Genomic DNA, 52,634 nt, shown 5'->3' with positions numbered 1-52,634 from the left:
AAAACGTTAACTTCACTAGTAGCAGCATCCGTTCTTTTAATCGGCGCGTCAGCAGCTCAAGCATATGACTTCGAGCAAAATGAAAAAGACACCGTCATGACAGAAACTGCTTCAAGCCGTTCTGAAGCTTACCAGCTGGGTCTGAATAAATTGACACAACTACAGTCTGCTTCACCCCGTCAACTGTTCAATGAACTAGATATCTTTTCTTTGGATGCCGATGAAAGCACGACTCGCCTAAACGATGGCGCATACATTACTGTCCAAGAACGTACAGCACCAAACGGACAAGCTGGTTATGTTGGTCTAGTAAATGTTGACGTGAGTTACCTTGAAGAGCGTCAGAGCGATAACGATTAATAGCATCACCCTGTAAGACCGCAGTTTATTTCATTCTGCACTCCTCCCTTTTAAGACCGGCTTTTGTCGGTCTTTTTTTGTCTGTAAATAACCGATTTAATTTAATAACAAATAAAGTCAGTAAATGGCAGTAATGTCATTTTCTCTGAAAGGTTTGTGTCAGCATCACAATGTCATAGTTAACCCACTTAAACGAGAACCTTCAACAGGAAAACATATTATGAAAACGTTAACTTCACTAGTAGCAGCATCCGTTCTTTTAATCGGCGCGTCAGCAGCTCAAGCATATGACTTTGAGCAGCAAACAAAAGACACGCTAACAACTGAAACGGCGTCTAGTCGTGCTGACGCTTACCAGTTAGGTCTTAACAAATTGACACAGCTACAGTCTGCTTCTCCACGTCAACTATTCAATGAATTAGACATCTTCTCTTTGGATGCTGACAAGAGTTCAACTCGTATTAAAGATGGTGCTTATGTGACGGTTCAAGAGCGTACAGCAGCAAATGGCAAACTTGGTTATGTTGGTTTAGTTAATGTTGATGTTAGCTATAACGAAGACCGCGATAGCGACAACGATTAATAGCAATACCTGAAAGACCGCAGTTTATTGCATAAACTGCACACTCCTCCCTATTTAGACCGGCTTTTACCGGTCTTTTTTTGTTTGCGAGAAATGTTTTTTATAAAGCTGAATAACCATTTCAATTTAATGACAAAAAAAGTCTTAAATGGCAGCAATGTCATTTTCCTGAAAGTTTCCTGTCAGCATCACCGTGGCATAGTAGACCCACTTAAACGAAACCTTCGATAGGAAAAAAAACTATGAAAACGTTAACTTCACTAGTAGCAGCATCAGTTCTTTTAATCGGCGCATCAGCAGCACAGGCATATGACTTCGAGCAGCACACAAAAGACACGCTAACGACTGAAACAGCGTCTAGCCGTGCAGCAGCTTACCAGTTGGGTACAAACAAATTGTCTCAACTACAGTCTGCTTCACCAAGCCAACTATTCAATGAGTTAGATATCTTTGCAATTGATGCAGATGTTGACTCAGCAAAACTACAAAACGGATCTTATGTAACTGTTCAAGAGCGCATGGGCGCAAACGGTCAATTAGGTTTTGTTGGTCTAGTAAATGTTGATGTGAGCTACAACGAAGATCGTCATAGCGATAACGATTAATAGCAGCACCTTGTAAGACCGCAGTTTATTTCATTCTACACTCCTCCCTTTTAAGACCGACTTTTGTCGGTCTTTTTTGTGCGTCAGAATAACTCCATCACACACACCTCGTACCACCTGAATCTCTTCACTACTCTTACTTAAGTTACAACACGAACATTTAGACTACAAAATAAACTAGAGGTGGCTCAGGCTATCTAAAATACAAGCCTGCATAGCCTGCCCAGCCACCGACAACGTCTGCTGCCGCCTAGTGACAATCCCCAGTTCATAAGTAATCACTGGCGATGAAACTTCCCGACACTCAACCCCCATCTCCTCCATTTGCAAGCGACTAGTACTAGGCACCACACTCAAGCCAAGCCCTTCGCTCACCATACGCCCAATACTCACCAACTGATGCGACTCAAACGACGGAGTCATCGACAACCCTTTCTCCGCTAACGCCTTATCAATCAATAAACGCGTTCCCGCAGGTCGCTGCAAACTAATGTGCGGATAACGAAGCACTTCAGACCACTTCAGTTCTGTTTTCTCTAGCAGTTCATGACCCGCTGGCAAAATTGCAACGAACCGATCTTTAAATAACGACTTAAAATCAAGATCCAGCGCGTCATCTGGAGCAAACGTCACGCCTAATTCACAACGCCCTTCCCGCACCATTTCCACCACACTTTCAGCAATCACATCATGGACAGTCACATGAATATCAGGATATGCCTTATGAAACTCAGCAAGTAACTTAGGTAATCGATTTGTTGCATAAGTTGGCATCGCAGCAATATCCAACTTCCCTCGACGCAGCGCGAAGTGATTACGCACATCCTGCATTGACTGCTCCCAATCTGACAGCAGCCTCCGTGCGACAGGATAAAATGCTTTCCCCTCAGGTGTCAGCGACACCGAACGCGTCGTGCGAGAGAAAAGCTTACCACCCAACGCTTCTTCAAGGTTTTTAATGGAAATGCTCAGCGACGGTTGCGACAGGTGTAATTGAATTGCAGCTTCAGCAAAACTGCCCGTGCGTGCGACTGCGCTAAACGCGATTACTTGATTTATTGGGATAGTCATTAATAGTTTAAAGTTATCAATACATTGAAAAATACAAATTGATTAATATAACGATTTCTTGCAACCTAAACAAATCTTATGACGAAATAGGCAGGAGGATTACGGTGGCTGGATTTGACAAGGTAGTTAGCAGTTACGAAGAGGCGCTGGACGGCCTTGAAGATAACATGACAGTGATCGCTGGAGGTTTTGGCCTCTGTGGAATCCCTGAAAATCTCATCAAAGAAATTAAACGCAAAGGCACAAAAGGCTTAACCATCGCCTCTAACAACGCTGGCGTTGACGGTAAAGGCTTAGGCTTGTTACTAGAAGACAAACAGATCAAAAAAATGATCGCCTCTTATGTCGGTGAAAATGCGCTGTTCGAAGCGCAAATGATGAGCGGCGAATTAGAAGTCGAACTAACACCACAAGGCACACTCGCTGAAAAAATGCGCGCTGGCGGTGCGGGCATCCCTGCTTTCTACACGGCTACCGGTTACGGCACACCCGTTGGTGAAGGCAAAGAAACACGCGTATTTGACGGTCGTCACTACATTCTCGAAGAAGCACTAAAAGGTGACTTTGCCATTGCTAAAGCATGGAAAGCTGACCGCTTCGGTAACTTGATGTTCCGCAAAACGGCTCGCAACTTTAACCCAATGGCAATTACCGCTGGCAAAATTTCAGTCGTAGAGGTCGAAGAGATTGTCGAAGTTGGCGAGCTTGACCCAGACGAGATTCACTTACCGGGTATTTATGTTAACCGCGTCATTTTAGGCACGTTTGCAAAAGACATCGAACAACGCACTGTGCGCAGCGCTTAAGGAGAATTTGACATGGCTTTAACTCGTGAACAACTCGCTCAACGCGTCGCTCAAGAATTTCAAGATGGTTTTTACGTCAACTTAGGTATTGGCATTCCGACCTTAGCAGCTAACTATATTCCCAACGGCATGCAGGTCATGCTGCAATCAGAAAACGGCCTACTCGGCATGGGTCAATTCCCACTGGATGAAGAGGTTGACGCAGACCTAATCAATGCAGGAAAACAAACCGTTACCATGGTCGATGGCGCTTCCCTATTCTCATCAGCAGAGTCTTTTGCAATGATTCGTGGTGGTCACGTTGACCTCACGGTACTGGGGGCATTTGAGGTGGATTGCCAAGGCAATATTGCGTCTTATATGATTCCGGGCAAGCTTATCAAAGGCATGGGCGGCGCAATGGACTTAGTTGCAGGCGCTGACAACATCATCGTAACGATGATGCACGCGTCTAAACATGGCCAATCTAAACTGCTGTCAGAGTGCACCTTGCCACTAACCGGTAAAGGCTGCATCAAACGTGTCCTGACCGATCTTGCGCTAATGGACATTGAAGGTGGCAAGTTTGTCTTGCGTGAACGTGCGCCAGGCGTCAGCGTTGAAGAGATTCAAACACTGACCGAAGGCGAACTCGTCATACCAGACCATGTACCTGAGATGACATTTTAAGATAAGCGTGTTGTAAAATGCATCAGCCAGTTTATAACTGACTGATGCGACATAAAAAATTAGAGTAGGTAGGAAAATGAGCACAAAAGATGATGTAGTAATTGTTGCCGCTGCAAGAACACCTGTCGGTAATTTTGGTGGCAGTTTAGCAAAAGTACCTGCTACGACGCTGGGTGCAAATGTTATGGCTGACTTAGTAAAAAAGACAGGCATTGCACCAGACAGTGTTGATGAAGTGATTATGGGCAACGTGCTCACGACTGGCTTGGGACAAAACCCTGCAAGGCAAGCGAGCATTGAAGCTGGACTACCTGAGTCAGTTCCAGCAATGACTATTAATAAAGTGTGCGGCAGCGGTTTGAAGTCGGTACAACTGGCTTATCAAGCGATTACGTGTGGTGACGCAAGTGTTGTCATTGCTGGCGGTCAAGAGAACATGAGCGCCTCACCTCACTATCTACCGAACTCGCGTGATGGTAAGAAAATGATGGATTGGTCGCTTAAAGACTCGATGGTTAATGACGGCCTTTGGTGTGCAACGAATGATTACCACATGGGTATTACCGCAGAAAATATCGTTAATGAGTACACGCTGACCCGTGAGCAACAAGACGAGTTTGCAGCAAAGTCTCAACAGAAAGCAGAAGCGGCTTTAGCCAGTGGCGTGTTTGCAGATGAGATTGTGCCTATTGAGATCCCTCAACGTCGTGGTGACCCAGTCGTGTTTGATAAAGACGAAGGCCCTCGTGCAGGAGTGACGGCAGAAAGCTTGTCAAAACTACGTCCGGCATTTGACAAAAACGGCACAGTGACAGCGGGTAATGCGTCTACTTTAAATGATGGCGCAGCAGCTGTCGTGGTGATGACTCGCGGTCAAGCTGACGCACTAGGACTTGAGCCATTAGCTCGTATCGTGTCATGTGCTTCCACAGGTGTATCTGCAAAAGTGATGGGCACTGGGCCGACTACTGCTAGCCAAAAGTGTTTGAAAAAAGCGGGATGGTCAGTTGCTGATTTAGACTTGATTGAAGCAAATGAAGCGTTTGCCGCTCAAGCGCTTTCTGTGAATGAGTCAATGGGCTGGGATATCGACAAGATCAATGTGAATGGCGGAGCAATTGCGTTGGGTCACCCTATTGGCGCTTCAGGCGCTCGTATTTTGGTTTCTCTACTGCATGAAATGAAACGTCGTGATGCTAAGAAGGGATTGGCGACGCTGTGCATTGGTGGGGGTATGGGAATTGCGATGGCGGTTGAGCGGTAGTTCGTACAGCACGTTATAACATCTCAAACGCTAAGGCGTCATTTCAGATTACATGCCTGAGATGACGCTCTAAAAACAATTTATTTCTGAATGCGCTCACTATCTCTACCTTCTGAATAACAGGGCAAACCATCCTCAACTTCAAACCAATTCGCTTTAAAGTCGGTATAAATATGTACGTCTGGGCGTTCGGTGATTTCAGAGTCCAAAGTCCCTAATGCAAACTCTACTACTTCACCCGTATCGTTTGGCTCAGCAAACGTCAAACTAGAGCCACAGGTTTTGCAAAACTGGCGAGTTGTGCCGTTCTCAGCAACGAACTGGGTGAGTAATTCTTTACCTTCTATCCAGCGGAAGTCTTCGGATTTTGCTCCGCCATAACTTGAGAAAGCTGCACCATGAAACTTACGGCACATGATGCAATGGCAGTTACCCATTTTAGACTCTAGTTTATCTACTTCGTATTTTATGCCGCCACAGAGGCATTGGCCTTTTAAAGTTATCACTTCCCTAGTATTTCCTTAATTTTAGCCTCATGCCCTTCACGCCACTCAGCCAATGACTGCGCATCCGCCTCCGCCAACTTACTCAACGCTTTCTGCATAACCGTTTCAATATCAGCCTGAGGAACCACAACAACACCCTCCTCGTCCGCTACTATCAAATCCCCAGTATTAACCGTCACGCCACCACAAGTAATTTCCACTTGAGACTGACCGTCATCACTCTTACCACCCGGCTTTGGAAACGCACCAAGCGCATAAACAGGGAAGTTTAAATTACGAATCTCACCAAGGTCACGAATCACACCATCAATCACAAACCCAGCAATACCATTCTGTTGCGCCACTGCACACACGTTACCACCCGCAACGGCATAATCAGCACCATCTGTTTCTGCAACAATTATCGAGCCTTTTGGCGCACTATAAATCGCATCATGCAAATACGTATTACTACGATTTTCACATTTAACCGTAAAGGCAATGCCCATCATGCGAGGTGCAGGCGTTAATAATGACTTAATGGCAATATCCATCGCAAAGCCTTCGCCTTGAGCATCTGACACATCAGTCGCAAGTAAATTTTTGTATTGATCAAGATTCATAGTGAGTTCCTCTCTAAAGTGACAACAGCATTAAAAAGTTTAATAATTTAAGTCACTTAGTATAGGGCATGAAGTGATATTAAGTGCCTTTACGTATTAATGATCTCTATAATTTTTTGCATAAAAAAAGGAGCACTCAGCTTAGCCAAGTACTCCTCTATATCACTTAAACGACAGCTTATTTTTGAATGCGGTTTAGCAATTCAATAGACGCTTCAACCTCTTCCTTACGTACTGCAACACTTTCAATATTGCAGCCGATTGGAATATTTTTCTCATCAGCAAACGCTTTAAGCTCTAACCAATTCTGCTCAGACACATCAACTGACTGCTGCAAAATATCATGGCAATTCAGCAGTTCATTTTCCAACCAACGAGGAATGCTAATGCCCAACCATTTCATAAACTGAAGTGTTTTTTGAGAGCCACAAGGCGTCAATGTAAACAAGATCGGCACTAATGGAATGTTGTGTTCCTGACCATAATAATAGTAATCAGACAGCAAGTTTTTAGATGCATTCACATCATAAACACCCTGTGAAACAAAAAACGAGCACCCCTGTTTCATCTTATTAAACACACGTAGGTGTTCATCACTCTTTGACTCATGACGCTCAGGAATGGTCACACCACCCAACAGTACATCGCTATTTTTAGCGCGTCGTAAGTCATAAGCATCTGACACAGACATCGTTACTGCTTGATCTTTTGATGACGCACCAACAAATACCGTCAACTCTTGCTGTGGGTCTAAACTAGTCACAAAGTTCGTTAACTCAGCCTCACTGTACTTACCGACCGAGCGATAAATAACCTTTGGCACATTGAGAGCCGATAAATACTCACGGCTGTACTCAAACGAGTCTAAGGTTTCCATAAACGGAAATGGACGACCTTCTGAGGTTCTAGACGCTTCATCTTGAATGTCATAGAGAATCAGTCCATCAATATCTAAACCTTGTAGACGCTCAATTTGACGAGCAGATATTTCAGCAACTTTCTCGGCAGGTGACCCTGCTTTAGGAGGAACGATACCGTAAAGGACGATGCCGCTTTCTCTGTTTTTTATCTTATCAACTAGCATTTTTTACTCTGTATTTAGTATTCAGTGGTGTCTGTCTAAAGTATTGAAAAGCTTAAGACGCTTTAACAACCTTCGCGCCACCAGGTGTACCTAAGATCAAGACATCAGCAGGTCGTGCAGCAAATAAACCCACTGTCACAACACCTGTGATTTGATTGATTTTTGACTCTAGCTCAACAGGGTTAGTAATTTTTAAACCTGACACATCTAAGATGATATTACCGTTATCCGTTGTATAACCGTGACGAAGGTCAGGTGTTCCGCCCAACTTGATCATTTCGCGTGCCACATAACTTTGTGCCATCGGAATCACTTCAACAGGCAATGGGAACTCACCCATAACTTCTACAAGCTTGCTCTCATCAGCGATACACACAAATACATCACTCGCTGCTGCAACAATCTTCTCACGTGTTAACGCGCCACCACCGCCTTTAATCAGGTTTAACTGAGCATCTGACTCGTCAGCACCATCAACATATAAATCTAGTGGGCCAGTTTGGTTAAGCTCCATCACCTTAATACCGTGAGACTTTAAACGCTCTGCCGTTTTAACAGAGCTAGCAACCGTGCCTTTTAAAGGAATACGGCTTTCTGCTAATAAATCAATAAAGTGATTCGCCGTTGAGCCTGTACCCACACCAATTATTGAGTTGTCTTCGACATATTTAAGTGCTTCTGCCGCTGCTGCGCGCTTCATTTCATCTTGTGTCATAGCTCTAACCGCTTCTAAATTCAAATATCGACATCATACCGAATGATGATAGTCTATGGCACTCTTAAACCTTGCCAAATATAGCTTTAAAGCGACCAAACGATGAAAAATGACCTTATAGAAAGAATCCTCAAAGCGCGCGTCTATGATGTTGCACGTGAAACGCCACTCGAATTAGCTAACTCATTGTCTCGTCGTTTTGAAAATACTATTTATTTAAAGCGAGAAGACTTACAACCTGTGTTCTCTTTCAAGCTACGTGGTGCATTTAACTGCATGCAAAACTTGTCAGATGAGGCCAAAGCACGTGGTGTCATTACTGCTTCAGCAGGAAACCATGCACAAGGCGTGGCTTACGCAGGTAGGCACCTAGGCATAAAAACAACGATCGTTATGCCAACCATTACACCTGACATTAAAGTGAATAATGTACGTGCTTTTGGTGGTAACGCGGTGCTAGTGGGTAACACCTTTGACGAGGCTTATGCTCACGCAATGGAGCTGATTGAGCGTGATGGTTTAACCTTTGTTCACCCTTTTGATGACTTAGATGTGATCGCGGGGCAAGGCACCATCGGTATGGAAATTACGCGTCAACACCCAGACAAACTCGACGCCATTTTTATCTGCGTTGGTGGTGGTGGTCTTATGGCAGGTATCGGGTCGTGGATTAAGTACCTAAGCCCTGAAACTAAGATTATCGGTGTTGAGCACGAAGAAGCACCCAGCATGACTACGGCGTTGAAAGCCGGCAAACGTGTCATGCTCGATCAAATCGGTACTTTTGCAGACGGTGCAGCGGTAAAGATTGCGGGCGAAAACACCTTTGAAATTGCAAAAGACGTTGTTGATGAAATGATCACAGTGAGTACGGATGAAACCTGTGCTGCGATTAAAGACGTCTTTGAAGACACTCGTACCCTTTTAGAACCTGCGGGTGCGCTCGGTGTTGCGGGCATGAAGAAATATATAGAACGTACTGGCTGTAAAAGTCAGAAGTTCGTTGCGATCAGTAGTGGCGCTAACATTAACTTTGATCGCCTACGCCACGTGGCTGAGCGTGCAGAGCTTGGTGAGCGACGTGAAGCGTTATTTGCCATCACTATTCCTGAGCAGCCGGGTAGTTTCCGTAAATTCTGCGAAACGGTAGGTAACCGTGCGATTACAGAGTTTAACTACCGTTATTCTGATCAGCACAAAGCACAGGTTTTTGTGGGTGCTAAAGTTGCTGGTGACACTGAAAAAGATGAGTTGCTTCAGCAACTCACTGACAGCGGCACATCCGTACTGGATCTAACTGATAATGAGTTAGCTAAAGTACACATGCGCTTTATGGGTGGTGGTCACGCGCCTGACTTGAGCGATGAAGTACTTTTCCGCTTTCGTTTTCCAGAAAGACCGGGCGCATTGCTCCACTTTTTAAATAATATGAATGGTTGGAACATTAGTTTATTCCACTATAGAAACCATGGATCTGACTTTGGGCGCGTACTTATTGGTATGCAAGTCCCTGAAACAGACCGTGTAGCGTTTAATGAAATGCTTGAAAAGCTTGGTTATGAGTACTCAGAAGAGACACAAAACCCAGTTTATCAGCACTTCTTAAGATAGACAGAAAATATCCTTGCCGTGCAGCCCGTAATTGGCTATTATGCTCGGCTTTTCGATGGTCTGAAATTCTCTTGGAATTCGGGGCATCAGCTAAATAAGATTTCCTGATTCGGAGAATAGTCATGGCAAAAGTATGCCAGGTAACAGGTAAGCGCCCAGTAGCGGGTAACAACGTATCTCACGCGAAGAACCATACACGTCGTCGTTTCCTTCCTAACCTACAAAGCCACCGCTTTTGGGTTGAAAGTGAAAACCGTTGGGTTAAGCTTCGTCTTACAGCTAAAGGTATTCGTATCATCGATAAAGTTGGTATTGATGTAGTATTAGCAGACATGCGTAAGCGTGGCGAAAAAGTATAACCGGCCCAGCCGATAGGAGTTAACATGCGCGATAAGATCAAACTAGTTTCTAGTGCTGGTACAGGTTTCTACTACACTACTACTAAGAACAAACGTACGATGACTGAAAAATTGGAAATGATGAAGTTCGATCCAAAAGTTCGTAAGCACGTTATGTTCAAAGAAGCTAAAATTAAGTAAGTTTGTTTTTCGAAACATGCTTCAAAAGAACCCGACCTTAGTGTCGGGTTTTTTTATGCCTAAAAATCCCTTACACTAGCAACGCGCAATTGTTTGGGGAAACAATACACACCCACCTTTCATAATAACTCTAATACTATAGGGAAAAGGCATGCAGGCAGCTAACTTGCTGATCGAAGCCAGCGACTTACAGCGTTTTTACGGCAACCATGTTGCAGTGGATAACGTTAACCTTGAACTCAAAGCAGGTGAAGTCCTCGGACTACTTGGCCCTAATGGCGCAGGTAAGTCGACGATTTTACAAATGCTATCTGGAACGCTCGCACCTCATGCTGGCACCATCATCATTAATGGTATTGATCTTAAAGAGCGCCCCACTGAAGCGCGTCGTCACATTGGCTACCTACCTGAGACACCCCCACTCTATAAAGACATGACTATCCGTGAATATTTAAACTATTGCGGCAGGTTACATGGACTGAAAGCCAAACAACTTAAAACATCCGTTGAGTCTGCGATTGATGACTGCCAACTGGGTGAGTTACAAAAGCGACTCATTGGCAATCTGTCAAAAGGCTATCAGCAGCGAACAGGCATCGCACAGGCGATATTGCACCGCCCTCCTTTGATTATATTAGATGAGCCAACGGTTGGACTGGATCCTTTACAGCTTGAGCAGATTCGTAACTTGGTGAGAGAGCTTGGCAAAAGCCACGGCATTATTCTCTCAACACATATACTGCAAGAGGTAGATGCCGTATGTGAGCGCGTACAAATCATCAATAAAGGCAAGACCGTGCTAAATGAAAGCCTAGACTCCCTGAGACAACGCGACCAATCACTTGAAGACTTCTTTAATAAAGAACTGGCAGCCAAAGCGGAGACCAAACATGCTTAATATTGGCTTCTCTGAATTTCAACGCTTATTTCGTACGCCATTAGCGTGGGTATTGCTGGCTGTTGTACAGCTCATTTTGGCGTATCTATTTTTAATACAAACTGAAAACTACATCACGACCATACAACCACAAATTATCGCCAGTAACGCGCCCTACGGTGTGACGGACTTAGTACTGACTCAGCTCTTCGTGTTCGCAGGTATCATGATGCTAGCCATTATGCCGCTACTGACCATGCGTAGCTTTGCTGAAGAACGACAAAACCAAACACTGGTGCTACTTCGAGCAACACCGCTTTCAGCTATGCAGATTGTATTAGGTAAGTTTCTGGCACTTGAGCTACTAGTTCTCTGCTTGGTTGGAATGATTAGCTTGATGCCCTTATCGCTGCTTCTCGGTACTTCATTAGATATTGGCCAATTGATCAGTGCGATTTTAGGATTGTTTTTATTGCTCAGCTCGTTTGCTGCAGCAGGTCTATTTTTATCCTCACTGACTAAAAACACCATGATGGCTGCACTACTAGGATTTGCGTTTTTATTAGTACTCGCACTGCTTTACTTCGCAGGCATACGCACTGAAGACCCAAGCCCACTATTGGTTTACTTGTCTCACTTCGGCCATTACCAAGGCTTTTTGAATGGCATTATCGATAGCCGTGACATTGTTTACTACCTACTGTTTATCGTCGTCTTTTTAGCCCTAACAGTCCGTAAGCTAGATAACGAGAGGCTAGGATAATATGAGCATTAAGCGCCCTTCAGCCTTTGGCCATCATCTAAATCAGATCGTATTTTATTGCCTAGTGTTAGGTCTCGCAGGACTTGTTGCGTGGTTTAGCACGCGTCAGGTAAAAATCACTGATGTCACTTTTGGGCAACGTAACACGCTAACAGCTCAGACACAGTCGCTACTTAAATCCATTGATAAGCCAATCAACTTTGTCGCCTACCTTTCGGATGAAAAGGTAAACCTTCACGCGGGCATGAAAAAACTGGTTAATAAATATAAGCAGTTTAAGCCTGACACGACGCTAGAGATTATTGACCCTAACTTAAATCCTGACCGCGCTAAGCAAGATAAAGTAGTCTCGGAAGGTAGAGTTATTATTCAGCTGGGTGAAGACAGCAAAAAGCTCAGTTCGGTTGATGAAAATACCATCGCCAACACGTTGCAGCGGATGCTACGCAATAACGTGCCGCGCGTGATCATGCTAGAAGGCCACCAAGAGCGCGATGCATTCGACGAGAGTGGTAGTGGCTTAAGTAAGCTACGTGAGCGACTTGCTGATCGTGGTTTTCGTTTGCAGCCGCACAATATACTAACGACCCAGTCATTACCAAAAGACTCTAGTTTTGTGGTGATCGCGGCGCCGCTACAGTCTTACTTAGACACTGAAGCCAAAGTTATCAGTGATTACATTAAGACGGGTGGAAATCTACTGTGGCTAACTGAGCCTCGCACGCTTGCGGGTTTGGATAGCATCAAGCAGCAGCTTGGGTTAAATATCCCTGAAGGAACACTTTTGGGTAATAACCCTAAGCTTCAGGAGATGCTTGGCATTAAACACCCAGCAGTAATGCCTGTGATCAAATTTAGCCATCCTTTACTCAAGGACATGACAACACCTGTGCTACTGCCTTTTGCAACTGCGATAGAGCAAGACCTCAACGTACAAACAGATTGGACATACGCGCCACTACTGACAACTGAAGATCAAACATGGCTAGAGGTTGGCGAGCTTAGTGGCGAAGTCACCCGTGACTTCACAACAGGCGACCTACCCGGCCCTATGAGTTTGGCGATGAGCATGACCCGACAACTTGCGGATAAAGCACAACGCATTGTAGTGATGGGCGACAGTGACTTTATGCTTAATCAGTTTATTGGTGCGGCTAATGGTGGCAACTTAACGCTCACTAACAAACTGTTTGATTGGTTGAGCAATAGTGACCAACTACTCTCTATCGAACAATCTAGAGCACCAGATACTGAACTGAAAATGCCGGGTAATAGTTTGAACATATTGTCGGTGGTGTTCTTGATTGGATTACCGTTGTTGTTGATTTTGATTGGCAGCATACGCTGGTGGATTAGGAAGCGACGTTAAGCAACAGAGTTACTAAGCCATAGCAGCACTAAACCTCTCCAAAACAAAATTAGTAGATACACAAAGGCCTCGTACAGTTAACAACCGTACGAGGCCTTTTATTTCCTAAGTTAGCGCTGCAATAGCAACTTACTCACCTAGATTAACGAGCTGCTAAAGCACTCTTAGCAATCTCAGCCTGAGCCAAAACCTGCTCAGGCGCAGTACCACCAATGTGATTACGTGCAGCGACCGAACCTTCAAGCGTCAACACATCAAATACATCATCAGTAATAACATCTGAGAACTGTTGTAGCTCTGCTAGCGTCATTTCACTTAAATCTTGCTTAGACTCAACACCAAATGCTACCGCCTTACCAACGACTTCATGAGCATCACGGAAAGGCATACCTTTAACCACTAAGTAGTCAGCAAGATCAGTCGCTGTAGCGAAGCCCTGCATTGCAGCACGACGCATGCTTTCAGGCTTAGTCTCAACGTGAGGCATCATGTCAGCGAATGCGCGCAAGCAACCGATCAGCGTATCAACCGTATCAAACAACGGTTCTTTGTCTTCTTGGTTATCTTTGTTGTAAGCAAGCGGCTGACTCTTCATCAGCGTCATCAAACTAATCAAACTACCGTAAACACGGCCAGTTTTACCACGAACGAGCTCTGGTACGTCTGGGTTCTTCTTCTGAGGCATGATTGAAGAGCCAGTACAGAAGCGATCTGGCAAGTTGATGAAATCAAACTGTGCAGACGTCCAAAGCACTAACTCTTCTGAGAAACGAGATAGGTGCATCATGATAACGCTAGCAGCAGCAGTGAATTCAATCGCGAAATCACGATCACTAACACCGTCTAGTGAATTATTTGATGGACGATCAAAATCCAACAACTTAGCAGTGAACTCACGATCTATCGGATAACTGGTACCTGCGAGTGCAGCAGAACCTAACGGCATTACATTCATACGTTTGCGGCAATCTTGCAAACGATCAAAATCACGCTCAAGCATTTCGTACCATGCCATCATGTGATGACCAAAGGTAATTGGCTGCGCAACTTGAAGGTGCGTAAATCCTGGTAAAATCGTATGTGCTTCACGCTCAGCAACAGACACCAAACCTTGCTGCAAACGAGTGATTTCTGTACCGATAAAATCGATCTGTTCACGTAACCACAAACGAATGTCTGTAGCGATTTGATCATTTCTCGAACGACCTGTGTGAAGCTTCTTACCGGCAATACCTATGCGGTCTGTCAGGCGCGCTTCGATGTTCATGTGGACATCTTCTAGCGCGATAGACCATTCAATATTTCCAGCTTCCGCATCAACACGAATCGACTCTAAACCTTCTTTGATGTCGGTCAGTTCTTGCGCCGTCAAAATGCCTACTTTATGTAGCATCTCGGCATGAGCAACAGAACCTTGTATATCTTGGTTTGCTAGACGCTGATCAAAGGTTATCGAGGCAGTAAAAGCCTCAACAAAGGCATCAGTATCCTCTGCAAAACGACCACCCCATAGTTTATTTTCAAATGCTTTAGTGTTTGTTTCTACAGTGTTTTTTGACATATTCGTTAAGCTTCCAGCAAGTAAAATTTGATTGAAGAGCTTATCATAGTGTGGAACAATAGATAAGCGTTGAGTAAATGGCGATGGACGATAATAAAACAACGATAATTGTACCAGCAACCAGACAGACGCACATAATTAGGCGATGACCTAACAACCGAAATGATACCGGTTTAGTAAAATATAATAATAACAAACTAATGAGGTAATTTTCCGGACTCTGGTGCGATAGACGCACCCGACAAAGAAATAATAATAATGTCAGCTACGGAATCCAATACAAAGCGATTAGGTTTTTTACCCAATCTCTGTTCATTTAAATCTATTTTAAGTGTTGCTATTGCTGCTGAGGTATTGGCAATGGTTCTGGCACTTGCCGCAGCCGCCGAGACTTACCAAGCATCATTATTGAAACTAGCACTTACCTCATTATTTGTTCAATGGGTCGTGATTAGCTCAACTATGAGCCTCTGCCTATATAACCGCTTTTCTTCCACTAAGGATGTAATGCGTGTTGCTTTAGTAACCGCAAGCTTCGTTGCATTTTTTACGATTTGCGCTTCAGTTCTGACAATCATGGCTGACAGCTATCAAAAAGTGGGTGAAATATTTTATTGGGACACTCCATTCATCCTACGTAATCTTTTTATTAGTATTGTTATTACTTTACTAACTTTACGTTACTTTTACATCCAAAATGAACGGGATGAACATGTTAAAGCGGACTCTGGTGCTAAGTACGATGCACTGCAGTCACGGATGAGACCCCACTTTTTGTTTAACAGCTTGAACAGTATTGCCATGTTGGTACATCAAGATGCTGATCAAGCTGAAGAAGCGATTCTAGATTTGGCGGATATTTTCCGTACCACACTAGATAAGCGAAACCGAATTCCTTTACGTGAGGAGCTGGACGTCACCTTGCGCTACTTAAGAATGGAAGGCCTGAGACTAGGCAAACGACGTTTGAACATAGTTTGGGATATGGATCGAAATACATTGCCATTTGAAATGATGATCCCGCCCTTACTGCTACAACCACTGGCAGAAAACGCAATTTATCACGGGATACAACCCCGCGAGGAAGGCGGTACATTAGGTATTAGCCTTTATGATGCTGGCGACAAACTCGATATTGTGATCACTAACCCCGTCCCTCCTGAAGGTACGAATTCACACCAAAAAGGAAATCATATCGCTCAGGAAAACTTGAAAAACCGCTTGAAATTGGCGTACGGCAATAAAGCCAACTTACAAATTAAACGATCGCGCCACCAATATCGCGTCTCATTCTCGATCCCGAAGGAGTAATAATAATGACAATGAATATACTCGTCGTTGATGACGAAGAACTAGCCCGAAAGAGAATACAAAGTCTGCTTAAAGAGAAGTCAGACTACAACATATGTGCTGAAGCCGAAAACGGGGCAGAAGCATTGATGATGGTGGAACGTCATCAGCCAGATTTAATCCTACTAGACATTACGATGCCTGTTATGGATGGTCTGGAGGTCGCTAAGCACTTAGCTAGCATGCCAAATCCACCCGCCGTTATCTTCACGACTGCGTACGGAGAATACGCGCTTGAAGCCTTTTCAACCAAAGCAACAGGGTATCTAATGAAGCCTATAAGACAAGAACAACTATTAAAAAGTCTTGAGCAAGCTCGTTCGTTAAACCGCGCACAACGTTCAGAAATGCTGGACAAAACTGACAGCGCTATCGCTAACCGCAAGCATATTTGTGCTCGCCGCCGCGGTAACTTGGAATTAATTCCAATTGAAGACGTGTACTACTTCCAAGCCGACCAAAAGTACGTGACAGTTCGTCACAAAGAAGGTGAAGTAATTATCGAAGAGTCGCTAAAGTCACTTGAAAGTGACCTATCAGAGCGCTTTATTCGAATTCACCGTAACGCATTAGTAGCTAAGAGCCGCATCAGTGGTTTATCTAAGTCACCAATCGGTCGCGTTAAAGTTACAATCGATAAAATTGAAGATGAGCTAGAAGTTAGCCGTCGTCATGTTGCTGAGATTCGTCGTTTCGTTCGCGAACGCTAAGAGACAGCAATAATGTGACCTGAAGTTCACATTGCAATGGCCAACCACAAATACCAATATATTTTTTATGGTATTCGTGAGTTGGCCATATTAGTATGTGGGCTGTCATAAAAGTGGCCTAAAATGAACAATAAAAACACTACCATCACTAATGAAGCCGTTCTACGCAGTTACCTGAGACGCTATGGTAGCAGCAGCATGAGCTACTCTACCCTTCAAGCAGAACTTGAGCACTTCGTTCTAGACGGTGTTGGCTATATTGCCTACCTTCCTTTTAAGCACTTTATTTGGAGCATAAGAGGTCACCGTATTGTCATTGGCAATCCTGTTTGCGACCCTGCCAATTACCAGCAAATATTAGCTGCCTTTTTAAAAGAAACTGACCGCGCTATCTTTGTCCACATCGATACAGAGTGTGGTGACGCGTTGACAGCGCTCGGTATTCAAGTAAACGGCTTTGGTATTGAAACCGAACTGACCTGTAACGACTTCGAGCTAGCCGGGAAAGCACGCGCCAAACTTAGGCAGTGGCGTAACAAATGTCAGCGTGAAGGCGTTCTCATTGAAGAGCAATCAGTTGCAGACTTTGACGATAAAACGATTGTTAAAGGCATTAGTGAAGCGTGGTTAGATGATAAAGGCACGCGTGAATATGGTATTTTATCCCGCCCTTTCTCGTACGAAGCAGAGCCTGATGTCAGAAATTTCTGGGCTTATTTAGATGGCAAGATGATTGCAATGGCTGTGTTTGACCCTGTCTACCGTGACGAAAAAGTAATTGGTTACTACCATAATGTAGACCGCATCCTTCCGGAAGCACCCAACGGTACCGGTGCTTACTTGTTACTAGAAGCATTGAAAGTGTTTGAACAAGAAGGTCGCGAGTTTATTTCACTGGGTATGTCTCCCCTCTTCCTCATTCAATCTAGTCCTGGGCACAATAAGAATCAAAAGACACAAAAAATACTCAAATACACGTATACACACCTTAACGAGATCTACCCTTTTCAAGGTAACGCAAGCCACAAACAAAAGTTTGCAGGTAAAACCGAGCAAGCTTACATAGCAGCAACCAAGGGAAATAATTTGTGGGAAGTGCTAATCCTCCTTAAAGCGCTTGGTGCACTAGAATTTAATATGGATACATTAAAAATCTTCAGCCATATTGCCCGTAAAAGCATAACGTTAATAAAAGGCTCATAGATGAAGCATTTCACACCGCCGTACCCGAAGCGCCACACAGAAAAACAATCAGCGATACAGTCGATACTACAGGCACGCAGTGACCTACTGTCAATCTGGTCGGAGGACTCATTCAAGTTTGAGTTCATGTCGCAAAAGATTTTAAAGCAGCACGTCTTCATTGCAAACGATCCAAGAATCGTTAAAGAAGTGTTTGTAACAAAGCATAAAATTTATGAGCGCAAAAGTCCGCAAATGGAGCAAGCGCTAGAACCATTATTAGGTGATGGCTTGTTTATTAGTCATGGTGAAACGTGGGCTTCTCATCGACAGCTACAAATGCCCCTATTCCACACTAAGTTCGTCCAAAACTATAGCAAGATAATGGTTTCAACCATTATGGAGACGGTTGAAGAGTGGAAGAAGCAAGGCGATAAAAGCACAATTAACGTGCTGCCAGAAATGGGCCAACTGACTGCTGAAATTATCTCTCGCACACTATTTGGTGAAACTTTAGGTAGAGAAAAGTCGGGCGAGGTAGTAACCGCCTTTGCTGAGTACCAAGCTTCTATTAAACAGACGCCTTTAAGTAGCTTTACTAATATTCCATCTTGGCTGGATAAGTTTAGTATTAAAAGCTTTAAAGCGTTAAGGGCTGCAAAACGCATTCATGCCGTTGTTGATGAAATCATCGACCTCACCGCTAAAAAAGAAAATCAAGAAACACTCATTGCTCACCTACTGTCTGCCAATACACAGCTAGAAGAAAACGCGCTGACGCGTGAGCAAATAAGAAATGAGGTCATTGTGTTGTTTATGGCTGGCCACGAAACAACCGCCAACTCACTCGCTTGGGCTTGGTACTTAATTTCACAGTCACCAGAAGTCGAGCAGAAATTGCACGCTGAGTTAGATGAAGTACTCGGTGATAGAACACCAGAATTTAGTGATGTCGCCAAACTACCCTACACACGTGCTATTTTTGATGAGGCCGTTAGGCTCTACCCACCTGTACCGATTATATCTAGACAGGCTTCCGAAGACGATACTATTAGGAAAAAACATATCCCTAAAGGCTCTTTGATGTTAGTTGTGCCGTGGCTATTACACCGACATAAAAACCACTGGGACGATCCTGATAGTTTTATTCCAGAGCGCTTTTTAGCAGGTGCTGAAAGAAAACCTAACAAGTTTGCCTACATTCCTTTTAGTGCGGGACCGCGCGTTTGCCCCGGGAAAAACTTTGGCCTTGTTGAGTCAGTGTTATCCATCGCTATTCTCGCTCAACACTTTAGGTTAACACTACCCGAAGGCACGCTTGTTAAGCATGAGTGTCGCTTGACGCTCCGTCCGAAAGGCAACCTACCGATGACCTTAGAAATACGTTAAATAACACTGCTGACACTCTATTGGTGTTGTGTTAGCCTGATTGCTTAGAATTTTGGGTGTGAGAGATGACACGAGTAAAAATTTGCGGCATTACATCGATAGAAGATGCACATAATGTAGCAGCCGCTGGTGCAGATGCCATTGGCCTTGTTTTTTATGCAAAAAGTAGTCGTTACGTCACACCAGAACAAGCAGCTAAAATTTGTAATGCTCTGCCTCCTTTTGTTACTAGCGTCGCGCTTTTTATGAACGCTGATGCCGAGCAAGTGAATGACACACTAAATAAGGTAAAACTAGACCTACTACAATTTCATGGCGCAGAGTCGGCTGAGTTTTGTCGTTCATTCAACAAGCCTTATATAAAAGCAGTTGGCATTAACGGTCTTAAAAACTTCACTGAGTACGCTGACCAGTACCACGATGCACTGGGTATTTTGATAGATAGTCATGCGCTTGGAAAAGCGGGCGGTACTGGTGAAACGTTTGACTGGACACTTTTACCAAAAGGTTACGCCAAGCCAATTATTTTGGCGGGTGGCCTTACTCCCGATAATGTAGCTGAAGCAATCATGCAAACATCTGTCTATGCCGTTGACTTAAGTAGCGGTGTTGAGTCGTCTTCTGGCATCAAAAGCAAAGTAAAAATCAACGCATTAATGAAAGAAGTAAATCGTATTCAAGCCTAGAACTCGGCTAAACACGGTCGACTGTCATGAGATAAGGGCTCTTATCTCAAACCAGAAAACCAGAAGATTTGCCAACGCCCTTGAAAAAAGTAGGGGTAGATGCGATATTCCTGCTTTGACCAACAATACATGAGCACTTTATCGCACGTATTGTTGAAGCAGGCGGTGACTGCTAGGGCTATTAACTCAAACATCTTCGGTATCGATGGTGTTCACATCATTACTAAAACAAGTAAATTGCTGGCGAACATGCGCCATGCTATGGATAAAATTGTATGAGCTGGTTTGAAAAATTAATTCCTTCGCGCATTCGTACTGAAGCGACGAACATTAAAAAGAAGGACATTCCTGAAGGTTTGTGGCACCAGTGCCCTTCTTGCAATACGGTATTGTATCGTCAAGATTTAGAACGCAATAATGAGGTCTGCCCAAAGTGCAACCATCATATGCGTATCAATGCGCGTCGTCGTCTTGATATTTTCTTAGACCCAGAAGGTCGCGAAGAAATTGCCAACAACATTGGCCCAATTGATATCTTAAAGTTTAAAGACTCTAAGAAGTATAAAGACCGTCTTGCTGCCGCACAAAAGCAAACGGGCGAAAAAGATGCACTACTCGTTAACAAAGGTACCGTGTTTGGTGTACCTGTTGTTGTTGCTGCTTTCGATTTTGAGTTCATGGGTGGATCCATGGGGTCAGTTGTTGGAGAGCGCTTCGTACAAGGTGTTAATGTGAGTTTGCGCGAAAAGATTCCTTTCATCATATTCACTGCCAGTGGCGGTGCTCGAATGCAAGAAGCGCTTTTTTCATTAATGCAAATGGCGAAAACAAGTGCTGCACTAACACGCTTAGCTGAACAAGGTATTCCTTATATTTCAGTATTAACTGACCCGACGATGGGTGGAGTATCGGCTAGTTTTGCGATGTTAGGTGATGTACAAATTGCTGAGCCTAAAGCACTGATCGGTTTTGCTGGTCCTCGTGTTATCGAGCAGACAGTCCGTGAAACGCTACCTGAAGGTTTCCAAAGAAGTGAGTTCTTACTAGAGAAAGGTGCGATTGACCGTATCATTCACCGTAACGAACTACGAACTGAAATATCTGACCTACTATCAATGTTCCAGCATCGCGCTCGACCAGAAGGCATTAGCCAAGTAACTGAAGCAGAGCCTGTTGTTCTTAAAGAACCAGTCGCTGGAGAAGTCCCGGAAGAGTTAATAGAGAAGGAAGCGTCATCACTTGATGCGATCATTGAGGGTGAAATCCCTGCTGCTAACAATCTTCCTATTCAAAACACGACAAAATAGTCACTACGATAGGCAATCTATATGAGTCGCACCCTTACTGAGTGGCTTGAGTGGCAAGAACAGCTGCACTTTTCAAGTATCGATTTAGGACTTGACCGAGTGCAAGCTGTTGCTGAACAGATGCAACTTGATACTTTGGACATGCCAGTGGTTAGCGTTGCTGGGACTAATGGCAAAGGTTCAAGTGTTGCCATGCTTGACAGTATTTACCGTCAAGCGGGCTATAGCACAGGCTGTTACACTTCACCTCACCTTATAAAATACAACGAACGTATTTGCATTAACGGCGCTCAGGCAACTGACGAAGAAATTTGTGAAGCGTTTACGGCTATCGACAAAGCTCGAGGTGAGATTAGTCTCACCTACTTTGAGTTCGGTACGCTCGCTGGCGCATACCTGTTTCGCAAACATAATGTTGACGTCACAATCTTTGAAGTTGGATTAGGTGGCCGACTAGATGCGGTCAACCTTTGGGATGCTGATATCTCAATTATTACAACAATTGATATTGATCATGTCGCTTGGCTAGGTAACGACCGAGAGAAAATTGGTGTCGAAAAAGCGGGCATCATGCGTGAAGGAAAAACGGTAGTTTGTGGCGATACAAATCCAACTGAGAGCATGGGTTCAGAAGCAATACGTATTGGCGCTAAGCTTCTTCAGCAAGGGAAAGACTTTAGCTGGAGAAAATCCAAAGACGGTCAAACATGGAAATATGTTGATACTCATCGCAATGCTTACAGATTCCCTCTACCTAAGTTACGCGGCGATTTTCAGCTAAATAATGCAGCATCGGTGATTACTGCAATATTAGACTTGAACCCAGTACTTCCAGTCAGCAATTTGCAGATTAAGAATGGCCTACTAGACGCTCAAGTCACTGGTAGATTGCAAAAGCTTGGTGAAAATCCTGAGTTACTAGCGGATGTTGCACATAACCCACAGTCAGCACAGGCTTTAGCAAGTTACCTAAAGAACAACCCGGTCAAGGGACAGACAGTAGCTATTTTCTCAGCGCTTGTCGATAAGGACTTAGAGGGCATTATAAGCCCTTTAAAAGAATACTTTGATGTTTGGCATTTAATCACACTCGAAGGGCCTCGCGTCCAAGGTTCTCAGATATTAAGTGATAAATTACAAGCAGTTGGCATAAGTGCTCCTATTGAATGCCATAAAGACACTGTGAATGTCATAAAAACATTACAAAAGACTATGAATTCTGAAGATAGGGTAGTCGCCTTTGGCTCTTTTCTGGTAGTATCCGCCTTTATACAAGGCCTAAATGCCAGTGAATAACGCCAAGTGAACTCATAATTTTCAATACATTACATGATAATCTTGACGCACAATCATCAGACTTGTCACAATATTAATAATCTCACTATAAAGCTAGTAAATAAACGACCTGAAAATGACTTCGGGGTGTGAAATTTGCAGTATTCGGCTTAAAAAGGAAGCTAAGGTATGAATAAGACAACGGTTAAACGTGGAATAGGTGCGGTACTTTTGGCGCTACTGGCTGCAGGCCTGCTAGCATTTCTGCTAAAGGACAAAGCAGATCAGCGTCAAGATATCGTTGATATGCCCCTTCCCGGCTCAGAAAACACTGCTCAAGCAGATGGGACAACTAAGCTTCCACAGCTAAGCATGGACAACACAAGCAGTGTAAACGTTGACGGTTCAGTTATTGCTAGCGCAGGCGCTGAGAACACTGTAAAGGCTACTGGCAGCATTCTAGATAGCGCAACCGGTACAATTGCAGCTTCTGCTACAGCAGTTGGTGCAGGCGTTGCTGGTGCAGTAAGCGCAGTGACTAACGCAGGTGAAAAAGCATTAGACTTTAATGTTCGCCCACCAAACACAGCGTCTACTGACTTCCGTGACCTGTCTGACGTAGACTTGGTGAATAACGGCAACTCTAGTGCTGCTGTTAACGCTCAAAGTGCTGTAAAAGCGACAACTACAAGTGCACCTAAAGCATCAACAAGTACAGGTACTAGCAGACCTTCGAACACCACGAAAGGATCAGTTATTGCAAGTTCTGAAGCTCGTGCATCTGGCGGCCAAGCACGTTTAATTGACGAGCGAAAGTCAGCACCACCTAGATCAGCACGTACAGACAAAGTTGTTAGTAGTAGAAAAGCATCAACTAGCTCGACTAGTAGCAAACCTGCTCCAGTAACTACATCAGTAGCCGCTCCAGCGCCAGTCGTTAATAAAGCAGCACCTGCAGCAGCATCAAGTGGCTCAGGTTATGCGATTCAGCTACTAGCTACATCGAGCGCTAGTCGTGCTCAAAGCTTAGTTAGTGTGATGAGAAAAGAAGGCTATTCTGCTTACTCAACTAAAGTGACGCAAAATGGCAAGCTGTTATACCGTGTAAGAATTGGCCAGTACGCAAACAAAGCTGAAGCATCAAAAGTGCACCTAGCAATGAAGCGTCGCTACAAGCAAAATGCAGATGTTAACCGAAGCGCGATTGTTCGCCGCTAAGTAACATTACTATAAGAGAGCGAGCATGAGGACATGCTCGCTTTTTTACTTTTCAAGAAACTAAATATTCAAGGTGAGATAAGTGGATATAAATTTTATTGATATCGGTATCGTCATTTTTATCGTTATCACCGCACTCGTCGGATTAGGTCGTGGTTTTGTTTGGATGGCACTCTTCCTTGGTACATGGATTGCTGCTGCAGGCATCGCATTTTTCTATCATGATGAATTGATGACAGAGCTTCCGTTTACACTATCAAGCGAAGTCTTTCAAAGAATCATAGCTGGCCTCATCATCTTCTTAGTTGTTCTCTTCGTAGGTACTCTACTTAACTACCTAATTAGCAAAGCCGTGAAGATTATCGGCTTAGGAACGGTCGATCGTCTGCTAGGTGTGTTGTTTGGACTTGCTTTGAGTGGACTGATCGTAGCAATGGCAGTTATGTTTACCAGTCTAACTAAATACACAGAACAACCAATGTGGCAAAGCTCTATTCTTGTTCCTAAGTTTGCATCAGCTGCAACTTGGATTCAAGAAAATGCACCACAACAGATGTCTTCATTATTGGAAGAAGCAGGTATTTCAAACCCTGTTGTTCCTGTAGTTACAAACTAACCCTTTTCAGCTAAATAGGTATAACCTGAATGTGCGGAATCATTGGCATTGTTAGTCACAATGCAGTAAGTCAGGAACTGTATGACGGGCTAACCGTCTTGCAACATCGCGGACAGGATGCTGCAGGCATCGTAACAAGTGATGGTCGACATCTATCACTTCGTCGCAAAAATGGTCTGGTAAAGGATGCATTCCGAACCAGTTCACACATGCGAAAACTGAAAGGTAACATGGGTATTGGTCACGTTCGCTACCCGACTGCGGGAAGCTCGTCCCAAGCAGAAGCTCAGCCTTTCTATGTAAACTCACCTTATGGTATATCTCTTGCCCACAACGGCAACCTAACGAACAGCACAGACTTAAAACAAGAACTATTTGATGCGGACAGACGCCATATCAATACAGAGTCTGACTCTGAAGTTCTGTTGAATGTATTTGCTCAGGAGCTTCACCGCCTAAACTCATACAGAGTAACGCCTGATGATATCTTCGAAGCAGTAGCAGGCGTTCATAAGCGCTGTACTGGTGCTTACAGTGTGGTTGCTATGATCACACGTGACGGTATTGTTGGCTTCCGTGACCCTAACGGTATTCGCCCATTAATTTATGGTAGCCGAAAGACTGAGCAAGGCACCGACTACATGATCGCCTCTGAAAGTACGGCACTTGTTACTCAAGGCTATACGATTGAGCGTGACATTGAACCAGGCGAAGCTATTTACATCACTGCCGACGGTAAAGTTCACGCAAAGCAATGCGCGACTGATCCTAAGTATGTTACCTGCTTATTTGAGTATGTTTACTTTGCACGTCCTGACTCGGTAATGGACAACGTATTCGTACATAAAGCACGTATGCGTATGGGTCACAAACTTGCTGAAAAAGTACAAAACGAATGGAAAGATCATGACATCGACGTGATCATCCCTATTCCAGATACTAGCCGTACATCGGCACTAGAGATGGCAATGACATTGGGTGTGAGCTACCGTGAAGGTTTTATCAAAAACCGTTACATTGGTCGTACCTTTATCATGCCTGGGCAGAAAGAGCGCAAGAAGTCTGTTCGCCAAAAACTCAACCCTATCGATCTTGAGTTCAAAGGCAAAAATGTAATGTTAGTTGATGACTCGATTGTCCGTGGTACGACCTCGAAAGAGATCGTACAAATGGTTCGCGATTCTGGCGCTAAAAATGTTTACTTCGCTTCTGCATCACCACCGGTTCGTTACCCTAATATTTATGGTATTGATATGCCAGCAGCGTCTGAGTTAGTCGCTCATGACCGTACTATTAGTGAAATTGCAGACGAACTTGGCGTTGATAAACTGATTTACCAAGACCTTAAGGACTTGGAAGATTCTGTTACAGAAGGTAATGATAAGCTTACCGAGTTTGATAACTCTGTATTTACTGGTAAGTATATTACGGGTGAAGACAACGCTTACTTTGAGGCACTTCAAATACGCCGTGCTGATGCTTCAAAGCAAAAGAAAGTTAAGCGTAGCGCTGTTGACCTTTAACAGCTAGCAAGTGCTTATGTCACAGCAACCTATCTTTTCCAATCAACTCGACAACCAAGAGTTGTTAGATAGGTTGCTGACTGACTACCCAAACTACACTCAGTCATTCCTGCTTTTGGTTAATATCAAACAGCAACTGCTTTACTCCCTAGATATTCAAAACAACAACTGTAACAGCTACCCTATTTCCAGCGCCTCTAATGGCACTGGCAGTCAAAATGGTAGCGGTAAAACCCCATTAGGTGCTCACTTTATCCGTGAGAAATTTGGCGACAACTCAAAGATAGGAAGTACTTTCAAAGGTCGTCAAGAGACAGGCAATATCGTTGAAATACTGCTTGGAGCTAATGAGCAAAGCACTGATGACAATATCACTACACGTATTATGTGGCTTAGCGGGTTGGAAGAAAATCGCAATAAAGGTAGCGATGTAGACAGCTATAGTCGCTATATCTATATACATGGCACAGATGAGGAAGGACGCTTAGGCACGCCTGCATCACATGGCTGCATACGTATGGGTAACAGTGATATTGTTGAGCTTTACTCCCAAGTGTTAACAAACACCTTGGTATATATCTTTAAAGAATAAGCACTCTTACATGTATTAGTTCCGATCTCATCTGACACTTCAGTAATGTGACTTGAGCTTGTAAGGTCATAGTTATATCGCGATATACATTTTCTCGTTACCAGAAACTCGTCGAAACGGTGACATTGGTTAAGTGCAGTCATTATGACCCTCAGCATGGCGCACTGATGAAAAAGTACTTGGAACGCATTCACAAGCAAGAAGATATCTCGAGTAATGTGTTTAAGTTCTTGGATAAAGATTTATCAGAACAAGTCTTTAAAAGGCGTTATTTTATTTTAGAATAAGATATATCATTGAAAAATCAGTGATTAAGCTGGCTTTTTCGGTTTCAGTTACTTAGAGAAAACGCTTAGAAGGTCTACACCCTCATTCTCACCTGTTTGGAAGCTAAGGTGTTGCTGGATTGAATGAAGGTGTTTCACCATAAGCTGCGCTGCTCGCTCACCATCTTTGTCATTGAAAGCAGTTAACAGCTTTTCATGGTCATCAGAATGACAATTGGAAACGCCAGCCGAGCCATAAATCCCGATAATCAATGAGGTTCGTGTTATTAACTCTCGAACCAATTTAGTCAGAATTTCGTTTCCCGCGATCTCCGCCAATGTTAAATGAAACTGCCCAGACAGGCGTATAGCTGCGCGACGATCGCCATCAATGTGCGCTTGATGCTCGTCGTTAAGGTGTTGTCGTAATGTGGCAATATCTTTTTTTGAGGCACGAGTGACGGCCAAACGAGTGATATTAGGCTCAACCTCTATTCTCGCTTCGAATACTTCTTGTGCTTCTTCTACAGAAGGCTTAGAGACAAATGCGCCACGATTTGCATATAAATCAACCACACCTCGACTTGCAAGAAGCAGCAAACTACGCCGAATGTGCATTCTCCCAACGCCAAGTGCTTTCCCTAAAGCGGCTTCAGAGAGTTTATGACCTGGTGGAAGTTGTCTTTCGATGATGGCATCGAACACTTGTTCCACTATCCAGTCTTCAAGAAGTTCGTGATCAATTTGGTCGGTTGAGCTTTGTTTCATGGATAAATACAACTCCTTGTTTTGGTGCGCTTTTGCACGCAGATAGAGCATGGTTAAAATTCAATCAACTACCTATCACCGTTTTTAACCATGTACTCTACATATTGTTAACGATCAGAATTTCATTGTTAACAATATTAGTTTTAAAACTAACAATATTTCTAAAAGCTACAGTTAATAAGGCTCTGTAGAGTTTGTGCTGAGGTGAAAATTGACAATCAATAATAACATTAAATACCTTTTCTAGTACGGGTTATTAAAGTATTTAACTCTAATATAAGCAGTGCTTAGAGCGTTGATCTTTATTAATAAAAGGTGCTCATTTTGGTGCATTTTTTCCAATCAGGTTATTTAGATTCTAGGTGTCAGGTTTATCATAAGCCATTACAGTTAACCGCAATTAAAATCATTTGTTAACAATTATATATAAATTGTTGACAATCTTTTAATTGTTAGACATTAATGAAAAGGACTGCAATAAGCCTCGACGAGATGGTGGAGCAGAAATTTTTCAAAAAATCCTGAGGAAAAAAGTATGAACAAGCGTTTGTTTCTGAAGACTGCAATAGCAGGTATTTTATCGGTAGGATTGTTTAGTGGTGTTGCATTAGCTGCCAATGAAACACTGAAGATTGGTTTTGTCGGTGTTACCAGTGGACCAGCAGCAGCTTGGGGTATATCAAACCAGCGCTCAATGGAAACGCGTGCAGCGTGGATCAACGAGACTGGTGGTTACAAAATAGGCGATAAAACCTATGACATCGAAATCGTAGCGTTTGATGATCAGAAAGATCCAAAGCGTGCCATTGCTGGTATGGAGAAAATGGCACAGGAAGGTATTCACTATGTGGTTGGACCAAACGTAGATGATGGCGCGGCAGCGGTTAGACCGGTTGCTGAGCAAAACGGCATTATGTATTTCCCTTATGCTTTCCCAAAGTCTCTTTATGAAGCACCAGCGTCAAATGCAGTATTGGGTATGGTAGCTAACTACCAATCTGGTCCAGCTATTTACAAGTACATGAAAGATGAGAAAGGCGTTAAGAAAGTCGCTTTTGTTGCGGCTAACGAATCTGACCCACTTAGTCAGCGTACAGGTGGTGTGGCAGCAGCTAAAGCACTTGGCCTAGAAGTTGTCTCAGACAGCGTTACTTACCAAGTAGACACAACAGACTTTACGCCTGTGTTATTGCCAGTCGTTCGTTCTAAGCCAGACCTACTTGTGCTATCAGGGGTATCACCTGCGAATGCGCCACAGTTGATTCGTTCAGCACGTGAGCTTGGCTACACAGGTCTGATCTCAACTGAAACGGCTCAAGACGCACTAGTACTGAAAGAAGGTGCTGGTGATCTTGCGAATGGCTTCATCTCAGTCGGTGGTGCTTCAACACCAGAAATCGCAACAGACATGATGCGTGAATTCGTTGAGCGTTACACCAAGATGTTTGGTGAGTACAACGATGAGTCAAACACAAAGGTGTACGCACTTGAGTACATTCTAGAAACGCTAAAAGCTGACCCTGCTGGAATCACAGATGCTGCTGCGTTTAAGAAAATAATGGATACATTTGAAGCACCAAACCCTTACATGAAAGGTGATGCAGTGCTGAAATATGTTGGTATGTCTTCGTTTGGCCAGAAGCGTCAAGTAGCGGTTCCATTGGTTGTAAATGTTTATAAAGACGGCGCGTTTGAAACCCTGTTTGTTGCTGAAGTAGATTAATAGTGACGGCATAGCGTTTAATTTAGCCGCTCTTCCTTTGAAGGGCGGTTATCAATTTTGAAAGTCTGCGGGGTGGTTCATGGAGCAAGTTTTAGCTAACGGTCTTTACCTAGGCGCACAGTACGCGCTGATTGCATTAGGTTTGACCCTGATATTTTCTCTAATGAATGTGCTTAACTTTGCACATGGCCAAATGTACGTATTTGGTGGATTCGTTACTTACACAGTCGTTGCCCAGCTTGGTTTACCTTTTATCGTAGGGCTTATTCTTTCAGGCATCGTATTAGGTGTGATGGGAGCCTTAATAGAAAAGTACCTTTTCCGGCCAGTGATAGCCCGCTCCACACGGGAAGAAAGCACCATGCTACTTGCCGCAGGCATCGCGTTTTTTCTCGATGCTGTAATCCTCTTGTTGTTTGGCGAAAAACAACGCGGAATCCCAAAAATTATCGATGGTGTTCTCAATTGGGACTACCGAATCATCATGCCCTATGACCGTATTCTGATTGGCGTATTGGCCATTGCAGCCATCTGTATTTTCATTATGTACATGCAGTACTCCAAAACTGGCCGAGCCATGCGTGCTTTAGCTCAGGACAGAGTAGCGGCTGAGCTAATGGGGGTTGATGTTAAATATTATTCAATGATTGGTTTTGCACTTGGCGCGATGCTGGCGGGTATCGTCGGTGGTTTGCTAGTGAGTATTACTGGAATCAACCTTGGCATGGGTGGTCCAGCATCCATTAAAGCATTCATGATGATCATGATTGGTGGTGCAGGGATTATCTCAGGTGCCATAGCGGGTGGTTTTATTCTCGGAATGATGGAGTCTGTTGGGCTTTTAGTCTTTGCCGCTTACGGTGATATCACTTATCTGATGATCTTTGTCAGCTTAATAATTTTCTTAGCCATTCGTCCTCATGGATTAATGGGTAAGCCTTGGGGTTGAAGAATATGAATATTAAAAAGCCTCTATTAGTTATTGTACTTTTACTGGTTGTATTAGTGTTAGTGCCTTGGTTAATCCATGTCTCTGGGCGTTGGGACTTTTACTACACGCTCACCTCGGTAGCCTTACTGTCTATTGCCTCTGCGGGAGTGTGGCTGACGTTTTACATTGGTCGTATCAATATCGGCCAGGGGGCTTATACCCTGATTGGAGGGTATGCTTCTGCCATTTTAGTAACTAAGTTAGGGATGAATTTTTGGCTAACATTACCACTCGCAGGACTGATCTGCGCACTGATTAGTATCGTGATTGGTTTGCCGATCTTAAGGTTACGTGGTGTTTACTTTGCCATGGTCACACTGGTGTTAACCGAGGTCGCGCGGCTCACGGCCTTGGCGTTACCGATTACCAATGGCGCTAAGGGTATTGTGAATATTCCTATGCCGACAGAGCTTAGCTTCTTTGGGATAACCATCATTCCTGACTTCGGAACCTTAGAAAACCCTAAGCTCGCCTTCTACATCGCCTCAGTCATTATGATGGTGCTGTGCTATGCCGCTTTGTATCGCATCGTTAATTCTCGACTCGGCCACCTGTGCCGATCACTGCAACAAAATGAAGAGTTATCTGCGTCGATTGGTGTGAACACCGCTTATTTACGCGTCTTGGCCTATTCGATTTCATCGTTTATGGGCGGCATTGCTGGTGCAAGTTTTGTCAGTATTTCACAGTCTGTGTACCCCTCAAGCTTCCAAGTCGTAGACTCTGTTAACTTCATGCTCAATTGCTTCCTTGGCGGCTTAGGCTTTGTACTGGGGCCGATGCTGGGTACTTTGGTGTTGTACTTTGGCTGGGATCTGTTGTTTACGTTAGGTAAGTATCAACTACTGATCTATTCATCAATGCTTATTTTGCTAATGGTCTGGCTGCCGAACGGCTTGTTGAGCCTCAAGCTATTTAACCGAGGAGCGAAGAAAAAATGACTGCCATTTTAGAAGTAGACAAACTGACTCGGCGTTTCGGTGGTTTAGTTGCCGTAAACAATATTAGTTTTGATGTGAAGCAGGGAGAAATACTGTCAGTTATTGGGCCTAACGGCGCTGGTAAATCGACCCTGTTCAAATTGATTTCCTCATTTCTGAGCACGAGTGCAGGCGAGGTACGTTTTAAGGGTGAGAAAGTCTCTGATTTATCGCCGCATGTTGTAGCTAGAAAAGGAATCGTCCGTACCTTTCAGGAAACCACTATTTTCCGTTCAATGACTACGCGGGAAAATATCATCATCGCCCATCACCTAAGGTCTAAAGCGAGTATGGCGGGCTACTTTTGGGGGAGTGCGCAAGCTAGGCGCGACGAGGCGACATTTGCTAAGTCAGCGGATGAAATTATTCAGTTTTTGGATATGCAGGGTATTGCCGATGAACTGGCCTCGAACCTACCACAGGGAAACTTAAGAGCCTTAGGGATAGCAATTGGCTTGGCGACTGATCCTGAGATTCTGCTACTGGATGAGCCATTCGCTGGAATGAATCACGATGAAACCATGCAAATGGTTGACTTGGTTCGTAGTGTTCAGCGCGAGCGTGGCGTCACTGTAATGCTGGTTGAGCATGACATGCCAGCGGTGATGAAAATTTCCGATCGCATTGTGGTGATTAACTTTGGTGAAAAAATAGCGGAAGGGACACCTGCCGAAATACGGTCAAACGACAAAGTCATCGAGGCCTACTTAGGTAGCGAAGACGACGCCATAGGAATATAAAGCTAATGGAAAACATACTAACATTCGACAATGTTGAGCTTTATTACGACCACGTTTATGCACTGAAAGGTGTGTCTATCTCGGTGGCTCAAGGTGAGACAGTGGCGTTGATTGGCGCTAATGGCGCTGGTAAAAGCTCTATTTTACGTGCAATTACGGGGTTATCCGCGATCAAGTCTGGCTCAGTACACTTCATGGGCGAACGCATAGATGGTCGCATTGCGGCGGATATCGTTAAGCAAGGTATCGCAATGGTGCCAGAAGGTCGGCGCGTTTTTCCACACATGAGTGTGAAAGATAATTTGTTGATGGGGGCATTTACTCGACACGATAAAGCGGGCATCAAAATGACGTTAGATAGTGTATTGGAACGCTTCCCACGCTTGCGAGAACGTTTTAAACAATCCGCAGGGACATTAAGTGGCGGTGAGCAGCAAATGATGGTCATTGGCAGGGCTTTGATGGCAAAACCAAAGCTGTTGTTGTTGGACGAACCATCGCTGGGTATCGCACCGAAGTTGGTCCAAGATATCGCTCGTTCTATTGTGGCGATTAATCGTGATGAACAGGTGTCTGTATTGCTGGTAGAGCAAAATTCACGAATGGCATTGAGTATCTCTAATAGAGCCTATGCGATGTCTACCGGCTCCGTTGCGTTGACGGGTAATTCTAAAGAATTGATGACAGATGATCGGATTAAAGAGGCTTATCTTGGCGGCGTATAAGCTGTTTAAGTGATTGAATGTAAGGCGCATTAACTATGAAAATAACAGTAATAAATCCAAACTCAACTGTGTCGATGACACAAAAAATTGAATCCGTGGCTAAAGCGGTAGCAAGCCCAGATACAATAATATTTGCGACTAACCCAGATGATTCACCAGCGAGTATTGAAGGTTATTATGATGAGGCCTTGAGCCTTGTTCCGATGTTGAAACTCATTGAAGCGCACCCTGAGTCTGATGCTTTTGTGATTGCTTGTTTTGATGACACGGGCTTAGATGCAGCACGTTGTATCACCGATAAGCCTGTGATTGGGATTGGTGAAGCGGCTTATCATATGGCGACATTGGTGGCGAACAAGTTTAGTGTCATCACCACGCTAGAGCGATCAGTTCCTGCTTTAGAGCATAACTTACAACGTTATGGTTTAGCGTCGCGATGCGTCAAAGTTCGCTCATCCAATGTGGCCGTGTTGGAGTTGGAGAATCCCGCATCTAGTGCGCAGCAACGCATCAGAGTGGAGATTGATCAGGCTATTTCTATAGATCGTGCTGAAGCGATTGTGCTGGGTTGTGCTGGTATGGCAGATCTAGCTGATACTCTGTCTAGCGACTATGGTGTACCGGTTTTAGATGGTGTGCGTTGTGCGGTTGCATTGGCAGAATCACTGGTCAGGGTAGGCCTGAAAACGTCTAAGACGATTGGTTATTCAACGCCTATAACAATTAAAGTTTAGGTAAAACGATTTGGAGTGAAAATAATAGAGCTCAAATCTAATCTAACAGACACCTGTGCAAAGTGGGTAATTGTCAGATCAAATCGAGCTACTTCACCCTGCTCGCTAGAAAAATTGAAACCATAAAAAAAACCCGCAGACTAACGTCCAACGAGGCTTTAAATTACTTAGTAACTATTACGTTTAATTTACAGCAGCACCTTCTCAATACCGCCCTTCGTTACTTTCTCAACAAACTCCTCTGACCACTTCTCGCCTTTCATGTTCTTACACATTTCAACAACGATGTAATCCGTATCCATACCTGTTGTATCAGCATAGCGCGACAGACCTTGCTGGCAAGCTGGACAGTTTGTCAAAATCTTCACGTTACCGTTCTTAGCAGTCTCTTCACCTGTAAATTTCTTTACACCCTGCTTCAGTGTCTCTTCTTTACGGAAACGAAGCTGGCTAGCGATATCCGGACGACTCACCGCAAAGGTACCCGCCTCTCCACAACAACGGTCAGTTAGCTCGACCTTCTGACCAACTAAAGTCGATGTAACATCAACAGGGTTGTAGTTCTTAATAGGTGTGTGGCATGGGTCGTGATAAAGGTACTGCACACCCTTCACTCCTTCCATCTTCATACCCTTTTCCATTAGATACTCGTGAATATCTAACAAACGACACCCCGGGAAGATCTTCTCAAACTGATACTTAAGCAACTGATCCATACACGTTCCACAAGATACGATAACAGTCTTGATATCTAAGTAAGTCAGTGCTTGAGCTAAACGATGGAACAGAACACGGTTCTCCGTAGAGATCTCATTACCTTTATCGATATCACCGCTAGACGTCTGCGGGTAACCACAGCATAAGTAACCCGGTGGCAGCACCGTCGTCGCACCGACATCGTATAGCATTGAAATAGTCGCCATACCAATCTGTGAGAACAAACGCTCTGAACCACAACCAGGGAAGTAGAATACCGAGTCACCCTGTGGCTTACTCGGGTCACGAATAATCGGCACCATGTTGCTATCTTCAAGGCCCAACGTTGCACGTGTGGTGCGCATGGGTACGCCCATCGGTAATGGACGCTTCACAAACTGAATGACTTGCTCTTGAATGGCAGGTTTACCCGTCGTTGCAGCAGGCACCTTGTCATCACCTAACAAACCCATCTTCTTGAACAAACTATGACCTGCACGCTGCGCTTTGAAGCCCGCTTGAATCATTCCACCCCGCATAATCTTGATAGTGGTTGGATCTTTGATATTCAAGAACGCCATCGACGCTTTAGTGACAATGCTAGTACGCTTCTGGTTACGTTCCTTCAGAATGTTACGCATTCTGACCGTCACATCACCAAAGTCGATATTCACAGGACATGGGTTTAGGCACTTATGACAAACCGTACAATGATCAGCAACATCATTCATTTCATCCCAATGGCGCAATGAAATACCACGATGGGTTTGTTCCTCATAAAGGAACGCTTCAATCATCAGACCCGTCGCTAAAATTTTGTTACGTGGTGAATACAGTAAATTTGCACGCGGAATATGCGTGGTACAAACAGGCTTACACTTGCCACAACGTAGGCAGTCTTTAATATCGTTATTCAACTCACCTAGCTGATTATCTTCAAACAATAATGCTTCGCGACCAACCAACTGGAGTGATGGCGTATAAGCATTATCCAAACCAGAGCCCGGCATAAGCTTGCCACGGTTAAAGTGACCGTTCGGGTCAACTAACGCTTTATAGTCTGCAAATGCAGTACTGATAGACTCATCGAGGTACTGCATCTTCGTTAGACCAATACCATGCTCACCAGAAATAACCCCATCCAAACCAAGCGCTAACGCCATGACTTGATCAACAATATGCTCAGCTTCCTTCATCATGTCGTAATCATTTGAATTTACTGGAATGTTGCTGTGAACATTTCCATCACCAGCATGCATGTGCAATGCAATAAACAGGCGACTTGAAAGCACTTCCTTATGGATGGCCTTCAACTTGTCACGCATAGGTGCAAGCTCATTACCGGCGAAGATTTCGTTAATTGGCTTCTTTAGTTCTTTCTTATACGAAACAATTAAGTCTTTACGCAGTAGCAAATCAATTACACGATCACTCGGGCGCTGTGCTGCTTTTGCTGAATCATCGTAAAGGTGCTCAAACTCAATCGAAGGCTTGTAAAGATTATCCAGCAGACTCTGCCAGTACTCACGCTTTTGCTTAAGGTGTTCAGATGCACGCTCTTTTTTTGCCACTAAGAACTGAGCACTTTCTTCACTACTTTCGTAATTAGCTTGGTTGTTTAGCTCTGGACTGTCACCCGCCAAGTTCTCAAGTACTTCGTCAATCAAGCGCAGCTTATTCTTCATTGACTGAACGACGTTAATGCACTCGATACCTTCGCTATACTTAGCTAAGTTGTGCAATGGAATAACGACGTCTTCGTTAATTTTAAAGGCATTCGTATGCGCAGCGATTGCAGCAGTGCGTGAGCGATCTAACCAGAAACGACGACGCGCTTCAGGACTGACTGCGGTGAAACCTTCTGCATTACGGGCATTCGCAAGCTTGATGACCATTGAAGCCGCTTCAGAAACCGCTGCTTCATCATCACTGACTATATCTGCGATCAAGACCATTTTTGGTAAGGTGCCACGTGCTGCTTTAGGTGTATATTTTACAGCTCGAACATAACGATCATCCAAATGCTCAAGACCAGAAAGCAGCACCGCATGATTACTATCAAGATAATCTTTTACTTCAACAATCGCTGGAACGGCTTCATGTAAGTCAGTCCCGTAAAACTCCATACACACAGTACGAATATGCTCAGGCATACGGTGAAGCACTAGCTCGGCTGATGTAATTAAACCATCACAACCTTCTTTTTGAATTCCAGGTAATCCACCTAGAAATTTATCGGTTACATCTTTACCCAGACCCTCTTTACGAAAGAAGCGACCTTTGTAAGTCAAAATTTCTGGCTCGCCCTTTTGGGTTTTTCCGTCATGACCATAACGAGTTACTTTAAACTGCACTGTTTCTTGATCGTGAATTTTCCCCATATTGTGGTTAAGGCGTTCAACCTCAAGCCACTCAGAGTCAGGCGTTACCATCTTCCAAGACACTAAATTATCTAATGCTGTTCCCCACATCACGGCTTTCTTTCCACCAGCATTCATTGCGACGTTTCCACCGATAGTCGATGCATCTTGTGACGTCGGATCAACAGCAAAGACTAAACCATTTTCACCAGCTGCATCAGAAACACGACGTGTCACAACACCTGCACCTGCACGGATTACCGAGATTGGCAGACCACTTTCAGACACACCCTCGCGCAACGTAATTTCACTGAGGCTTTCCAGTTTCTCAGTATTAATAACCGCACTCATCGCATCTAATGGCACTGCTCCACCGGTATAACCTGTTCCGCCACCACGAGGAATAACCGTTAAACCTAACTTGATACTCTCTTGTACCAACTGGGCGATTTCCTCTTCGGTATCAGGTGTCAGTACCACAAATGGCAATTCAACACGCCAGTCAGTCGCATCGGTAACATGAGACACTCGCGCCAAACCATCAAATTGAATATTGTCTTTGCGCGTTAAACCTTTGAACGCGGCCAACGCTTTTTTGCGTAAGTCATGATAGTCAGAAAACCATGTATCGAATGTCACAACAGAGCTACGGCAAATTTTAACCAACTCTGCAGCTTCCTTATTACCATCAACACGCGCATGGATATTATCCAAACGTTGGTTCATCGTATCGATCAGTGACTGACGGCGCTTCTGATTTTCAATAAGGTCATCTTGGATATAAGGGTTACGCGTGACGACCCACATATCACCCAAAATCTCCAATAACATATGAGAGGATATACCCGTCTCTCGCGTTTTTCGTAGCGTCTCAACCAGCTCCCATGCACGGGAACCTAGCAAACGTAGAACGATTTCTCGGTCTGAAAATGACGTGTAGTTATATGGAATTTCGCGATATGGATTATCAATACTCATGACTTTGTGTTGTTAATTCGTGGGGGGAATAGTGTAACCTGATTTTATGGTGCTTTATATAGAATCCATTAAAGCCCTATGGAAACTATAGGCGACTGTCATACCTAATAAAAACTCAAAAATAACACTCATAGACAAGCAATCACCTGCAAGCAAATACAAAACACAACTGTAGGTCTAGTATCCTATAACCTTTACACACATTAACGCTATGACATTAGAGTGCATCGACATTTTCCGTTAGAATGTCGAATTCCTGATAACACTAAACTAGTCTTTCACTGGTTTATTTGCCACTCTATGGACCTTGCCATGTCTGATATCCACAACGAACTCATCACTGAACTTAAAGCAATCGTCGGTAATGCATACACGCTGACCGATAGTGCTAAAACACGTCCGTACAGTACGGGCTTTCGTCTTGGTTCTGGCGATGCAATGGCGGTGGTACGACCAAATTCTTTACTTGAAATATGGCAACTACTGAAAGCATGCAACAAGGCTGACGTGGCAATCATTATGCAAGCTGCGAATACTGGACTGACGGGTGGCTCTACGCCTGATGGCAATAATTATGATCGCCCTATTGTTATAATCAGTACTATGCGAATTGACCAGATTCAACTGATTGATAATGCTAAGCAAATTATTGGTTTAGCCGGCAGCACACTGTTTGGCCTTGAAGATACGCTAGGGGTTCACGGTCGCGAACCACACTCAGTCATTGGCTCATCATGTATTGGTGCTTCCATTGTTGGTGGGATTTGTAATAACTCAGGTGGTGCACTGGTGCAGCGTGGCCCTGCCTATACTGAGCTATCGCTATTCGCTCAAGTCGACAACGATGGTGAATTATCATTGGTTAATAACCTCGGTGTTCACCTTGGTGATACACCAGAAGAGATCCTGACTAACCTACAGGAACAAAACTATTCTGAGACTGATATTAAGTACGGACAGAAATTAGCCTCTGATAACGAATACCATGAGCGTGTTCGTGAAATAGACTCTGATACACCTTCTCGTTATAACAATGATGGACGTCGCTTACATGAAGCGGCAGGTTGTGCAGGTAAGCTTGCGGTGTTTGCTGTGCGTATAGATACCTATGAAAAAGCGGCCAGAGAAAAACTGTTCTATGTTGGTACAAATGACCCCGACGTCATGACTAAAATTCGTCGTGATATGTTATCTACCTTTAAAAATCTGCCAGTCTCTGGTGAGTACTATGACGATGCTTGTTATGACGTGAGTAAAAAATACGGCAAAGACACGTTTGTCGTCATTAATAAGTTAGGCTCAAAATACATTCCAAAGCTATTTGCAATGAAGCGCGTGGTGGATAGAATCTCTGGCCATTTCTCTTTCTTGCCGACTAAGCTCTCTGACCACATGATGCAGTTTGCTAGTTACCTTTGGCCAAACCACATGCCAAAGCGAATGGAAGACTACCGGAGTAAGTACCGCTTACACTTCCTTATTGAAACCAATAATGACGGTATAGAGGAAACGGAGACATACTTAAAAGAAACCTTCAAAGAGTCAGAAGGCGACTTCTTTGCATGTACGCAAGACGAAGCGGATAAAGCCATTTTACACCGCTTTGCAATCGGTGGTGCGATTGGTCGTTACCACACACTTAATAGCAAAGATAACGGCGCAATCATGACTATTGATGTGGCCTTACGACGCAATGAAAAGGAATGGTTCCAAGAACTACCAACAGATATTGAAGACAAAATTGCTAATAAATTCTATTACGGTCACTTCTTTTGTCATGTTATGCACCAAAACTACATTATGAAGAAAGGCACAGATGCAAAAGCAGTAAAAGATCAGATATTAACCATGTTTGATGAACGTGGTGCTGAGTACCCTGCTGAGCATAACGTCGGTCATGAGTATGCAGCTAAAACGGATTTGAAAGCGTTCTATAAGACATGTGACCCAACAAATACCTTTAATCCGGGTATTGGTAAAACAAGCAAACTTAAACGTTGGGCCGAACAAGAGAAGTAAGCAGCGCTTTATAGCTGGTATAAAAAAAGGGGTACAACTATCGTTGTACCCCTTTTTCATGTGCGATGTCTTTAGTCTATTAGAACAAACGACGACAACGAATAGTGCCTTGAATCTCTAATAACTTCTGCAGTGCAACCTTTGAACAATCAGCATTCACATCAATCACTACATAACCCACTTTGTCATTAGTCTGTAAGTACTGACCCGAAATATTAATATCATTCTCAGAGAACACACTATTAATCGCTGAAAGAATACCTGGTACATTACGGTGAACATGAAGTAAACGGTGCACACTAGAATGCGCAGGCAGAGCCACTTCCGGGAAATTGACAGAAGTAATAGAAGATCCATTATCACTGTACTTCACGAGCTTTTCAGCAACTTCATAACCTATGTTTTTTTGAGCTTCAACCGTCGAACCACCCACGTGAGGCGTCAAGATCACGTTGTCGAACTCACGTAATGGCGAGATAAATTCCTCAGCATTACTACGCGGTTCTACAGGAAATACATCAATTGCTGCTCCATGGAGCTTACCCGAGCGCATTGCATCGCAAAGGTCATCAATCACAACAACCGTACCGCGTGCTGCGTTAATCAAGATTGCACCGTCTTTCATTTCTGCAAACTCAGCAGCGCCGATCATATCTTTAGTTGAAGGTACTTCTGGCACGTGCAATGTAATAATATCGCAGGTATTCAATAGCTCTTTCAAGTCAGCCGACTGCTGAGCATTACCTAGCGCCAACTTATTGATGACATCATGGAAGTAAACTTCCATTCCTAAGCCTTCAGCCAAGACACTCAACTGCGTACCAATACTACCGTAACCGATGATACCCAGCTTTTTGCCACGGATTTCGTAGGAGTTTTTTGCAGATTTCTGCCACTCACCGCGATGTGCTTTAGCATTTTTCTCAGGGATACCACGAAGCAACATAATGGCTTCGGCAAGAACCAACTCAGCAACCGAGCGAGTATTTGAATAGGGTGCGTTAAACACTGCAACACCTTGATGCGTTGCAGCTTCAAGGTCCACTTGGTTAGTACCAATACAGAAACAACCTACAGCAACCAACTTATCCGCTGACTCAAGCACTTTTTCAGTCAGCATCGTACGCGAGCGTAGACCTACAAAATGAGCGTCTTTAATGCTCTCAAGTAATTCCTCTTCTGGCAATGAGCCCTTATGGTATTCAATATTGGTGTAGCCATTAGAATTTAGCGTGTCGACTGCGGACTGATGCACGCCTTCCAACAGCAAAATTTTAATCTTACTTTTTTCCAGAGAGGTGGAGTTGCTCATCTTGATTGTCTCTTGGGTTAGTCTATAGCTGAATGCTATGTTGATCCGTGAAATGGGCGATCATATTAACATAGAATTTTTATAAAAAGGCGGCCTCATAACTTGCGTTTCAACACTTAATATGGACTCAAATTACTGTTCAATTCTATGCTTTATTGACCAATTAATAGTCTTGATATCCGCTTGCTCTGGAAACCTCTACAGTAAATCCCGTATGATTGAATTAAATCTATGGAGAACATCATGAAGCCAATAATCATTGCTCACAGAGGGAATAATTTTTCGTTCCCAGAAAACTCACTCGCAGGACTTAGCTCTGCTTTTGAGCTTGGATGTACTGCAGTAGAGTTTGATGTACAAATGACAGCTGATGGGGTTATAGCTATCATTCATGACGTGAAAACTAAGCGGACTTCTGACACTAATAAAGCTGTTTTTGAAAACTCCTTTCAAGACTTAAGCACCGTAAGCGTGCATGAGCCAAAGCGCCTTGCAGAGTCTCACAAGCCAACACCTATTAGTCGCCTTGAAGACTTCTTACCTTTACTCAATCAGTTTCCAAACAGTCACGCCTATATCGAAGTGAAAAAGCAAAGTTTGACTAAGTGGGGACATCAAGAAGTATTGAGCAGTCTATTGCCGCTACTCAATCAATACAAAGGCCAGTGCACAATTATTTCTTTTGACCTACACGTATTGGAGCTAGTGAAAGAATACAGCCCGTTAAACGTAGGCTGGGTACTTAACTATTACAACCAGCGCTCACTTAATTACGCAAACCGCGTAAAGCCTGATTTTTTAATTATTGATCAAAAGAAGCTAGCGCTGGATACAGCACCTTGGCAAGGCGAATGGCAGTGGATGGTCTATGGCGTTGAGAATGCTGACTTAGCATTTGCGCACTATAACAATGGCGTACAGCATATTGAGACTGATCACTTACCATTACTACTCAGTGATCCTCGACTCACCCCCTAGCGCCACAGCCTAATCGTCGAAACGATTGGCTGCCATAAACAGTCGAGATAACAGCCAGTGATACACTGGCCAAATAATCAAACTACCAGCCAAAGACAACCAGTACATCCAGGCTGTCGGCGAGTTGCCGGTGAAGCCTAGTACCCAAAGGTTAATAAGATGGTATACACCCAGCGCTACCAATAAAACGGTTAGCTGGTGACTCAATGTAAACACGTTAATACGTAAGCGCATACGCATCGTAATAAAGACCACGACACTTAGACCTAAGGCATGTTGACCAAGGCTCGAACCATACTGAGCATCCAACAACAGCCCGGCACACCATGCCATGGCTATGCTTGATTTTCTTGGCTGCAATAACACCCAATGTACTAGTGTTAATGCAACCCACTGTGGACGCCAAGTCAGCAGTCCGTCAGGTAATGGGAGTAATGTCAGCGCAAATGCAAACAGCATTGATACCAAGACTGCGCCACGAAAACGCATTACATAAGGTTCCATTCTTACGGCTTCTCCGCTGCTTCGGCTTCTGCATCAGAAGCTCGCAATACGCTAATGTGGTTTGAACGCCAAATCAAAATAACTTCTCGGCTCTTACTAAAGTCCACAAGCGTTCGCGCCTTTACACGCATGAATGAATCACCTGGGTTGTAAGCCACTGAAGCAACCATCGCAACAGGAAAATCAGCTGGGAATAATTGGCCTAATCCAGAGCTGAAGAAGGTATCGCCAGTACGGATATCGACATTCGCTTCAACATTTTTTATCTCAAGCTCGTTAGTACGTCCAGAGCCGACAGCAATGGCACCCAAACCTGTTCGGTTGTTTCTAACCGGAATAGCGTGCTTGGTATCTGTTAGCTGAAGAATCACGGCAGAGTTAGGCTCAACTCGGAACACTTGACCGTAAATACTGTTTCCAGCTAAAAGCACTTGGCCACGATACAAGCCATCCTTTGAGCCTTTATCAATACGCACTGTCTGACGGTAAGGGTCACGAGAGACTGATAAAATTTCAGCCAACATGAAGCGTTCTTTTACCGACTGAGTCGCATTGAGTTCTTTACGGAAGCGGATATTTTCTTGAGCGATAGAATGGTATTTCTGATCACGCGCTGCATAAATATTCACAAGCTCTTGAAGCTTAGCGTTCTCGCTTTTCATCGTCGCGTGATTGACAAAAAACTCTCTCATCTCTCTTGACGCCTGAAATGGCGCATCGACGGCAAGCTGGAGTGGATGCAATACAATATTTAGCGAGGTACGAATCGGAGACAAGCTCGAATCACGATAGTCCATAAGTACCATTGTGACTGATAGCATCGCTGCTATTAAAAATTTAATTAGCAGCGAACTCTCTAGCCGATTTTCACTGAAATCGTCGATGGGAAGTCTCCCGAAGTCTTTTTTTTAGAGCGGCCTGATCAGACCACTTTCGTATTTAGTTATATTGTGACGAGTAGTCAGATGCCCAAAAATCAAACCCATCATCGTCCATACGCTCAAGAATACGACCACCACCACGTGCAACACACGTTAGTGGGTCATCAGCAACGAGTACTGGTATCCCTGTCTCTTCCATCAACAAGCGATCTAAGTCACGTAACAACGCACCACCACCTGTCAAAACAATACCGCGATCAGCAACGTCAGCACCTAACTCAGGTGGCGTTTGCTCAAGGGCTGTCTTTACTGCACTAACAATACCAAATAACGGCTCTTGCAGTGCTTCTAGAATCTCATTACTTGTCAGAGTGAAACTACGTGGGACACCTTCTGAAAGGTTACGACCCTTCACTGTAATTTCCATCAATTCTTTACCAGGATAAGCAGAACCGATTTCACATTTGATTTGCTCAGCCGTTGCTTCACCTATCAACATACCGTAGTTACGACGAACGTAGCTGATAATCGCGTCATCAAGACGGTCGCCACCAATACGAACGGATGCAGAGTAAACGATACCGCGAAGCGACATGATCGCAACTTCTGATGTACCACCACCGATATCCAATACCATCGATCCGACTGCTTCATCAATCGGCACGCCAGCACCAATTGCTGCTGCCATCGGTTCTTCAACTAAGAATACTTTTCGAGCACCCGCGCCCATTGCTGAATCTTTGATTGCACGTCGCTCAACTTGAGTGGCACCACAAGGTACGCAAATCACAACGCGAGGTCTTGGACGAAGAATGCGTCCACTATCGACTTTACGAATAAAATGCTGAAGCATTTTTTCAGTGTAAGTAAAGTCAGCAATCACCCCATCTTTCATCGGACGAATCGCAGTAATGTTTGACGGTGTACGCCCCAACATTTTTTTAGCTTCTATACCGACTGCTTCAATTTTCTTTGGACCACCCGGACCACGATCTTGGCGAATCGCCACTACCGAAGGCTCATCCAACACAATACCCTTACCACGCATATAAATTAATGTATTGGCTGTTCCCAAATCAATTGAGATATCGTTGGAAAACAATCCGGAGAAAAATTTAAACATATAAATCCATTTCTAGTTATCGTGGCTAAACTGGTTGGCTGACAGGGCTTTAAAAACCCCGCTCTAATGTAGCAATGACAGCATATTTGAGCAACCGTTTGACCTTATTATATTAATAAGTTATCTAAAGAATTATAACTGGATATTTACTGATCGTTAATTAATAATTGGAACTAAATTACGACACTTTCAATATACCCCCACCTAGCTAACCATATCCCGCCTAAATTCATGACAAATACGCAACTCAATTACAAACAATTCGGTGACACAAACAATCCTGCTCTGTTTATGCTTCACGGCTTACTCGGGTCAATGGATAATTGGCGAGGCCAAGCACAGAATCTGTCATCACATTTCAACGTGATTACACCTGATTTGCGTAACCATGGTCACTCACCCCATTTGTCAGGTATGCGTTATAAAGACATGGCAGAGGACGTTTTGTCACTCGCTGAGGACCTTGGCATTTCATCATTTGATTTACTTGGTCATTCTATGGGAGGAAAGGTCGCTATGAACCTTGCTCTCAATCATTCTGAACGGCTAAACAAACTTATTATTGTAGATATCGCGCCGAAGTCGTATCCATTATGGCACTTGCCTATTTTTAATGCACTACTATCGTTACCTGTTCACGAAATTAAATCGAGAAAAACAGCAAACGACATGTTGATTGACAGTATTGAGTCATCTGTAGAGCGTGCATTTTTACTTAAAAACCTCAAAAGCGATGGATCTGGTGGCTACAAGTGGCGTTGTGACTTATCTGAAATCACACGTACTTATCTTAATGTTGCCAATTTTAACGCTACCGCTGGTGTCACGTTTGATAAGCCAACACTATTTATTAAGGGTGGACAGTCTCCTTACTTGGATCCTGTTGAAGATCAGGAAAAGATAACATTATTATTTCCACAAGCCTCAATTATCACCATTGAAGATGCAGGGCATTTGCCGCATATCGAATCAGCAGAAACATTTAGCGAACAGGTAAATAGCTTCTTGGGACTAAGCTAAAAGAGAAATAACGCTTCATCTGAAACTACCGCTCATGGCTTGTCATCAAACCTTGAACTGGCATAATCGTACTCATACCCCAAAATAATAACAATAAAATGAGTGCCTTATGAAACGACAAAACGCTGTTAAGGTAGTTTTTGTTCTGATGGCTAGCTTAGTTACTACAGCCGCTATCAATGCAAAACCCAATATCTTAAATGAGCAACTAATTGCTTCACTAGACCGCTACTCGCATTCCCCTTTCGACGCTAATGACTACTCAATGCCTGATATGGATGATGAGTACTCAACTATACGGATACCTGAAAAAAGTCTCTCGATCACAAAAGATTTACGGACAGGTTTACACCAAGCGGTTCGATACCTAAAAACTAAAAAACCAAATGATGTCGTCGCAAAGAAAGGCTTAAACCTTCCAAACCGAGTGCTCACAAACACACTTCATAGCCTTTTACTCTGGGACGGTGCAATTGCGCCTGATGCATTGCAGTATGAATTTAACTTAGTACCGTTAGCTAACAATAATCAATCAGTCAGTAAATTTACGGGCTATTACACACCGATTATTAAGGCTAGTCATAAGAAGAGCACTGAGTTTAGCTACCCTATTTACCGCTCGCCTATGTCGGGCAAGTTACGTTTATTGAATCGACGAGCCATTAATAAAGGCGCCTTAGCTAATAAAGGTTTTGAAATAGCATGGACTAATGACCCTGTAGGTTACTTTTACATGCAAGTTCAAGGCTCAGGAATATTACAGTACCAAAACGGTCACCGTGTCTCTTTAACTTTTGATGGTTCCAACGAAAAGCGATTTGGTAAAATCAGTCAATACATGGCAAAAAAAGGCTATCTAAAAGGGAACCTTGGAAGAGAAGCGATACAAAACTGGCTTTACTCTAATCCAAGCCAACTTGAACATGTCTTGAATCAAAACCCACGCTATATTTACTTCAAAAAGACTCACGGGGAGCTTCGTACTGCGTCTGGTATACCTTTGGTAACAGGTCATTCTATTGCTGTAGATACTAACTACACACCGTTCGGATCTGTTGTATTGGCAGAGGTTCCTATTATCAATAGCAAAGGCCAAACACTCGGTACCGAGTGGAAACTGCTTCTTCCTAAAGATAGAGGCAGTGACATCACGGGGCCTGCACGTATCGATATTTATACTGGCCAAGGTGAATCTGCTCGTTTAACAGCCAACCACATGACGGGTAACCACCGCGCTTATGTCTTAGTTAAACGTGAAAATACCAAGCTCAGCAAAAACGATCGCTAAACGATAATTATTTCGTACAAACTTACGTCATAAAGGTGCGGTTAATACTATAAACCGTACCTTCTACTCCGCACCCTAAGTAATTCTGGTAGCAAATACGCTATAAGTGCAAAAGGTATTTTCAATGCTATACTTAAGATTGCGAATATTCACGAACATTCGTTCAAACACTAATTAGAATTAAAACAGTAAACAGCGACTGCTGTAGCGAGAGTAAATAGCGTGAACTATCGACCTAATCACATAATGACACTGGTAAAACTCTCAAGTTTTATTATTCTCTTCTCCTTTAGTAGTCACTCTTTAGCGGCTGATAATATTGTTTCTGAAAACCCTTGGCTTAGTATTTTTATCGCGGCTATTTCAGGTGCTGCGTTAGTCACGTCACTCTGGGCAATGCTGTTAGGCCGCAAGTCGATGAAGAAGGACCGCGAGTTTGTTACCGTCCTTAAGAAGACTATTGTTAAAGACCAAAAGCACATTGATAAGTCACTTCGAGCAATCAAAACAAGTGAAGAACGTGCTGAAAAACTGGTTGAAAAGCTAGTTCATCAAAGTAACTCTCTAATGAGTAAACAGCATGGCGCTTGGACTAGCTCAGAAAAAATTCAGGAGCTTGCAGAGAGTGCTGAAGAAGCTGAAACTAATCTTCGCCACAAAGGCTATATATTAGAAAGACGTATTGAGCAGACTCAAGACATCTGGGACAGAAGATTGGGTGAAACCGAAAATACGGTAATTAAAGTAGAACAAGAACTTCGAGAAGGTCTTAATAATCTAGATGTTGGCATTAAGCGTGTACAACAACAAGATGCACATTCTTATCAGCTAGCACAGCACATCACTGCTCAGCACAACATCCAACTAGACAATTTAGACGCAAACAACACGCTTGCTGAAGATGTTCGTAATAGTCTTAACAAAACACTTAAAGAGTCAGCTAGCCTTCTAGAACAACTCCAAGGTCACAAAAACAAAGCAAATGACGCTTACAAACTGTACCTTGAGAATATCGATGCGAACGAAAACGACCTTTACACCCAATATGATGCAGCCTTCCAAAATGCGGATATGGCTCGACAAGAACTGAACGCTAATGTCAGCGAAAGTCGCTTGCATGTTGAATCACTTCGTCGCTACGAAGAACAGAGTCGCTATATAAAAGAAACAACAGAGAGCAACTTAAAGCAGCTTGATGTGAAGTCTATTAATCAACTCGCAGACACGCTTGATACCACTCAGCAAACATTTGAAGCGTTAAGCCGTAAAGTATCTGAAGCACAGCAGGCGTTAAGCAGCTTAAACCAAGTTAATTTAAACGCGGATAATGAAGACGAGAGCCGCAGCACCGAGACTCGTTATTATCAAGATGCTGCGGGAAGTGATACGACACTCGTTTCATTTTTCACGTCACGTAAACAAGCAGAGTTGAAAGACTAACTTTCCTCTGCTGCTTCTTGCTGTAAGTCCCACATGCGTCGGTACTCGCCCTTCTTTTGCATTAGCTCGGAGTGCGAGCCACGCTCTATGATTTTCCCACCATCCATTACTAATATCTGATCTGCATCTATTATCGTTGATAAGCGGTGAGCAACAACCATCGTTGTTGTTGTGGTCGACACTTGCTTTAAGGTCTGCTGAATCGCTTGTTCCGTTGAACTATCAAGCGACGAGGTTGCTTCGTCAAAGACCAATATATCTGGCCGTTTCAAAATAGCACGAGCAATTGCGACACGCTGTTTTTCGCCACCGGACAACTTCAAGCCTCGCTCCCCTACTTTGGTATCCCAACCATCTGGCAAACTTTCGATGAAAGTCTCGATCTGTGCCAAAGCCGCAGCTTCTTTAACTTCTGTCTCAGAAGCATCAAGGTTTCCGTATTGAATGTTATAGCGGATGGTGTCGTTAAACAGGACGGTATCTTGCGGCACAATACCGATCGCCTTTCGTAAGCTATCTTGTGTCACATCATGAATATTTTGATCATCAACCGTTATTTTTCCTGCGCTCACGTCATAAAAACGGAATAGCAAACGCGCTAACGTCGACTTACCTGCCCCGCTATGACCTACCACTGCAACGGTCTGCCCTGCTGGCACCGTAAAGCTCACACCTTTTAATATCTCGCGGTCAGCTTGGTAAGCAAAATGGACATCTTCAAAACTAATAGACGCCTTACCCACTTCAAGTTCTTTCGCTTGGTCGATATTTTGGATTTCTGGCTCTTTCGTTAATAGTTTAAAGACAAGATCCATATCTGCCAGCGTATATTTAAACTGACGATAAATAATACCAAGCGCACCTAGCGGGATAAATAGCTGCAACATAAAAGCATTGACCATTACTAAGTCACCAATACTCATCTGCTTATCAACAACTTGACTGGCCGCAAAGAACATAACAACGGTGACACCAATCCCAATAATGGCATTTTGACCAAAGTTGAGGAGTGACATTGAAGACTGACTTTTAACCGCAACAGCTTCCCACTCGGACAACGTTTTGTCATATCGTGTTAGCTCAAGTGACTCATTATTAAAGTACTTCACGGTTTCATAGTTGATTAGGCTATCAAAAGCATGACTGTTCGCTTCTGAGTCTAAGCGGTTCATATCGTGACGATACGATATACGCCAGTTGCTGATGGCAACCGTGAATGCGACGTAAATTAGAATGGTGCCGAAGGTGATTAGCGTGAATATGACATCGTAATTAGCCAATAAAATAACGGCTACTAAGGTGAACTCGACAAAAATTGGGATGAAACTAAACACCAAAAAGTTCATCATGGTACTGACGGAGCGGGTTCCACGCTCAAGGTCACGACTAATCGCCCCCGTTTTACGCTCTAGATGAAAACGTAACGACAAGTTATGTAGGTGTTCTAGTACTTGGTTTGAGAGTTGACGCATTGCGTGATAACGAACTCGTGCAAATACGGTGTCACGTAGTTCACTAAATAAAGAGTTTGCGAGCTTTAAAGCACCGTAAGCTAATAGCAAACTAACAGGCAAGACGAGTATTTGTGTCGATGAGTCAAAGCTATCTATAATGTCTCGTAATACTAACGGCACGCCAATATTTGCCCACTTCGCGGCAATTAAACACAGTAGTGCAAAGATTGCTCTGCCTCGATAGGCTTTGAGGTACGTTAGTATGCGTCTTAAGTTATCCCAATCATTTCGATTGCCATGTTCAATTTCATCACGCGCTGTAAACATAAAAATGCCCCCTTAGTAAGGAGGCATCATAGTGTATTCTGAGCTTGATTAATAAATTAACCTTGCGCCAACTGCTCCTTTTTATAAAGCTTTGACACTGAGCCAACGATTAACTCATCGGGCTTATAGACAACTGAAGTATCCTTGTCAGGATAATCGAGCTCGTTTAAGAAGTAGCGCATACAACTAATTCGGGCTCGTTTTTTATCATCTGATTTGACGACCGTCCAAGGCGCATCGGCTGTATCCGTATTAAAAAACATGGAACGACGGGCATCCGTATATTCATCCCAACGGTCTAGTGAAGCCACATCAATAGGGCTTAGCTTCCACTGTTTTAACGGATCACTTTTCCTAGCCCGGAAACGTCTGAGTTGTTCCTGGCGAGTGACCGAGAACCAAAATTTGAATAATATCGTGTCAGAGTTTACTAACATACGCTCGAATACGGGTGCTTGACGCATAAACTCTAAGTGATCTCGATCTGAACAAAAGCCCATGACTTTCTCAACACCTGCTCGGTTATACCAAGAGCGGTCATACATAAGAATCTCACCAGCTGCCGGCAAATGACGTACATAACGTTGAAAGTACCACTGACCTAACTCTCGCTCACTGGGTTTTTCTAAAGCAATAACGCGTGCAATACGAGGGTTTAAGTGCTCAGTAAAGCGTTTTATTGTACCTCCTTTACCCGCCGCATCTCTTCCCTCAAAGATCATCACAATCTTTTTGCCTTCTTCTTTTGCCCACTTTTGTACTTTTAGTAGTTCAATTTGTAATAGAAGCTTCTCTCTTTCGTACTCGACGAGTTTCATTTTTTCCGAGTAAGGATACTGGCCGTTGGCATAGGTGATTTTTAACAGGTCTTTCCCAGCCATGCTGACAGAGCCATCCATGACAAGCTTTGCATCTGTTAAGCCTACTAACAAGTCAGCGGCAGAGGTGTCATCAAGCTCTGTTGGGGCTTCGTTTACTTTAGTTTCATCTGGCAAAGGTTCTTTTAGAATAGCGGGCATAATCAAACACCTTGTGACGTAGGTTTAAAAAACGAGATAGTACAGAAACTAGCAAACACCTAATCACTATGCAATGACACCCTATTAAGAAGTCAAAGATAAAACAAACTGGCGATATAAGCCCTTATATGGGTGCGTGCACTGTGAGATAATGTCGAATACTTTTTTATGGAAGACCCCCATGGCTGAACGAATTCAAAAAATGCTGTCCCGCGCAGGTTACGGCTCGCGTCGAGAAATAGAACGCTGGGTTGAAGAAGGCGTTATTTTGGTTAATGGTATGAAGGCTACTCCTGGTCAAGCTATCGAGGAGACTGACCAAGTTAGTCTACGAGGGCAACGTTTACGAATTAGCCAGCGTCTAGTGGCCAAACCACAAGTGCTTACTTACCATAAAAAAGTAGGCGAAATTTGCACGCGTAATGATCCTGAAGGTCGTCCGACCGTTTTTAAGAACTTACCTGATCCGAGTAGTGGCCGCTGGATTCAGGTAGGTCGTTTGGACATTAATACTGAAGGCTTGCTGTTGTTTACAACGGACGGTGAACTAGCAAACCGCTTAATGCACCCTTCTTATAAAATAGAACGTGAATATGCTGTGCGTGTGATGGGTAATGTGACTGAAGAGATGCTAACGGCGCTTAAAGCAGGCGTTATGTTGGAAGATGGCTTGGCTAAGTTTGAACAAATCATCTATGGCGGTGGTGAAGGAATCAATCAGTGGTTCCACGTAATTTTGCATGAAGGTCGTAACCGTGAAGTACGTCGTCTATGGGAAAGTGTTGGCTGTAAAGTTAGCCGTTTGACACGTGTACGTTACGGTACTGTGAGTATGCCGCGTTACTTACGTAATGGTTACTCTGAAACACTAGAGCCAAAAGCGATGCGTGCTATATATAAGAGTGTCAATCTTGAATTTGAAGAGCCTAGTCCGCCAAAAGGTGGCAAGAAGCCTCGAAAAATTCAGGGTGGCCGCAAGGGTGGCTAGAGGTACACACTATAGTTTTGTGTGAATTGCTTAAAAGAACAATATAAAGATTGAAGATAAACCGTCTATCACCATTCAGCTTATCTAAACCTTATATTGTGCAAAATAAAACCGCTTGATGCTTTTAGCTCAGGCGGTTTTTTGTGTCTGGGCATTAAAAACGTCAGTAACCTGTCTCTAAGTGACATTAAAGGTGACCATAAGTGACGATTGAGCAGGCCAAAGTAGTTGTTTGAAATGTATATAATATAATAAAAACAATTTAATTATTTTAATTTTCAATGACTTAATGAGAACCCATGAAAACTTGGCATGGCTTCTGCAATGTATTAATCAGATAGTTAATAACAACTACATAATAAACTTAATAATAAGAGAGATATAAAAATGAGAAAGCAACTCCAGAAAGGTTTTACACTAATTGAATTAATGATCGTAGTCGCAATCATCGGTATTTTGGCTTCAATCGCGCTTCCTGCTTACCAGG

At 43.7% G+C, this 52,634-nt stretch carries 50 protein-coding genes and 1 pseudogene; 37 read left to right on the top strand and 14 right to left on the bottom strand.

Features of this window, described 5'->3' with window-relative positions; translation table 11 throughout:
• The 3 genes from DKT75_RS08940 to DKT75_RS08930 all read left to right on the top strand — a co-directional run.
• A partial coding sequence (locus tag DKT75_RS08940; protein ID WP_109823081.1) for a DUF3316 domain-containing protein occupies positions 1 to 360 on the top strand: 360 nt, incomplete at its 5' end.
• Between the two features lie 220 nt (positions 361 to 580).
• On the top strand, positions 581 to 943 hold the full coding sequence (locus DKT75_RS08935) for a DUF3316 domain-containing protein (protein WP_158278819.1): 363 nt from the start codon (positions 581 to 583) through the stop codon (positions 941 to 943).
• Between the two features lie 242 nt (positions 944 to 1,185).
• Positions 1,186 to 1,548, top strand: coding sequence for a DUF3316 domain-containing protein (locus DKT75_RS08930; protein ID WP_109823079.1), 363 nt, complete (start codon positions 1,186 to 1,188; stop codon positions 1,546 to 1,548).
• 177 nt (positions 1,549 to 1,725) lie between these two features.
• On the opposite strand, the gene DKT75_RS08925 is transcribed toward DKT75_RS08930, so the two are convergent.
• Entirely contained in the window at positions 1,726 to 2,619 is an 894-nt protein-coding gene (locus DKT75_RS08925) for a LysR family transcriptional regulator (protein WP_109823078.1), read from the bottom strand.
• A 104-nt stretch (positions 2,620 to 2,723) separates the two neighbouring features.
• On the opposite strand from DKT75_RS08925, the gene DKT75_RS08920 reads away from it, so the two are divergent.
• From DKT75_RS08920 to DKT75_RS08910, 3 genes are all read left to right on the top strand, one after another.
• A complete protein-coding gene (locus DKT75_RS08920; protein WP_109823077.1) occupies positions 2,724 to 3,425 on the top strand; it encodes a CoA transferase subunit A in 702 nt (233 codons plus the stop codon).
• Positions 3,426 to 3,437: 12 nt separating this feature from the next.
• Positions 3,438 to 4,094: a 3-oxoacid CoA-transferase subunit B gene (locus tag DKT75_RS08915; protein WP_109823076.1), complete on the top strand. Its 657-nt coding sequence runs from the start codon at positions 3,438 to 3,440 to the stop codon at positions 4,092 to 4,094.
• 76 nt (positions 4,095 to 4,170) lie between these two features.
• Positions 4,171 to 5,358 carry an acetyl-CoA C-acetyltransferase gene (locus DKT75_RS08910; protein ID WP_109823075.1) on the top strand — a complete coding sequence of 396 codons (1,188 nt, stop codon included), beginning with the start codon at positions 4,171 to 4,173 and terminating at the stop codon, positions 5,356 to 5,358.
• 80 nt (positions 5,359 to 5,438) lie between these two features.
• Here the strand turns inward: DKT75_RS08910 and DKT75_RS08905 are convergent, their stop codons facing one another.
• The 4 genes from DKT75_RS08905 to rpiA all read right to left on the bottom strand — a co-directional run bounded on the left by DKT75_RS08905 (position 5,439) and on the right by rpiA (position 8,265).
• Entirely contained in the window at positions 5,439 to 5,864 is a 426-nt protein-coding gene (locus DKT75_RS08905; protein ID WP_245923145.1) for a GFA family protein, read from the bottom strand.
• Entirely contained in the window at positions 5,861 to 6,466 is a 606-nt protein-coding gene (locus DKT75_RS08900) for an RraA family protein (protein ID WP_109823074.1), read from the bottom strand. The genes DKT75_RS08905 and DKT75_RS08900 overlap by 4 nt, the downstream gene beginning before the upstream one ends.
• A 178-nt stretch (positions 6,467 to 6,644) precedes the next feature.
• Positions 6,645 to 7,550, bottom strand: coding sequence for a methylenetetrahydrofolate reductase (locus DKT75_RS08895; protein ID WP_109823073.1), 906 nt, complete (start codon positions 7,548 to 7,550; stop codon positions 6,645 to 6,647).
• 52 nt (positions 7,551 to 7,602) lie between these two features.
• Positions 7,603 to 8,265 (bottom strand): ribose-5-phosphate isomerase RpiA, encoded by a 663-nt coding sequence (rpiA, locus tag DKT75_RS08890; protein ID WP_109823072.1) that lies wholly within the window; start codon positions 8,263 to 8,265, stop codon positions 7,603 to 7,605.
• A 102-nt stretch (positions 8,266 to 8,367) separates the two neighbouring features.
• On the opposite strand from rpiA, the gene ilvA reads away from it, so the two are divergent.
• The 6 genes from ilvA (at position 8,368) to DKT75_RS08860 (ending at position 13,424) form a co-directional block, all read left to right on the top strand.
• Complete coding sequence (gene ilvA, locus DKT75_RS08885) at positions 8,368 to 9,876, top strand: threonine ammonia-lyase, biosynthetic (RefSeq protein ID WP_109823071.1); 1,509 nt, start codon at positions 8,368 to 8,370, stop codon at positions 9,874 to 9,876.
• 122 nt (positions 9,877 to 9,998) lie between these two features.
• Positions 9,999 to 10,235, top strand: a complete 237-nt coding sequence (rpmB, locus tag DKT75_RS08880; protein WP_109823070.1) for a 50S ribosomal protein L28 — start codon at positions 9,999 to 10,001, stop codon at positions 10,233 to 10,235.
• Positions 10,236 to 10,259: 24 nt separating this feature from the next.
• Positions 10,260 to 10,415 carry a 50S ribosomal protein L33 gene (gene rpmG / locus DKT75_RS08875; protein WP_109823069.1) on the top strand — a complete coding sequence of 52 codons (156 nt, stop codon included), beginning with the start codon at positions 10,260 to 10,262 and terminating at the stop codon, positions 10,413 to 10,415.
• 151 nt (positions 10,416 to 10,566) lie between these two features.
• A complete protein-coding gene (locus DKT75_RS08870; RefSeq protein WP_109823068.1) occupies positions 10,567 to 11,313 on the top strand; it encodes an ABC transporter ATP-binding protein in 747 nt (248 codons plus the stop codon).
• The gene (locus tag DKT75_RS08865) at positions 11,306 to 12,055 is read left to right on the top strand and encodes an ABC transporter permease (RefSeq protein WP_109823067.1); all 750 of its coding nucleotides are present in this window, start codon (positions 11,306 to 11,308) and stop codon (positions 12,053 to 12,055) included. Before DKT75_RS08870 ends, DKT75_RS08865 begins: the two co-directional genes overlap by 8 nt.
• A 1-nt stretch (position 12,056) precedes the next feature.
• Positions 12,057 to 13,424 (top strand): GldG family protein, encoded by a 1,368-nt coding sequence (locus DKT75_RS08860; protein WP_109823066.1) that lies wholly within the window; start codon positions 12,057 to 12,059, stop codon positions 13,422 to 13,424.
• A gap of 142 nt (positions 13,425 to 13,566) precedes the next feature.
• Here the strand turns inward: DKT75_RS08860 and argH are convergent, their stop codons facing one another.
• Complete coding sequence (gene argH / locus DKT75_RS08855) at positions 13,567 to 14,985, bottom strand: argininosuccinate lyase (RefSeq protein WP_109823084.1); 1,419 nt, start codon at positions 14,983 to 14,985, stop codon at positions 13,567 to 13,569.
• 258 nt (positions 14,986 to 15,243) lie between these two features.
• On the opposite strand from argH, the gene DKT75_RS08850 reads away from it, so the two are divergent.
• From DKT75_RS08850 to DKT75_RS08800, 12 genes and pseudogenes are all read left to right on the top strand, one after another.
• The gene (locus DKT75_RS08850; RefSeq protein WP_109823065.1) at positions 15,244 to 16,296 is read left to right on the top strand and encodes a sensor histidine kinase; all 1,053 of its coding nucleotides are present in this window, start codon (positions 15,244 to 15,246) and stop codon (positions 16,294 to 16,296) included.
• A gap of 5 nt (positions 16,297 to 16,301) precedes the next feature.
• On the top strand, positions 16,302 to 17,045 hold the full coding sequence (locus DKT75_RS08845) for a LytR/AlgR family response regulator transcription factor (RefSeq protein ID WP_170310665.1): 744 nt from the start codon (positions 16,302 to 16,304) through the stop codon (positions 17,043 to 17,045).
• A 123-nt stretch (positions 17,046 to 17,168) separates the two neighbouring features.
• Complete coding sequence (locus tag DKT75_RS08840) at positions 17,169 to 18,248, top strand: DUF2156 domain-containing protein (RefSeq protein WP_109823064.1); 1,080 nt, start codon at positions 17,169 to 17,171, stop codon at positions 18,246 to 18,248.
• Positions 18,249 to 19,616, top strand: a complete 1,368-nt coding sequence (locus tag DKT75_RS08835; RefSeq protein ID WP_109823063.1) for a cytochrome P450 — start codon at positions 18,249 to 18,251, stop codon at positions 19,614 to 19,616.
• A gap of 65 nt (positions 19,617 to 19,681) precedes the next feature.
• Positions 19,682 to 20,302: a phosphoribosylanthranilate isomerase gene (locus DKT75_RS08830; RefSeq protein ID WP_109823062.1), complete on the top strand. Its 621-nt coding sequence runs from the start codon at positions 19,682 to 19,684 to the stop codon at positions 20,300 to 20,302.
• A 99-nt stretch (positions 20,303 to 20,401) separates the two neighbouring features.
• Entirely contained in the window at positions 20,402 to 20,581 is a 180-nt protein-coding gene (locus tag DKT75_RS21735) for a hypothetical protein (protein ID WP_146201346.1), read from the top strand.
• Positions 20,578 to 21,435: pseudogene (gene accD, locus DKT75_RS08825) on the top strand (acetyl-CoA carboxylase, carboxyltransferase subunit beta); the annotation flags it as partial. The gene DKT75_RS21735 and the pseudogene accD, both read left to right, overlap by 4 nt.
• Positions 21,436 to 21,630: 195 nt before the next feature.
• Entirely contained in the window at positions 21,631 to 22,905 is a 1,275-nt protein-coding gene (gene folC / locus DKT75_RS08820; protein WP_109823060.1) for a bifunctional tetrahydrofolate synthase/dihydrofolate synthase, read from the top strand.
• Positions 22,906 to 23,073: 168 nt separating this feature from the next.
• A complete protein-coding gene (locus DKT75_RS08815; RefSeq protein ID WP_109823059.1) occupies positions 23,074 to 24,102 on the top strand; it encodes an SPOR domain-containing protein in 1,029 nt (342 codons plus the stop codon).
• An 82-nt stretch (positions 24,103 to 24,184) separates the two neighbouring features.
• Positions 24,185 to 24,718, top strand: a complete 534-nt coding sequence (locus tag DKT75_RS08810; RefSeq protein ID WP_109823058.1) for a CvpA family protein — start codon at positions 24,185 to 24,187, stop codon at positions 24,716 to 24,718.
• A 29-nt stretch (positions 24,719 to 24,747) separates the two neighbouring features.
• Complete coding sequence (gene purF / locus DKT75_RS08805) at positions 24,748 to 26,241, top strand: amidophosphoribosyltransferase (RefSeq protein WP_109823057.1); 1,494 nt, start codon at positions 24,748 to 24,750, stop codon at positions 26,239 to 26,241.
• Between the two features lie 16 nt (positions 26,242 to 26,257).
• Positions 26,258 to 26,833 (top strand): L,D-transpeptidase, encoded by a 576-nt coding sequence (locus DKT75_RS08800; RefSeq protein ID WP_109823056.1) that lies wholly within the window; start codon positions 26,258 to 26,260, stop codon positions 26,831 to 26,833.
• A gap of 335 nt (positions 26,834 to 27,168) precedes the next feature.
• On the opposite strand, the gene DKT75_RS08795 is transcribed toward DKT75_RS08800, so the two are convergent.
• The gene (locus DKT75_RS08795; RefSeq protein ID WP_158278818.1) at positions 27,169 to 27,867 is read right to left on the bottom strand and encodes a GntR family transcriptional regulator; all 699 of its coding nucleotides are present in this window, start codon (positions 27,865 to 27,867) and stop codon (positions 27,169 to 27,171) included.
• A 535-nt stretch (positions 27,868 to 28,402) separates the two neighbouring features.
• On the opposite strand from DKT75_RS08795, the gene DKT75_RS08790 reads away from it, so the two are divergent.
• The 6 genes from DKT75_RS08790 (at position 28,403) to DKT75_RS08765 (ending at position 33,760) form a co-directional block, all read left to right on the top strand.
• Complete coding sequence (locus DKT75_RS08790) at positions 28,403 to 29,590, top strand: ABC transporter substrate-binding protein (protein ID WP_109823054.1); 1,188 nt, start codon at positions 28,403 to 28,405, stop codon at positions 29,588 to 29,590.
• Between the two features lie 79 nt (positions 29,591 to 29,669).
• Positions 29,670 to 30,539, top strand: a complete 870-nt coding sequence (locus DKT75_RS08785; protein WP_109823053.1) for a branched-chain amino acid ABC transporter permease — start codon at positions 29,670 to 29,672, stop codon at positions 30,537 to 30,539.
• Between the two features lie 5 nt (positions 30,540 to 30,544).
• The gene (locus DKT75_RS08780) at positions 30,545 to 31,522 is read left to right on the top strand and encodes a branched-chain amino acid ABC transporter permease (protein ID WP_109823052.1); all 978 of its coding nucleotides are present in this window, start codon (positions 30,545 to 30,547) and stop codon (positions 31,520 to 31,522) included.
• A complete protein-coding gene (locus DKT75_RS08775) occupies positions 31,519 to 32,301 on the top strand; it encodes an ABC transporter ATP-binding protein (RefSeq protein WP_109823051.1) in 783 nt (260 codons plus the stop codon). Before DKT75_RS08780 ends, DKT75_RS08775 begins: the two co-directional genes overlap by 4 nt.
• Before the next feature lie 5 nt (positions 32,302 to 32,306).
• The gene (locus DKT75_RS08770) at positions 32,307 to 33,026 is read left to right on the top strand and encodes an ABC transporter ATP-binding protein (protein ID WP_109823050.1); all 720 of its coding nucleotides are present in this window, start codon (positions 32,307 to 32,309) and stop codon (positions 33,024 to 33,026) included.
• A gap of 35 nt (positions 33,027 to 33,061) precedes the next feature.
• Entirely contained in the window at positions 33,062 to 33,760 is a 699-nt protein-coding gene (locus DKT75_RS08765; RefSeq protein WP_109823049.1) for an aspartate/glutamate racemase family protein, read from the top strand.
• Between the two features lie 188 nt (positions 33,761 to 33,948).
• On the opposite strand, the gene DKT75_RS08760 is transcribed toward DKT75_RS08765, so the two are convergent.
• Positions 33,949 to 37,794, bottom strand: a complete 3,846-nt coding sequence (locus DKT75_RS08760) for a DUF3683 domain-containing protein (protein ID WP_109823048.1) — start codon at positions 37,792 to 37,794, stop codon at positions 33,949 to 33,951.
• 312 nt (positions 37,795 to 38,106) lie between these two features.
• On the opposite strand from DKT75_RS08760, the gene dld reads away from it, so the two are divergent.
• Positions 38,107 to 39,813 carry a D-lactate dehydrogenase gene (gene dld, locus DKT75_RS08755; RefSeq protein WP_109823047.1) on the top strand — a complete coding sequence of 569 codons (1,707 nt, stop codon included), beginning with the start codon at positions 38,107 to 38,109 and terminating at the stop codon, positions 39,811 to 39,813.
• A gap of 79 nt (positions 39,814 to 39,892) precedes the next feature.
• On the opposite strand, the gene serA is transcribed toward dld, so the two are convergent.
• The gene (gene serA / locus DKT75_RS08750; RefSeq protein ID WP_109823046.1) at positions 39,893 to 41,125 is read right to left on the bottom strand and encodes a phosphoglycerate dehydrogenase; all 1,233 of its coding nucleotides are present in this window, start codon (positions 41,123 to 41,125) and stop codon (positions 39,893 to 39,895) included.
• A gap of 243 nt (positions 41,126 to 41,368) precedes the next feature.
• On the opposite strand from serA, the gene DKT75_RS08745 reads away from it, so the two are divergent.
• Positions 41,369 to 42,103, top strand: coding sequence for a glycerophosphodiester phosphodiesterase family protein (locus DKT75_RS08745; RefSeq protein ID WP_158278817.1), 735 nt, complete (start codon positions 41,369 to 41,371; stop codon positions 42,101 to 42,103).
• 9 nt (positions 42,104 to 42,112) lie between these two features.
• On the opposite strand, the gene mreD is transcribed toward DKT75_RS08745, so the two are convergent.
• The 3 genes from mreD to DKT75_RS08730 form a co-directional block, all read right to left on the bottom strand.
• Entirely contained in the window at positions 42,113 to 42,607 is a 495-nt protein-coding gene (gene mreD, locus DKT75_RS08740) for a rod shape-determining protein MreD (protein WP_109823044.1), read from the bottom strand.
• A gap of 2 nt (positions 42,608 to 42,609) precedes the next feature.
• Positions 42,610 to 43,449: a rod shape-determining protein MreC gene (gene mreC, locus DKT75_RS08735; RefSeq protein ID WP_281271409.1), complete on the bottom strand. Its 840-nt coding sequence runs from the start codon at positions 43,447 to 43,449 to the stop codon at positions 42,610 to 42,612.
• A gap of 97 nt (positions 43,450 to 43,546) precedes the next feature.
• Positions 43,547 to 44,611 (bottom strand): rod shape-determining protein, encoded by a 1,065-nt coding sequence (locus DKT75_RS08730; protein ID WP_109823042.1) that lies wholly within the window; start codon positions 44,609 to 44,611, stop codon positions 43,547 to 43,549.
• A 231-nt stretch (positions 44,612 to 44,842) separates the two neighbouring features.
• Between DKT75_RS08730 and DKT75_RS08725 the strand changes: the two genes are divergently transcribed.
• The 3 genes from DKT75_RS08725 (at position 44,843) to DKT75_RS08715 (ending at position 48,359) form a co-directional block, all read left to right on the top strand.
• Positions 44,843 to 45,631 carry an alpha/beta fold hydrolase gene (locus tag DKT75_RS08725; protein WP_109823041.1) on the top strand — a complete coding sequence of 263 codons (789 nt, stop codon included), beginning with the start codon at positions 44,843 to 44,845 and terminating at the stop codon, positions 45,629 to 45,631.
• A 109-nt stretch (positions 45,632 to 45,740) separates the two neighbouring features.
• The gene (locus DKT75_RS08720) at positions 45,741 to 46,919 is read left to right on the top strand and encodes an MltA domain-containing protein (RefSeq protein WP_109823040.1); all 1,179 of its coding nucleotides are present in this window, start codon (positions 45,741 to 45,743) and stop codon (positions 46,917 to 46,919) included.
• Between the two features lie 246 nt (positions 46,920 to 47,165).
• On the top strand, positions 47,166 to 48,359 hold the full coding sequence (locus tag DKT75_RS08715) for a hypothetical protein (protein WP_109823039.1): 1,194 nt from the start codon (positions 47,166 to 47,168) through the stop codon (positions 48,357 to 48,359).
• Here the strand turns inward: DKT75_RS08715 and DKT75_RS08710 are convergent.
• The gene (locus tag DKT75_RS08710) at positions 48,356 to 50,140 is read right to left on the bottom strand and encodes an ABCB family ABC transporter ATP-binding protein/permease (protein ID WP_109823038.1); all 1,785 of its coding nucleotides are present in this window, start codon (positions 50,138 to 50,140) and stop codon (positions 48,356 to 48,358) included. The genes DKT75_RS08715 and DKT75_RS08710 overlap by 4 nt on opposite strands.
• Before the next feature lie 56 nt (positions 50,141 to 50,196).
• Complete coding sequence (gene ppk2 / locus DKT75_RS08705; RefSeq protein ID WP_211665305.1) at positions 50,197 to 51,021, bottom strand: polyphosphate kinase 2; 825 nt, start codon at positions 51,019 to 51,021, stop codon at positions 50,197 to 50,199.
• Positions 51,022 to 51,340: 319 nt separating this feature from the next.
• Between ppk2 and rluB the strand changes: the two genes are divergently transcribed.
• Both rluB and DKT75_RS08695 read left to right on the top strand, forming a co-directional pair.
• Positions 51,341 to 52,147: a 23S rRNA pseudouridine(2605) synthase RluB gene (rluB, locus tag DKT75_RS08700; protein WP_109823037.1), complete on the top strand. Its 807-nt coding sequence runs from the start codon at positions 51,341 to 51,343 to the stop codon at positions 52,145 to 52,147.
• Between the two features lie 387 nt (positions 52,148 to 52,534).
• Positions 52,535 to 52,634 (top strand): pilin (locus DKT75_RS08695; protein WP_146201345.1); only part of this gene is annotated, 100 nt, incomplete at its 3' end.

This window comes from Leucothrix arctica, assembly GCF_003172895.1.
GTDB lineage: Bacteria > Pseudomonadota > Gammaproteobacteria > Thiotrichales > Thiotrichaceae > Leucothrix > Leucothrix arctica.
Note: the sequence above shows the minus strand (reverse complement) of the source record. Positions and strands in the feature narration are given on the sequence as shown.

What these genes read in the sequence shown, in the direction of transcription:
- DKT75_RS08785 (WP_109823053.1), top strand. Translation starts at nt 29,670, where the DNA reads ATGGAGCAAGTTTTAGCTAACGGTCTTTACCTAGGCGCACAGTACGCG.
- ilvA (WP_109823071.1), top strand. Translation starts at nt 8,368, where the DNA reads ATGAAAAATGACCTTATAGAAAGAATCCTCAAAGCGCGCGTCTATGAT.
- dld (WP_109823047.1), top strand. Translation starts at nt 38,107, where the DNA reads ATGTCTGATATCCACAACGAACTCATCACTGAACTTAAAGCAATCGTC.
- DKT75_RS21735 (WP_146201346.1), top strand. Translation starts at nt 20,402, where the DNA reads ATGCGATATTCCTGCTTTGACCAACAATACATGAGCACTTTATCGCAC.
- rluB (WP_109823037.1), top strand. Translation starts at nt 51,341, where the DNA reads ATGGCTGAACGAATTCAAAAAATGCTGTCCCGCGCAGGTTACGGCTCG.
- DKT75_RS08835 (WP_109823063.1), top strand. Translation starts at nt 18,249, where the DNA reads ATGAAGCATTTCACACCGCCGTACCCGAAGCGCCACACAGAAAAACAA.
- DKT75_RS08720 (WP_109823040.1), top strand. Translation starts at nt 45,741, where the DNA reads ATGAAACGACAAAACGCTGTTAAGGTAGTTTTTGTTCTGATGGCTAGC.
- DKT75_RS08790 (WP_109823054.1), top strand. Translation starts at nt 28,403, where the DNA reads ATGAACAAGCGTTTGTTTCTGAAGACTGCAATAGCAGGTATTTTATCG.
- DKT75_RS08745 (WP_158278817.1), top strand. Translation starts at nt 41,369, where the DNA reads ATGAAGCCAATAATCATTGCTCACAGAGGGAATAATTTTTCGTTCCCA.
- DKT75_RS08935 (WP_158278819.1), top strand. Translation starts at nt 581, where the DNA reads ATGAAAACGTTAACTTCACTAGTAGCAGCATCCGTTCTTTTAATCGGC.
- DKT75_RS08865 (WP_109823067.1), top strand. Translation starts at nt 11,306, where the DNA reads ATGCTTAATATTGGCTTCTCTGAATTTCAACGCTTATTTCGTACGCCA.
- DKT75_RS08780 (WP_109823052.1), top strand. Translation starts at nt 30,545, where the DNA reads ATGAATATTAAAAAGCCTCTATTAGTTATTGTACTTTTACTGGTTGTA.
- ppk2 (WP_211665305.1), bottom strand. Translation starts at nt 51,021, where the DNA reads ATGGCTGGGAAAGACCTGTTAAAAATCACCTATGCCAACGGCCAGTAT.
- DKT75_RS08870 (WP_109823068.1), top strand. Translation starts at nt 10,567, where the DNA reads ATGCAGGCAGCTAACTTGCTGATCGAAGCCAGCGACTTACAGCGTTTT.
- DKT75_RS08850 (WP_109823065.1), top strand. Translation starts at nt 15,244, where the DNA reads ATGTCAGCTACGGAATCCAATACAAAGCGATTAGGTTTTTTACCCAAT.
- purF (WP_109823057.1), top strand. Translation starts at nt 24,748, where the DNA reads ATGTGCGGAATCATTGGCATTGTTAGTCACAATGCAGTAAGTCAGGAA.
- DKT75_RS08725 (WP_109823041.1), top strand. Translation starts at nt 44,843, where the DNA reads ATGACAAATACGCAACTCAATTACAAACAATTCGGTGACACAAACAAT.
- DKT75_RS08775 (WP_109823051.1), top strand. Translation starts at nt 31,519, where the DNA reads ATGACTGCCATTTTAGAAGTAGACAAACTGACTCGGCGTTTCGGTGGT.
- DKT75_RS08840 (WP_109823064.1), top strand. Translation starts at nt 17,169, where the DNA reads ATGAACAATAAAAACACTACCATCACTAATGAAGCCGTTCTACGCAGT.
- folC (WP_109823060.1), top strand. Translation starts at nt 21,631, where the DNA reads ATGAGTCGCACCCTTACTGAGTGGCTTGAGTGGCAAGAACAGCTGCAC.
- DKT75_RS08765 (WP_109823049.1), top strand. Translation starts at nt 33,062, where the DNA reads ATGAAAATAACAGTAATAAATCCAAACTCAACTGTGTCGATGACACAA.
- DKT75_RS08710 (WP_109823038.1), bottom strand. Translation starts at nt 50,140, where the DNA reads ATGTTTACAGCGCGTGATGAAATTGAACATGGCAATCGAAATGATTGG.
- rpiA (WP_109823072.1), bottom strand. Translation starts at nt 8,265, where the DNA reads ATGACACAAGATGAAATGAAGCGCGCAGCAGCGGCAGAAGCACTTAAA.
- DKT75_RS08860 (WP_109823066.1), top strand. Translation starts at nt 12,057, where the DNA reads ATGAGCATTAAGCGCCCTTCAGCCTTTGGCCATCATCTAAATCAGATC.
- DKT75_RS08770 (WP_109823050.1), top strand. Translation starts at nt 32,307, where the DNA reads ATGGAAAACATACTAACATTCGACAATGTTGAGCTTTATTACGACCAC.
- argH (WP_109823084.1), bottom strand. Translation starts at nt 14,985, where the DNA reads ATGTCAAAAAACACTGTAGAAACAAACACTAAAGCATTTGAAAATAAA.
- rpmG (WP_109823069.1), top strand. Translation starts at nt 10,260, where the DNA reads ATGCGCGATAAGATCAAACTAGTTTCTAGTGCTGGTACAGGTTTCTAC.
- DKT75_RS08795 (WP_158278818.1), bottom strand. Translation starts at nt 27,867, where the DNA reads ATGAAACAAAGCTCAACCGACCAAATTGATCACGAACTTCTTGAAGAC.
- DKT75_RS08930 (WP_109823079.1), top strand. Translation starts at nt 1,186, where the DNA reads ATGAAAACGTTAACTTCACTAGTAGCAGCATCAGTTCTTTTAATCGGC.
- mreD (WP_109823044.1), bottom strand. Translation starts at nt 42,607, where the DNA reads ATGGAACCTTATGTAATGCGTTTTCGTGGCGCAGTCTTGGTATCAATG.
- DKT75_RS08910 (WP_109823075.1), top strand. Translation starts at nt 4,171, where the DNA reads ATGAGCACAAAAGATGATGTAGTAATTGTTGCCGCTGCAAGAACACCT.
- DKT75_RS08760 (WP_109823048.1), bottom strand. Translation starts at nt 37,794, where the DNA reads ATGAGTATTGATAATCCATATCGCGAAATTCCATATAACTACACGTCA.
- DKT75_RS08730 (WP_109823042.1), bottom strand. Translation starts at nt 44,611, where the DNA reads ATGTTTAAATTTTTCTCCGGATTGTTTTCCAACGATATCTCAATTGAT.
- DKT75_RS08815 (WP_109823059.1), top strand. Translation starts at nt 23,074, where the DNA reads ATGAATAAGACAACGGTTAAACGTGGAATAGGTGCGGTACTTTTGGCG.
- DKT75_RS08845 (WP_170310665.1), top strand. Translation starts at nt 16,302, where the DNA reads ATGACAATGAATATACTCGTCGTTGATGACGAAGAACTAGCCCGAAAG.
- serA (WP_109823046.1), bottom strand. Translation starts at nt 41,125, where the DNA reads ATGAGCAACTCCACCTCTCTGGAAAAAAGTAAGATTAAAATTTTGCTG.
- rpmB (WP_109823070.1), top strand. Translation starts at nt 9,999, where the DNA reads ATGGCAAAAGTATGCCAGGTAACAGGTAAGCGCCCAGTAGCGGGTAAC.
- DKT75_RS08900 (WP_109823074.1), bottom strand. Translation starts at nt 6,466, where the DNA reads ATGAATCTTGATCAATACAAAAATTTACTTGCGACTGATGTGTCAGAT.
- DKT75_RS08895 (WP_109823073.1), bottom strand. Translation starts at nt 7,550, where the DNA reads ATGCTAGTTGATAAGATAAAAAACAGAGAAAGCGGCATCGTCCTTTAC.
- DKT75_RS08800 (WP_109823056.1), top strand. Translation starts at nt 26,258, where the DNA reads ATGTCACAGCAACCTATCTTTTCCAATCAACTCGACAACCAAGAGTTG.
- DKT75_RS08915 (WP_109823076.1), top strand. Translation starts at nt 3,438, where the DNA reads ATGGCTTTAACTCGTGAACAACTCGCTCAACGCGTCGCTCAAGAATTT.
- DKT75_RS08830 (WP_109823062.1), top strand. Translation starts at nt 19,682, where the DNA reads ATGACACGAGTAAAAATTTGCGGCATTACATCGATAGAAGATGCACAT.
- DKT75_RS08925 (WP_109823078.1), bottom strand. Translation starts at nt 2,619, where the DNA reads ATGACTATCCCAATAAATCAAGTAATCGCGTTTAGCGCAGTCGCACGC.
- DKT75_RS08715 (WP_109823039.1), top strand. Translation starts at nt 47,166, where the DNA reads ATGACACTGGTAAAACTCTCAAGTTTTATTATTCTCTTCTCCTTTAGT.